Consider the following 41,723-nt stretch of genomic DNA (forward strand, 5'->3'; position numbering starts at 1 on the left):
GCGGCACCTCAGGCTTTGGGTGTGTGCGGAGCGCCACGGACCCACCCCGTCCCATCCCGAACCGGGCCGTGAAACGTGGCAGCGCCGCGGGTACTGGGGCCTCGGCCCTGGGAGACAAGGTCCATGCACCCTGACCATTAAACTATCAAGGGACACTCGTACGAGTGTCCCTTGATGATTTTAAGCCGATTGTTGCGTGCGTCTCAGAACATGTCGCCGATCCAGGGATGCGCGCCGCTAAATACCGCACCGGCTAGCGTCAGATCGGACTCTGACGCGTTAATAGTGCTGATCATCTTTAGCTCAGCCGGAGCCATAAAGCCGCTATAGATTGCCGCGAGCTCGCCCACGCTTAGTGCCAGACGCCCCTGCCCACCCGGCGATACGACGCCCCGACCATCCGAGACGTGCAGTATAAAGCGCCCGTTGTTTCCTGGTAGCAGATCATCGTGGATGTCGAGATGGAGCTCGGCGTTTAATCCATGTGGATAGCCCCGTCTGCTGAGCGCCTGCTGCACATCGATAATTCGTAGCATCCACTCAAGTGCTCGGCTAGTGCGAACTCTTGTATGCATGCCCGCTATCAGGTTTTCCCTGATCAAATACACAAATGGATCGCGCGGCCCGCTATGCCACGTCATGTGCTCCACCATCGAGCGATAGCTCGCACATAAGCTGAGCAGGCGGCGGGCTGCAACTGGAGTCAGAGTACAGACATCTACGAGCATCAGGGGATCGCTACGCCCGGCTTGAGTCAAGACGATGTAGCCTTCTGGCTGTCCGTCGCAGACGACCAGGAAGCGAAAGACTTGTGCCTCCTTCGGCTCGAATTTTTGCTGCCACATCCACTCAGGACGGTCGAGGTTGCCTGCGCTGCTGATGGCACGGTGCTCATAGATCTGCCGTAGCTGGGGATAGTGCGCTGACTCGATGGGAAGAAGCTCGCCCGCATCTTCCCTAACATCGATCGCTTCGAGCGGCAGCGAGTAGGTGATGCGTTGCCCTGCGCGCATATACCCGGCGCGCTGATAGAATGGCAGCGTGGCCGGGTAGAGCGCCGATAGCGCGATCCCTTCCGCGTGTAGCTCTGCTAAGGTCCGCCGCAGCATCAACGAGCCGATCCCGGTGCCGCGCGTGGCAGGTGCAACTCCTACGGCGGTCAGCCCGACCATCGGCACACGAGCGCCGCCAAACCACTGCGCCATGCGGATCATCCCCAGCCCAGCCACGATCTGCCCACGCTGCCATACCGCTCGAAGGCTATCATTTTCCAGGGCAGCCAGCCAATCATCCATCCTCCCCGGCGGCGAGTGCAGCGCTGCGCCAAGAACTGCGGTAAGCTCGGCTCTTTGGTTCTGCTGGGGCGCTCCGAATACGATCTGGTTGGCGCGTGGACGGTGTGACATCCTTGGCTCCTTGGTTCTCTGACGCGCCTCTGGCTTGACGCCGTGCTAGCCAGCGTATTCGATCGAGTTTGGAAGGCTCGCGCTCAACGGCGGGTCCTCGGCGATCAATGCCTCGATCTCGGCAGCCGGCACAGGCCGGGCAAAGTAATAGCCCTGCCCGACCTCGCATCCCAGGATGCGCAGCTGGGTTGCCTGCTCGAACGTCTCGATCCCTTCGGCAATAACGGTCATGCCGAGCGTATGCGCCAGCGTGATCACCGCTCGCACGATCGCCGTATCCTCCGCCGAGCGTCCAAGACCATCCACAAACGATTTGTCGATCTTGAGCGTATCCACGGGGAAGCATTTGAGATAGCTCAGGCTGGAGTAGCCCGTACCGAAATCATCGATCCAGATCTGGATACCAAGCTCTTTTAGCTCGCGCAGCGTGGCGATCGCTGTATCCACGTGCTCCATGACCATGCTCTCAGTAATTTCCAGTGCCAGAAGATGTGCGGGCAGCGCTGTAGCGCGTAGAATCTGGTCGATCTCCGCTACTAGTGCCGGATGTTGGAACTGACACGCCGAGAGGTTCACGCTGATGGTCAGCGGCGGCCCTGCTGGCCGCAGATCGTGCCAGATTCGCGCCTGGTGACATGCCTGCTCCAGGACCCAGCGACCCAGCGGCAGGATCAGCCGTGTCTCCTCGGCCAGCGGGATGAAGATGCCGGGTGGGATCGTGCCGCGCTGGGGATGCTGCCAGCGCGTCAGGGCTTCCACGCCAACGATCTGACCGGTTGCGAGATCAACCTTGGGCTGATAGCACAGATGGAACTCGTGCGCCTCAATCGCCCGCCGCAGCTCGGCCTCAAAGTCCAGCCGTTCCAGCGCGCGGGCATTCATCTCCGGATCGTACAGCGCATAGCGCGCCTTGCCGAGTGACTTCGCACGGTACATTGCGACATCGGCCTGGCGTAACAGCTCGTCGGCGTGCTCCTGGCCCGTGGCAGACCACGTAATCCCGATGCTGGCCGTGACGAAGAAGGTCTGATCGCCGACCACAAAGGGCTTGTCCAGCTCGCCGATGATCCGCTCTGCGACCATCACCGCCCCGTGAATATCAGGAAGCTCCTCCAGCAATACGGTAAACTCGTCTCCTCCCAGGCGCGCGGCTGTGTCCTCAGCACGAAGGGAGGCTTGCAGGCGCTCGCTCATCATGATCAGCAGGGCATCGCCTGTTTTGTGACCAAACCGATCGTTGATGTACTTAAACTCATCCAGATCCAGAAAGAGCACCGCGAGCGATTGCTGGTGACGCTGCGTATGGGCCAGAGCGCGCTGGAGCCGATCCTTGAACAGCGCCCGATTCGGCAGGTTGGTCAATGAGTCGTGAAATGCCTGATGGGAGAGCAGCGCTTCTACCTGCTGGTAGTTCTGAACGGCGATCTTCAGGCTGGATAGGGTCGTCTCAAGCTGCTCCATCGTTGCTTTCAAGATCTGGACGAGATTATGCATCCGTGCCAGCGCCAGCAGGAATAAGACAGCGGAGCCGCCGACGATCACCGGTACCCAGATTGGCCTGCCGCGCGCTATCTCCACGGCGAGCACGGTTGGTCCGAGCAGCGAGGCGGCGGCGAGCAAGACGAAGCGCTGGCGCGTGATCTTGACCTTCGGCGTGGGAGCAGGCTCGGCCAGCGAATGCATCGAGGGATGGAGCGCGGCAACGCCAAATCCGACATAGGCGAGCAGCCAGCCAAAGTCGACGATACTGCCCGTGGCATAGGTTCGGTTGAGCTGCATGATCGCATAGACGACATCGGTGAGCAGGATCAGGCTGAAGCTCCATGCAAGGAAGATGTAGGAGCGCGGATGCGGGCCTGGGCTGAGGAGGAGATTGACGATGATCGCTACCAGGCATATATCCAGGAGCGGGTAGGCCATGGAAACGAACTGCTCGGCCAGCGTGAGTGCAGGATTGCGCGTGTACGGCTCCATGAGATAGACCCATCCCAGGATGCCTATGCTGACGGCGACGATCGTCGCGTCGATCACGCTGCCTCGATCTTCCCGCCGCATGCGCCGATGAACGAGCAGCAGCATTCCGGCGATGAGCGAGAGGTAGCCGACAAGGTATAGCGCATCGGCCAGCGACGGAAATGGCGACTCAATCCCTAGGACCAGCTCGTAGTAGGTCCAGGCTGCGTTGCCAAGGCTGGTCAGGATCTGCGCAAGGAGGAACAGGTACCAGGGCAGGCGCAGAGGCGGACGATGCAATCGCATGCCGACGCAAATCGCCGCGATATTTGTGCCCGCCAGGACAACATAGTAGAGATTGAGCGCTGCGAGCGATGTCAGCCATACATAGCCGGCAGCGGCGACGATCCCAAGCACAAGGTAATACCACCAGACGCGCGTGCGCATCGGGGTGAGCGAGACATGAGCGGCGGGGGATCTCATCAGAATCTCCTGGCATACGCAAGACATTCGTTTGTAGCAGCCGTTGAAACCGTGGGCAGGGCACCGACAGGTAAGGCATGGGCTTGTAGAATACTCGGATATGGCTTTGGAAAGAAGAGAAACCGCCGATCGAGAATAGCTACCGTATTACTGAGAGATTGGGCGTATGGTTGGTGATGAGTGTTTACCGATCATAGTGTACCACGATAAGTGGTGCAGAATTCGCTAATTATTCTTGTCGGGGAGTGCACCGCTGCTACCAGGGAGCGTGCTCCTTAGCGCGGATCGAGCCGATGGTTATGCTCTTCGAGGAACGTACGAACCGCCGCGTTAAACTCCTGCGGCGACTCGGTCATGAAGGCGTGGCCGCCGGGCAGCACCTCGAATGCAGCGCCCGGAATCGCGTCCGCCACCTGACGCACCCGCGCCAGCGGCATCAGCACATCCTGCTCTCCGGCCAGCACTAGCGTCGGCGCGACGATTCTCTCCAGGCGTCCGCGTGTATCGTGGCTGCGACACGCCGCGACATGGCCGCGCAGCCCTTCCAGCGGTTGCTGCGGTTTTTCGACGCCGTACTGCACCAGACCATCGACGATGCCCTGGTTGTTGAGAAACTGCGGGCTGAAGCTGAGCAAGAGGCTTTGTCGCACTCGTGTTTCGCGCTGCGCCTCGTCGGCGGCTAGCTTCAGCGTCATCGTCCAAACGTTGTCGAGCCAGGCGTCGCTGTGGGCGACGGTGCCCGCCAGCACCAGCGCTCCGATCTGCTGCGGCGCGAGCAGCGCCAACTCCTGCGCGATGTACCCGCCCATCGATGTGCCGACAACATGCGCGCGCTCGAAGCCAACCCTGCGCATCAGGCCGAGCGTATCAGCGGCCATGTCGCGGATCGTGTAGCCAGGCGCGGGTATGGTGCTCCGCCCGACGCCGCGATGATCGAAGACGAGCACGCGAAATGTTTCTGCCAGCGTCCGCAGATTTGACAGCCAGGCGCTGTGATCGGATGAGCGGCCAGCGATCAGCACCAGCGGCGGCGCTGCCGACGGCCCGTGCAGCTCATAGTAGAGGACGATATTGTTGATCGTAGCGAAGGGCATAGGTTTCACACGGGACCACGGAGCAGGGCTGCGTTGTCCGCTAGATGGCGCTCCGACACCGCCTGGATCAGACGATCGCGGTGGAGTATGGTACGCGCCGTGACGATGATCGGTGCCGGATTACGCCGGGGCGAAGAGCCACATTTCGGCGCATGTTGTCGGGATTATACAGTCTGTGGCGGTTGTGGTCGAGGGTTCTGCCGAATCGCGTCAGGTGCCGATCGAGCGACCAAGCAGCCGCTTGACGATAAACAAGACGCCGAACGATGCCGCCAGCAAGATCACCGATAGCGTCAGGGCGACCGAAAAATCTAGCTCAAAGCCAAGATAGATCGCCAGCGGCATGGTCTGGGTGCGACCGGGGAAGTTGCCCGCGAAGATGATCGTCGCGCCGAACTCGCCCAGCGCGCGCGCCCAGGTCATCACCAGCCCGCCCAGCAGCGCGGGCCGCGCCAGCGGCAGCGTGATCGCGGCGAAGACTCGCAGCGACGAGGCCCCGTCGATCGCCGCCGCCTGCTCAAGCTCGCGCTCGACGCTCGCAAAGCCTGCGGCTGCCGCCTTGACATAAAAAGGAGCGGCGACAAAGGTCTGAGCCAGCACCACGGCGGCCTGCGTAAACGCGATCGAGATGCCGACATCGACGAGATACTGGCCCAGCAGACCGCGCCGCCCAAACGCCACCAGCAGCGCGATCCCGGCTACCGAGGGTGGCAGGACCATCGGCAGGTCGATCAGCGTGTCGAGCAGCATGCGTCCGGGGAAGCGCCGCCGTGCCAGCAGATAGGCGATCGGCGTCCCCAGCACCAGGGCGATCGTCGTCGTCAGCGCGGTTGTCACGAGGCTCAGGCTGATCGCCTGGGCGACGGCTGGCTCGACCAGATGCGTCAGGAGATCGGCGAGATCCACGCGCGCGACCAGCGCCAGGAGCGGCACCAGCAGCACGAGCAGCAGCGGCAGGCTGCCGAGCAGCAGCAACCAGGGCCGTTGTCGCGCGCCGCGCCGCCATGCGGAGAAGCTGGCACGCTGGAATGTCGTTGTCACCATTCGCTCAGCCATTGTCATCACTCAGTTCACAGGCATTGGCACAGCCAACTGCTGAGATAAAGCCGTACTCGGCCAAAATCTGCTGGGCCTCAGGCGACAGCACATATTCAACGAACTTCCGAGCCAGCGGCGCGTTTGGCGCATCGGCGATCGTCGCGATCGGATACGACGCGATCGTGTTCAGCTCATCGGGAATGTCGATCCATCCCACGTCGGCAGCGGCATCGCGCGCAATATCGGAGCTGTAGACGATGCCCGCGTCGGCCTCGCCGAGGACTACTTTGCTGAGCACGGCGCGCACGTTTTCTTCATACGAGACGACGTTACGCAGCACGGTTTCGCTGTAGGCCGTGGTGTACTGCGGCAGCGCGGATGCCTTGCTCAGGAAGTCGAGCGAGTACTGGCCCACGGGCACGGCGCTGGCGGCCAACACCAGCTTCACGCCGGGCCGCGCAAGATCTTCGAGCCTGGTGATCCGCGCCGGGTTGTCCCTGGGATGTACGACGACCAGCCGGTTGTGGGCGAAGGCTCGTTGTGTCCCGCTGAGCACCTGCCCCGACGCGATCACGCTCTCCATCTGGACGCGATTAGCCGAGGCAAACACGTCGGCGGGCGCTCCCTGGGCGATCTGTTGGGCAAGCTGCTGCGACCCGGCAAAGTTGAAGCTAGTCTGCGCGCCGCTGGCTGCATCGAAGCGCCTGCCGATCTCGCCGAACGCTTCCGCCAGCGATGCGGCGGCAAAGACATTGAGCCGCCCCGCCCCGCCTGCCATGTTTGGATCTGTTGCGCTGGCTGCCGTCGATGTGGCTGCGGACTGGGACGGCTGCGTCGAGCCGGTATCCGGTGCGCTGGCACCGCAAGCCACGAGCAGCACCAGCCAGAGGCCGGAGAGTAGCGACAGGGCGGATCGTTTCATGCAGCCTCCTGAAGCCGTGCCCTTGATCGATGATCGATCATGCCAGCGCGGGAACAAGCGTCGCCTCACAGGTATCGAGCCATTCGAGCATGGCTTCGAGCTGCCCACGCCGGAATTCATGGACGAGCCACGGGTAGGGCTGGTCGGCTGTGGCGGCGGCAAGCACCGCCCGCAGCGCCGCCAGATGCGCCCGCGTCACCTCGCGCTGGACGACCAGCAAATGCTGCACGGCGGCTGGTCCCTGTCGCTGTGCCCAGAAGAGCTTGGCTAAAAACTCGATACGCACATCACGTCCATGCGCGACGGGCGACGAGAGCCATGTGGTAAAGGCGCTACGGCCCTCATGGGTCAGATGCAAGAGCCGCTTTGGAGGACGCATCGCTTGCGGGATGATCTCGGCGTCGATCAGGCTGTCGGCCTCTAGCCTGGAGAGCAAGGCGTAGAGCTGCGCCTGCTTGACGTGCCAGACGAGGCCAAGCGCCCGCGCCTCCTGAAGCCGCTGGTGCAGCTCGTAGCCGTGCAGCGGCGCATCGAGCAGAAAGCCGAGCAGCGCGTGCTCCACCGATAAGATTGTCGTGCGCCGAGGACTCACATCGTCACCTTGGAGCTACTCATAGTTTGAGTACCTGTTGTCTGATTATGGCAGAGCGCGCGGGGGATGTCAATAGTTACCTCAGCACAAAGGAACAAAGGAACAAAGGAACAAAGGAACAAAGCGGGTGCCCTTTGGGCGAAGGAGCAAAGGAGTAAAGGAGCAAAGGCTTGACTCCCTTGTTCTCTTGTTCTCATGCACCCCTGATCCCTGATCGCTTGAAACCGGCGTCCTATGTTCATGCCGGACGAAATGAAGGTCTATTGTCATCGTGATGTTAAGTTGCGACAGACAAGATGGCGGGCCGCATCAGTAGAATAGCTCCAGGCTCGCCGTCACGATACCGAACCGTGCGCAGTAGCACAACGCATAGCGGCACGCCGCGCTGCCGCTGGACGGCGACCAAGTCATCAATCGACACAGCAAGCACTCCAGCGCCTCATCACGATCGGATCGTGTGCATATGATGACACACTCACTCATCACGCTATCCATTCAGGAGACAGCCATCGCGTCACGGCGGGCGTTCCTGTTCCAGGTAGATGTCGACGGCAGGCCGATTGTGCGCGACCAGCGCCTTTCGATCGCCGAAACCCAGGTGCTGCGCGGCCTGACGAATCAGTACGCGACGATGTTCAACATCGGATCAGGCATGGCGCGCTTCGCGCTCGATCAGCAGCGGGCGCTCGGCGTCAAGCTCTTTCACCTGTGGCTGGCACCGGCCTGGGAGCGGCTGCGCTCGCGGATGCATCCGGGTATGCGACGGACGCTGGTGATCGCCTCGGATGTCACCGAGATCCTCAATCTGCCCTGGGAGCTGCTGCGTCCGCCGAGCGGCGACTTCATCAGCTTCGATCCGGCCTTCAGCATCCGCCACTGTCCCCGCCCGGACGCGCTGCTGCACCAGATGAAACACCCGCTGCCCGCCGGACCTCTACGGGTCTTGTTCATGTCCTGCGCGCCACGCAACCGGGGCGGGCTGGACGGCAGACGCGAGGAGGCGGCGCTGCTGCGCACTATCGCTCAGGCGGGGCCTGAGCTGACCGTCGAGACGGGGACGCTGGGCACGTTCGCGGAGCTGGCCGAGCGCATCGCCACGTTTCAGCCGCACATCGTCCATCTGGCGGGTCAGAGCCAGCTTGGCCGGATCTGCCCGGCGTGTCACGAGCTGAGCCAGCTTCAGGAGCAGCACTGCCGCCAGTGCGGGGGTCTGCTCGAAGGCGTGCCGGAGCTGGCCTATTTCCTGTTTGAAGATGAGCGCGGCCAGGCCGATCCGCGCTCGGCGCTTGAGATTCGTCGGCACCTCGTCAACAGCAGCGTGCAGTGCGTGTGCGTCAGCAGCGGCCAGCGGCAGAAGCGACCGCCGATCGCTGCGGTTGGGGGTCTGTGCCAGGCCCTGGTTTCAGAGGAGGTGCCGCTGGCGGTAAGCTGGGCCTGCTCGCTCGACGATGAGGTCGTGACGCCCTTTGCCGCGACGTTCTATCGGACGCTGGCGGCGGGCGAGCCGATCGACGATGCGCTGGCACGTGCCCGGCTGGCGATTCGGAGCGCCTGCGATCTGCATGGCAATCTGGCCTGGACGCTGCCGGTGCTCTACGCCGCGACGACTCAATCGCTGGTTGTGACACGGGCACCCGACTGTGTTGCGCTGCCAGCGCCGCGCCAGCATGTGGTGCAGCCGCCGCTGCCCGGCCTGACCGAAGGCGGCGCGGCCAGCCTGATCGCCCGGCGACGCACTTCTCAACATCTGCTGCCCGCGCTCAGGGATGGCACGCTGCGCACGGTGCTGCTCACCGGGGAGGCTGGCAGCGGCAAGAGTGTGCTGGCGACCTCGCTGGCCCACGCGCTGGCGCAGCAGGGCTTTACGCCGATCCCGCTGGCGAGTCGTGCGCATCTGCCGCTTACAGCGGCGCGGCTCTTTCAAACCTGCGCTACGACGTTGATCAAAGCTGGCTACGCTCCGCCTGCCGCCAACGCGCTCTTCGATCCGCGACTCTCGCTGCGGGAGCGGCTTCAGTGCCTTATGCTGATGCTCAATCGCGGGCGGTTCGTGCTGCTGCTGGACGGCTTTGAGGCTAATCTCGATCCCAAGACGCAGCGCATCCAGCGTCCCTGGCTGGCGCTCTTCTACACGCATCTGTGCTACCAGCTCTCCGGCGGCGGGCGGGCGATTATCACCAGTCGGGTCGCGCCCAAGGATCTGACCCAACTGCCTGAGGCGGCGGCGGTGCAGGAGATCGGCGTGTTCTCCGAGGCCGCGTTTCTCAGCCATCTGCTCCACGAGACGACGATCGAGCGTCGCTACCAGCGCGGCGAGTTACCGCCACATCTGCTGCGCGAGCTGCATTACTACCTGGGCAAGACGCCGCGTTTTCTTGAGCAGATTCGGGCTGCGCTGCGCTGTGCCTCGGTGGAGGATCTGCGGGCGCTGCTGCCGGGTCGGCGGCCATCCGACGATGCGGACCAGGCGATCGTGGCGCAGCACGCCGACCGAGCGCGGATCGTGCCGCTGGTCGCGCGGCTCTACAGCGGCTTGCATCCTGATTCCCAGCAGGCGCTCTGCCGCGCGGCGATCTTTGACACGCCTTTCAACCTGGAAGCGGTGATGGCGGTGAGCCATGTGTCGATGGAGCAGGCGCGGGCGTATGTGCAGCAGTGGCAGGTCCAGGCGCTGATCGTCGCGGTGGGCGATGCGCTCTGGAGTGTGCCCGGCTGGCTGCGCGGCTGGCTGCGCGCGCCGGAGCGGCTGAGCGCCGAGGAGCATCGCGCGGCGCATCTGGAGGCGGCGACGTTTCTCGGCGCGCTTGAGCAGCAGGCGAGCGAGCGTATTCCTGGCCTTTCGTGGTTGGACTGTCTGCTTGAGGCGCGCACGCACTACCTGGCAGCCGACGATGTTGCGGCGGCGCGGGGTGTCACCTGCCGCATCAACACGGTGCTTGGCCGCTGGGGCCTCGACGACGATCTTGAGCAGTTGAACCACGAGCTGCTCGGCTACGAGCTGCACCCCACGCCGATGCGCTGGATCGGGCAGACCTACGCTATGCGCGGCGATTACACAACTGCTCAGCACTGGTTCGAGCGGTCGCTGGTGGTGGCGGGCGATCGGCAGCCCGCAACTGCGGCGGATGTGTGGCGCACGCTGGCCGTGCTCGATCTCAAGCAGGGCAAGCTGCGCAGCGCGCGGGTCAAGCTTGAGAACGCGCTGGTGCTCTGGCAGCAGGTTGGCGACCGCGCGGGCGAGGCGTCGACGCTGGCCCAGCTTGGGGTGCTCGCGGCGCGGCTGGGACACGCTGAGACGGGTCTGCGGCTGGTGGCGCTCAGCGCGCTGCTCTTCCGGCAGATCGATCATACCAATCCGCCGGAGGTTCAGACCTGGATGCAGCGGCTGGCGAATCATCTTGAGTACGGCAGCCGACAATTTCGTTGCATGATCCGGCAGGTGGTGGCCGAGTATCGCGAGAATCGCGGCTGGAGCCTGATCCACGGCGCGTTCCATACGCCGGATGAGCACCCTCACGCCGAGGCGCGCGCGGCGGCGTGAGTTGGTGACAACCTGACGGACAACAAAAGAACGAACGATCAAACGAACAACGGCTTAACGCCTGATCGCTGGTGCGCCAGGTGGCATGCTCCCCGACCCCTGAGCGCTGGTCTTGGGCCTGTCAGGACAGGTTGCGCGAGATAGGACTAGCGGTGGAATTGTCCGCGCGATGACTGACACGTATGATTGGCCTGGGGCGCTTCTCGTCTTGCCGCGCTGCCGTCGGTCAAACCGATGGTACTGCTGCTGATACGCATCCGGCGCGTCAGCACTATCACGCAGCCTGTGGTATGCCGGAAATCGCCATTCTTTAATGCGCAGCAACGAATCGAACTCGGCCCGGACGTTTCTGACAGCTATGCGAAGGAGTACGATTGTGAAGCCCATGACCTGGAAGCAAGGCATGCTCTCGGCGGCAATTGTGGTTTTGCTGGGGATCGCGGCGATCGTTCCGCATGGGGGTGTCCTCGCCGACACGAGGTGCGAGCATTACGATCATGGTCACTTTCCCGGCACCAGCGGCAAGAACGAGCGGTATATCTACTGGGATCATTGGAACTATAGCGGCGGGCACTACAACCGCTACTGGCACGAGTACACCGACCTGAGTCACACGGAATATCACTCCAGAATTTGCCCCAGCTAACGATTGCCCAGGAGAAACTCCGTACCTGTTGTTGTCGGTCCCGCAGCGAGAGGGAACAGCCACGCCCTCTCGTTCGGGCCGCATCTGACGATCGGCAGCATACTCGCGCTGCCATCCTGACATGATTGTTATGCATCACACCTTCAAACGACTGGCGCGGCGTGCGCTGCTCTGTCTGACTTTCCTGCTCGCCGGGTGCGGTGCGGCATCCGATGATGCGGCGGCCTGCCCAAGCGTTCCCGGCCCGATCTCCGACTCGATCGTGCTTGAGATCGCTAATAACCTGGCGACGCTGCCTGAAACCGGCGGTCAGCCCCGTCCGCTGACTACGTTTCCGCTCAATGTTCGCGCCAGCAACCCAGCGTGGTCGCCTGATGGCGCGACTCTCGCGTTTACGGTGATCAGTTTGGCACAGCAGGGCCGCGAGCTGATCGAGCACGGACACCATATCTGTGGCCTGGATCGGCAGACCGGCCAGGGCCGCGAGCTGGTTGCGCGCGTACCCAGGACGACGGTGCTCGATGAGGTGGCCTGGACGCCGGACAGCCGGGCGTTGCTGATGTTGCGCTATGAGCAGGACGGTATCAACGAGATTGTGCGTCACGAGCTTGCGACCGGCAAGGATGAGACGGTGCTCGCGCCACAGGCCGCGCTGGTCCGCTCGCCGATTGTCGCGCCAGATGGCACGCGCGTGGCGTATATTCAGATCGATCGCGGTGATGACGGGCCAATGCCGCTGCTGATGATCGCACAATCCAACGGCCAGCAGCCGCAGCCGATAACACCATCCAGTCCGGCCTTCGCTCTGATCGCCGCGCCGCGCTGGTCGCCCGATGGACGGCAGATCCTCTTCACGGCGGCGCGCACCGCCTCGGCCACGGCTACCGCTCCCGACCGATCGCTGCTCGATTCGCTCGCAGGCGTCGGCGCGTCCGTGGCGCGTGCTCACGAGATCAAGGCGGATCTGTGGCTGGTCGATGCCGATGGTCAGCATTTGCGCCAGCTGGTCAAAGACCTCAACGATCCGCGTGCCGCGTGGAGCGCCGACGGGCGTCGCATTGTCTATGCCAGCGGCGAGGGCGTGGCGATCGTCGATCTCCTGAGCGGTCAGACGCAGCCGATCAGCAGCCAGGGCGGACACGCGATCACCTGGGCGGCAAAGTAGCCTGCGGACCCCGCAATTCACCGCACACAGCGCCCCGCCGCAGGGTGGTGGTACTCTGGCCCACACCCTCGGCCCCCTGCCATATCCTCACGAGTCCTGTTCCTGCTCGGCTGCGGGAGCACCCCGGCACAGGCGGCCCCGCTCCTCCAGCAGTGGGAGCGGGGCGGTCGCGTTGTGAGTTGCCAATGGGTCTATAATCGACAGATACTCTTGCTCGTAGAAAGGAGCGGCGCTCGCGCCGGAACATGATGATCGAGCAACAACCGTTTGGACGGACTGGGCATTTGAGCACGCGCACGCTGTTTGGAGCGGCGGCGCTGGGCCAGGTTTCCCAGGAGGAGGCCGACCGGACGCTAGAGATGTTGATGCAGTACGGCGTGAACCATCTCGATACCGCCGCCAGCTACGGCGACGCTGAGCTACGTATGGGACCCTGGATGGAGCGCTACCGCGATCGATTCTTTCTGGCGACCAAGACCGGCCAGCGAACGTATCAGGCGGCGCTCGACGAGATCCAGCGCTCGCTGGAGCGTCTGCGTGTCGACTCGGTCGATCTGCTTCAGTTGCATAACCTCGTCGACGAGATCGAGTGGACGACCGCGCTGGGTCCGGGCGGCGCGCTGGAGGCGGCGATCGAGGCGCGGCGGCAAGGGCTGGTCCGCTTCATCGGTGTCACCGGCCACGGCACGACCGTCGCGCGGATGCACGTGCGTAGCCTGGAGCGCTTTGATTTCGACTCGGTGCTGCTGCCCTACAGCGTGATGATGATGCGCGATCAGCAGTACGCCGCCGATTTCGAGGCGCTCTTTGCGCTCTGTCAGCAGCGCAACGTGGCCGTGCAGACGATCAAGGCGATTACGCGCGGGCCGTGGAGCGATCAGCCTCGGACGCGCGCGACGTGGTACGAGCCGCTGGAAGAGCAGCCCGACATCGACACCGCCGTCCACTGGGTGCTGGGGCGTCCGGGCACGTTCCTCAACACTGTTGGCGACATCAACCTGCTGCCCAGGGTGCTCGACGCCGCAGCGCGCTACCAGACACGACCGTCGGATGCCGAGGTGGCGGCGCTGATCGAGCGGACGCAGATGGCACCGCTGTTTGTATAGCTCGGCCATCGAGGCGCAGGCGTCGGGGAACAAGCGAACAAGGGAACGACAAGGCTGGACGTTTTGTTCTTGTGTTCCCTTGTTCCTGTGTTCTTCGGCTAGTTCTTTGTTCTTCCCCACTAGATGAGCTTCCAGAGCGCGGGCACGATCGGCGGCTCCCAGCCAACCTGCGAGGTATGCGCCTGGATACACTCGTAGTTCTTGCCGCCGTAACTGACGCGCGCGCCGACCGCATAGTAGGTGTTGGGTGCCCACGCCGGGTACACGCCGACGCTGGTCGGTGTGGGCGTTGCGGTGCGGATGGGCGTGGGCGTTGGCGTGCGGATGGGCGTGGGCGTGGCGGTGCGGATGGGCGTCGCGGTTGGCAGCGTGCTGCTGCCAAAGATCACGTCCGAACAGGAGTAGAACGCCTCCGGGCTGTCGGTGCGCTGCCAGATCGCGTAGATCAGATGCCTGCCGGTCTTGCCCTGCGGAAGCTGCGCGCTCATCACATACGCCCCATCGACGAGCGGCGGGTCGCTGATGGTCGCGAAGGGCGTTGCTTCAAGATCCGACCACTTCAGGGGCAGCGTTGGATTGTAGCCGCTTCGGGTGACATAGAGCTGGAAGTAGCCCCGATGCGGTGCGGTCGCGCGGTAGCGGAATGTGAAGCTGCCGCTCGTGGGCAGCGTCTGCGCCTTCCAGTCGGATCGCGCCAGATCGAAGCCTTTGTACTTATCCCGCCCGGCGCTGCACAGCTTACCATCCGGGATCAGTGAGCGATGTTGACCGTTGGCGTTCGCCAGGTTGATCTCGTTCCAGTCGTACAGCGCCTGCGTTCCGCCGACCGCAACCGCCGCCTGGCATGCGGCGGAGATTGGATGCTCAGGGCCTTCCAGAAAGCAGTTGTAGGATCGGCTGATCGGCGTCTGCATCGAGCCGTGGGCCTGCACCAGGCTGGCGCATAGGGCCAGCACGAATCCTGCGGCAATGAGTGCCAGCCCGAACGCGGGTATCCTGCGGGCAATCATAGTTCCTCCCCTTCAGTGGCTACGCACGCCTCTGCGCTCTGCTGTCACCGCTGCTCTGGATTGTGGTTGACGGTGAAGCTGCCGACTCCTGGGGGCGAGAGCCGGGTAGAGCGACGGTTTTACTCTTTCTATACCTCAATCTACAAAATCGCGGGGTGGAACACAACGGTAAAATTACGCAACTTCGCGCTGATTTCGCGGTGCCCAGGCGCGCGCGTGTCGATCTTGCCTACGTAGGAGCAGACTGACTCATGCTAGAGATGTACATCGTCACGCCTCAGCGCGGTGTCAGCCGTCCCCAGGGCGCTCGCTGCGACATTGGAGCGTTCGAGCGCGAATCGACGCCCACGCTGACGCCGCGTGCCCGTCTGCCGCTGATCGCCTGGTAGTGTACACGCGCGTCACAGGGTGGAATCAGAGAACTGGCTGGGGAATGTTTTGGAGGACTCTCCCAATCGCCCCGGCCTCGCGGCGCGCTACGCCTATCCGCCGCCCGGAAGCGTCGGCTCCAGCACCAGGCGGAGCACACCGTAGATCACCGGAAGGACGAAGAACAGCGCGTCAAAGCGGTCGATGATGCCGCCGTGGCCCGGAAAGATCTGGCCTGCGTCTTTGACTCCGGCCTCGCGCTTCAGCGCCGACTTCGCCAGATCGCCGGGTGGGCCGACGATCGCGACGATCGCGCCGCAGAGTGCGCCTACGAGTCCGTTGATCGGCAGCTCAAGCCATCGTTGAAAGATGATCAGCGCGTAGGCCACGCCGACCAGCATGGCGGCGACGAGGCCCCCAATCGCGCCTTCCCAGCTCTTGCCGGGGCTGACGCGGGGCAGCAGCTTGTGCCGCCCCCAGGTGTGGCCGATGAAATAGGCCGCGCTGTCGCTGGTCCAGGTCAGCGCCAGCGGGAAGAGCGCCAGCGCAAATCCGGCCAGTGCTTCCTGCCGAAGCGCGCCAAACGCGGGATCTGCGCTCAGGTGACGCAGCAGCGGCAAAAAGGCCAGACTCCCGCCGGTCCACAGCGCGCCGACAACCGTCACGCCGATCGTGGCGAAGGGCTGCTGATCGGCGGTGCGTGCCCAGGCCGTGGCTGCAGCGGCCACGAACACCAGGGCGATCGAGAGCAGCCAGAGCCAGGGCGCGACCGTAGCCAGCGCCGGGTAGGCGGTGGCAAGCAGCACGAAGCCCGCAGACGCGGCGTAGCCCGGCGCGGCAATTGCGTGAATACCGCGCTGCGCGGCCAGCCGGTAGAACTCATAGGTGCCGCCCGCCGCCAGCAGCGCGACCGCAGCGCCCATCAGCCAGCCGCCAGCGTAGATCAGGCCCACAGCCAGCGGCACCATCAGCAGCGCCGTCACACTCCGCCGAACGATCTCACGCATGTAATCGGTCGCGGCGGAACGCGCCGGGAAGGTCGTGTGTTCGCTTCGTAGCTTCATCGCGGCACCAAATATAGCTCCATCTGGCTCTATTGTGTCCGCCGCCAGCAGCGCAACGAGGAAAGAAGCCGCACTCCAGCGTGCAGATTCCGCTACGATGGCAGGAGCGATGCTGCATGATCAGTTGGATTCGATCCGCTCGAACGCCAGATCGTAGTTGCGCGATGGGATCGAGCCCAGCCGCTCCGGCCAGCGGCCGGTGATCGTCGTGATGATCTTGCCGACATGCTCGTGACTATTCTCGATAAAGAGCGTGTAGCGCTGCTGTATCCCCGCCGCGACGGTGCCAGCCAGGAACAGGCCAGGTATGTTTGTCTCCATCGTCGCCGGGTCGAAGACGGGCACGCGGTTTTCTCCCCGAATCTCGACGCCGATCATCTCCAGCAGATGCTGCTCGCCGCGAAAGCCTGTGTTGAGCAGAACAAAGTCGGTGGGGTGCAGGATCGGCTCGTCGCTCGCATCGCGGCTTGCCGTGGAAGCCAGCACGACATGGGTCGCTGTGATCTCGACCGGTATCGTCTCAGGCAGGAAGCCGATCGTTCCCGCCTCGATCTGCGCCATCAGGTCCGGCAGCAGCCAGTGCTTAACGCGCTGCTCGTCGAACTGGGCGCGGCGATAGCTCAGCGTTACCTGAGCCCCCGCCCGCCAGCAGCGCAGCGCGGCCTCTACCGCTGAGTTTTTACCACCGATAATCAGTAATTTTCTACGAAAATAGTCATGAGGATCACGGAAGTAGTACGAGACATGCGGCAGGTGCTCGCCCGGAAGATGCAGCCGGTTCGGCCCGTGCATATCGCCGATGGCAAGCACGACGCGCCTGCTACGGTAGCACCGCTCGCCGGTCAACGGCTGCGTCGTCAGCACAAACTCGTCCGAAGCGCGCTCAAGCGACGTTACCGGCTCGTAGGTGTTAATCTGGAGATCGAACTGCTCGACGATACCGCGCAGATAGGCCAGGTATTCCTCGCCGGTGATGCGCTGCTGATGATTGTTCTGGATCGGCACGCCCGCCAGCGCGAGGCGCTCCGTGGTGCTGAAAAAGTGGGTATTGCGCGGCCACCACGTCAGCGTGTAGCCAATCTGCCGCGCGTCGAGCTGGATGTAGTCGATGCCCGCGCGCTTGCAGCACACCGCCAGCTCCAGGCCGATCGGCCCCGCTCCGATGATCGCCAGGTCGTATATGTGCGGATCGGTGTGATCCCGCTGTGGAAGTTGATTCACGATACGCTGCCTCATGTGGGAACCACCCGCCGGTCGATCCCAAGCTGATTACTATGACAGTGTACCGCAATCGGCACACGAGATCCGCCCAGGTGAGATCGGCAGCGCCCGTCAGGCCAGACACGAACAAGACCGTTGGGCGATGACGAGATGGCAAGATCCAGGCTGAATCTCTTTCATGGGCACGCGGACATGCTATAATCAGCACACAATTAATCCCCGTGCCATCGGCCACTGGAGCATACAACCACCATGCACTACACGAATACCCTCCTCGATCGGCTGCGATTCGTCGGCGACCCCGATCCCGATCGGATCGTTGCCGAGCTTGCTCGCGACGGTCAGATCGAAACCGTCAACCACCTGCTTCGTCACCTGATTCACAACGCCCAGCCCATCCCGGCGGAGCTACCCGATAACATCGAGTTGTGGCTGCGCGATATGGCGCAGCTTCCTGCCTGGGTCGATCGCGCGCGGATCGATCGCGCCGCGACATTCTTTGTCGAGCACGGCATGGCGATCACGCTGCTCCTCAGCACCAGCGGCCTGGTCGGCTGCTACGCGGCGCACAAAGGTGTTAAGGTGATGACCTTTACCTATCGCATGGGCCAGAATCCTTATCATCGCATCGCCGAAACCGGCCAGTTCGTGTTGTCGGCGCTCACGCCCGGCGGCCTCTTCGAGCAGGGTCGCGGCCTGCTGACCACGCTCAAGGTACGGCTGATGCACGCAGCGGTGCGCTACCTGATCCGGCAAACCGGACGATGGGACGAGGCCACGCTGGGTGTTCCGATCAATCAGGAGGACCTGCTGGGTACGCTGATGGTCTTTTCGTACGGGATCATCTGGGGGCTGCGTGAGCTTGGTACCCACGTGACCGACGAGCAGGCCGAGGATTATCTGTATGCCTGGCGCGTGATCGGCAGCATCCTGGGGATCGACCCGACGGTAATGCCTACGTGCTGCGAAGACGCGCACGCGCTGTCGCTCAAGATCGCGCAGCGCCAGCACGGACCGTCGCCTGAGGGTGTGCAGATGACGCGGGCGCTGTTGCAGATGCACGCCGATCTGATCCCTGGCACAACCTTCGACGGCATCGTACCCGCGCTGATCCGCAAGACGATCGGCGACGAGATCGCCGACTGGCTGGATATTCCGCGCAGCTCGTGGGAGATCGTCGTCAAGCACGTCAAGAGTGCGGGAGCGATTCTGGATCATCTCGACCGCGCGACGGGCACTGCTGCCACGGTCGTCGATCGGGTAGGCATTGCGCTCTTACAGCGTGAGGCGATCCGTGTGGCCGAGTATGAGCGTGGCGCGTTTGCGATCCCGACCGACCTGCGCGATGCGTGGGCCAGCAAAGGCCTGTCTATTGCCCAGGAGCCGCATCTATGAGCCGTCCGGTGCGCGTGCTGATGCTCGGCGGCGGCTATGTTGCGATCGGCCTGATCCGCAGCCTGCGCCAGGCGATCCGGCGCGGCGAGATCGAGGTCACGGTGGTCAGCCGCGAAAACTATCATGTCTTCCACGGCTTCGTGCCCGATCTGGTCACGGGACGCATCGGCCCCGACCAGATCCTCAGCCCCGCGCGGCGGGTGCTCAAGCCTGCGCGCCTGCATGTCGCCGAGATCGAGGCGATCGACCTTGAGCGCCGACGGGTGACGACCAGCCGCAAGCTCGATGGGCGAGTCTACGAGCTGGATTACGATCATCTGGTGCTTGGCCTTGGCTCGCGCGATAATCTGACGGCCTATCCGGGCCTGGCCGAGCACGCCTTTCGGCTGAAGACGTACGACGACTGTTTTCAACTACGCAATCATATTCTGACGATGCTTGAGCTGGCGCAGATCGAGCCGGACCCGATCGAGCGGCGGCGGCTGCTGACCTTTTTTGTCGCCGGTGGCGGCTATGCCGGGACTGAGGTCGCCGCTAATCTCTGCGAGTATCTGCGCAAACTGATCCGACGCGACTATCCGCAGCTTGCGGGCAATGCCTGGCGCGTTGTGCTGGTCCACCCCGACACGGCGATTTTGCCGGAGCTGGCTGGCACGAGCGGTGATACCAGCCAGCGCAGGGCGTTTCCCCGGCTGGTGGCCTACGCGACTGAGCATTTGCGGCGTCTCGGCGTGGAGGTGCTGACGGAGACACGAGTCGTCTGGACGACGCCCGGCGAGGTTGGGCTGTCGAATGGGCAGCGCATCCCGGCGCGGACGATCATCAGCGCGGTTGGCACCCGGCCAGCCAGCCTGATCGAGCAGTTGCCGCTCGATCGCGCCGCGAGTGGAAAGGTTCGGGTCGATGCGGATCTGCGGGTTGCCGGGCAGCCCAACGTGTGGGCCGGTGGTGACTGTGCCGCCGTGCCGCATCCACACGGCGGCATTTGCCCGCCGGTCGCGGTGTACGCGCTGGAGCACGGCAAGCAGATCGGCAAGAATCTGCTGCGCGTCGTCGGCGGGCAGGTGCCACAGCCGTTTCACTACGTCGCGTTTGGTCAGGGCGTGGCGATCGGGCGCCGCCATGCCGTAGCGGAGGTCAAAGGCTTCCAGATGAAGGGCAGGCTGGCCTGGGTGATCGGGCGGGTGCTGCTGCTGATGTATGTGCCGAGCGGCGAGCGGCGGGTGCGGCTGCTGCTCGACTGGCTGATGAGCTGGCTCTTCGGGCGCAACGCGGTCGAGGCCAGCGTGGCCGACGCCGACGACTACGAGATCTGCCACCATGTCTTTCAGCCGGGCGAGATCATCGTCGAGCAGGGCCAGCGCGGGCGGTACATCTACCTGATTATGGAGGGCGAGGTCGAGGTGCTCGATCGGTGCAATGCAGGCGAGACGATTCGCCAGACGCTTGGACCCGGCAGCCACTTCGGGCACACCACGCTTAACGGAGATCGCGAGCGGGCGATCCGCGCGCGAACCTGCGTGCAGGCGGTCACGGTGCGCGCCGATCAAGCGCGGCGGCTGCGACAGGTGCTCGCCCCGCTGACGGCGGTCGAGTAGCCCTAGATTGACATAATTGACGATTGCCAGAAACGGAACGGATCGGCGCTGTGATTCATTGCTGTGATTCATTCGCTCCCGGCGATTTCCTGGTATGAGAGTTGGTAGGCTCTCATCGGACGGTAGGTGATCGCATGGAGGAAATCACATGTGGAGACGATCTAACACTTCGACCAGGGACCTGGGGCTGCTGGCGCTTCGGCTAACGGCGGGCGGACTCATGGCCGGGCACGGCGCTCAGAAGCTCTTTGGCGCGTTCGGCGGCTACGGGCTGGAAGGCACCGGCGGCTGGCTCGAATCGATCGGACTGAAGCCGGGCAAGAACTGGGCGATGATGGCAGGCGGAGCCGAGTTCGGCAGCGGCATGCTGACGGCGCTGGGCTTTTTGCATCCTCTGGGGCCGATCTCGATGTTTGGCCCGATGATCATGGCCTGGACGACAGTCCACACAGGCAAGCCGATCTGGGCGACGAGCGGTGGAGCGGAGCTGCCGCTGATGTATCTGGCCACTGCGAGCGCGCTCGGTCTGACCGGACCAGGAAGCTACTCGCTCGACGAAGCCTTCGGCGTCGAGGTGCCGACGTCGCTTGTGCTGCTGACGGCAGCCGGCGTCGCAGCCGGTATCGGCGCGGGGATCATGATGCAGGAGCCGCCGCCGCAGGAGCAGGCGGACGAGGCCGGTGGCGAGCTTCAGGCTGGCACGGAGGCCGGTGGTGAAGGCATCGACACGGCGCTGGCGGCAGGCGAGTAGTAACGGAAGAACAACGGAACAAAGAACAAACAGGGAGTCCCCCATCCACTCCTTTCTTTCTTGCGCCCCCGCTCTTATCGCAACCTGGGTACCTCTGGGTGGAGCAGCCTGCCGACGTTCGGGGAAGGGGGCGTGGGTGAGGGCATCCCAATTGACACGTATGCTATGCTGCATGGGCAGAACCGCGGCGATCCTCAACGGTTGAGGATCGCCGCCGCGATCATCGTCATCCAAGTTGACATATTACTTGTGCGTGTGAGTAAACTATGCTCATGATGATCGGTCGAACTACCCGATGGACTCATACGGTCCTCTGTGCTCTCACGCCGCCTCTGCGGGCTGCGGCGCTTGTGATCGGAGCGCTTGGGGCGCTGATAATCCTCGCCGCCTGCGGCGCGCTGGATGAGGCGGATATTCGCCTCGCGATGAAAGATAACACCTTTGGCCCCCAGGTGGTGCGCGTGCCGGTCGGAGGAACGCTCCAGATCGAGAACGAGGGGCGCAATCCGCACAATGTCTACGCCGTCGACAGCTCGTGGTCTACCGCCGCTAGCTTCGGCAGCGTGGCAATGCCGCCCGGCGCGGCTACCCGGATCACGTTTGATCGGGCGGGGCGCTATCCATTCTACTGCTCGTTCCATGCAACAGCCGACGGGCGGCGCGGTATGGTTGGGGTGCTGATCGTCGGCGATGCGATCGGCGAGACGCTTGAGACTGACGAGCGCGCGACGCCTCGGCAGGCCGCCAGCGGCGGTGTGCGCCGCGTGCCGGAGCAGTATCCTGCCATTCAGGACGCTATTGATGCGGCAGTGCCCGGGGATCTGATCCTGATCGGCCCCGGTATCTACCACGAGCAGGTGACGGTGACAACGCCCTCGCTGGTCATCCGTGGCACCGATCGCAACCTGGTTATTCTTGATGGCGAGTTCCAGCGCGTCAACGGCATTGAGGTGCTGGCAGCCGATGGCGTAGCCGTTGAAAATATCACCGCGCGAAACTATCTCTTGAACGGTTTCTACTGGACGGGTGTCACCGGCTATCGCGGCTCGTACCTGACGGCCTACAACAACGGCGATTATGGCGTGTACGCCTTCGACTCGGTGGATGGCGTGTTCGATCACTCCTACGCATCGGGATCGCCCGATTCGGGCTTCTACATCGGCCAGTGCTATCCCTGCAAAGCGGTCATCAACGATGTGATCGCCGAGCATAACGCCCTGGGCTACTCCGGCACCAACGCGGGCGGCGATCTGTATATTGTCCGCTCGATCTGGCGCAACAATATGGCCGGGATCGTGCCCAACTCGCTCGATACCGAGCTTAACCCGCCGGAGCGCGAGACGACGATCGTCGCCAATCTGATCGAGAACAACAACAACATCGCCGCGCCGACTCATCCGCTCCAGTATCCGGCGCTCGGCAACGGTATCGTGCTGGCCGGTGGTGTTGGTAATGTCGTCGCCCGCAATGTGATTGTCGATCACGCCAGGCACGGCGTGATGGTCGCGCCCAACATCGACCGGAATCTCTGGTTTGCAAGCGATAATCGCGTCGAGGATAACATCATCCGGGGATCGGGGAGGGCTGACCTCGCGCTGGCCGGTCCTGCGGGTAGCGGTAATTGCTTCTCCGGCAACCAGGCCCGGCAGACGATGCCGCCGGGCCTTGAGCTGCTCCACGGCTGCGCCGACCTGCGACTTCCGCTTGGCGGCGATCTCTCGACAACCACCGAGACGCTCGGCTTCGTCGCGCAGGCAAAGCGCGGCGACTATCCGCATAACGAGGTGCAGCGCCAGCCGGTGCCGCCGCCGCAGCCACCGCTGCCGGGCGGTGCCGACGCGCCGGTTCGTCCGGCGCATCAGGTCTTCGCAAGCTATGACGAGGTCGATCTGCGCAACCTTGCATCGCTCGAACCGCCCGCAGCAGCTCAGGAGCTCGCTTCAACGCAGCCACAGGAGGTCGTCGTGGCAGGTCTTACCGTTACACAGCCCGGCTTCTGGCAGCTTCTCTTCGGCCTGTACGGCTATGTGCTGCCGTTCATCCTGCTGGCGGCCTGGGTTTCGCTCGCATTCTGGGATCTTGCCCGCCAGGAGACGATCGGGCGTGGTCGGGCGCTGGCCTGGGTAGCGATCATTCTGCTGGTCCCATTCCTTGGCGTGATCGCCTACCATGCCTTCGGCGGCGCGAAGATCGCGGGCTGGCTGCGCGCGGCTATTGTCGGCGGCGGCCTGCTGGCGTACCTGCTGATCGTCGGCATCGGGCTGGCAATCGGTGGTGTGTTCTAGCGCCGATTCTGGATCAGCGTGCGCTAGCGTGGCGTTTGACGGAAGCGTGACGGGTTCACCCCTGGGTCAGGCCCAGCAGCGCCAGGATCGCGCCGATGACCGACGGCAGCACCAGCGTCGCACGTCCAATCCAGCGCTGAGCGGTCAGCGACAACTGCCCAAGCGACGAGTCGAAGACGGTCGAGGTGATGAGCAGGATCAGCACGGCGACGACAAACATGACGCAGGCAAGCAGCACGGATTATCAATGTAATATAATGGGGCCTTTACTACATTGACGACCTGAATTTGGAGTTCTTCCCCTGGTTCCGGTTCTCAGTGCTTTATTCGTTCCCTACGGCTTCCCGCCAGGCTTTTGCTTAAGCGCCGCCTTGCAGGCAGCCTTGAGCGCGTCCTTCTCACTGCTTCCGACATTCAGCTGATCGATCGCGGCCTCGCACGCTTTCTCGCTCCCGGCCTCCAGACCCTTACGAATACCCTCTTCGGCTTTCTTGCGGAGGCCTTCGGGCAGCGGCAGCTCTTTGAGGATCGGCTTTACCACATCTTTCATCACCAGATCGATAACCGCCTGGCCCAGGCTCTTTGTCTCCCTGGGATGCGTGCGGTCGAATTCCTCAATCTTTCGCCGATCCTCCTCATACCGCTTCCACATCTCGGTTTCTGCCGGATCACGATACGGAATCCTTGGCTTCCCCAGACCAAAGTCGAGCGGCAGCTTCGGTATCGTTGGGACCGGCACGGTTGTGGGCGGCGCCTGCGGCGGCGATGGCGGCTTGAGCGAAGGATCGAGGCCAAGCGAGAGGGTGCTTTTTTCCACGCGGAAGAAGACATTTACGCGCCGGTTGCGGGGTTCGGGCTGATCGTTTTTCGTCGGCACAACCGGCTCGCTCTCGCCCTTACTCTCGGTGCTCATGATCTCAGGCGGGACACCCTCTTGCTGCAAGAAGGCCATAACCGCATCCGCGCGCTGCTGGCCCAGGTCAAGATTGCGCTCATCCGTGCCCACCCGGTCGGTATGACCGGCGATGTGGACCGTCGATCGGGGATACTTGCGGATGAAAAACAGGATTTGCCGGGCGGCATAGCGCAGGGAGTCTTCACCAGCCTTGGGGATCGCGGCGCTTCCCATACCGAAGCGATCCACTGTCGTCGATCCCAGGGCGCTCGCCAACAACGGCGAGGCATTTTCGCGCAGATCAACAGATCCGACAGGCGGAAGTTGAAGCGGGCCGGTCCCAGCAGCCGGGTCCGGCTGGCGTTGAATCGCCCGACTCACGCCGGAGGCAGGCCCGCCGCTCGTCTGCTGGACAACATGGGCAAGCTCGTGGGCCAGCAGCCGCCGTCCCGCCGCCGTGACCGGGTCATAGCGATTGGAAGCAAAGACAATGTTTGGGCCGGATGTATAGGCAAGCGCAGCGATCTGCCGCGCCGACTCATTTGCCTTAGCGTCCGCATGCACGCGCACCCCGCCAAAGTCATGGCCGAAGCGCGCTTCCATAAACCCGCGTGTCGCCGCATCGAGCGGCTGTCCGTGCGAGGCGATCACCTCGTCCACAATCGGCGGTGCGGCCATAGCGCCAGGGCTCTGGGCCTGGTAAGGCTGTAGCTGCCTATGTACGCCGTGCCCCTCGACGTGCCCATGAGCCGATGCACCCGGAGCACGTGACTCGGTCCGCATCACGCGGTCGGCGACCGAATCTGCTTCCTGCTCGTAGCGATCACCGGGCGTATTGACTGTACGCTTCGTCTGAATCGTGTGCGACGCTTGCGGATACACGAGTGTGCGGCCGAAGTCGTGACCGAACAGTGCTGCATGAGCGCTGAGCGACTGATGCGCGTCTACCGGCGAGTGAGCGCGGTGCTTCAGCAAAGGCGCTGGTGTGGTCAACCTGGCTGGGTTGAAGGAAGCTGATTGCTTTTGCCGCCGTAGCTTCTGCATCAAGACCTGCATCCTCCTCCTCCATCAGTCGATTTCAAACCGCCCGGAAACGCGCGCCGCGACGGAACGCTATATATGACATAGTAGCAGATGCACCCACACCTGTCGATACACAGCGTTCGTCCGTCGGCTTGATCAATTTTATGCGGCCGCTGAAGAGCATGAACAGCACAGGTAGTACGCTCATGATACGCCCGGCCCAGAGCGTCTTGTTCGAGATGCGAACAGATCGCGTGACGGCTTGTATGGCATCCTCCAGAGCTTTCATGAAGAGCGCGGCTGTATCCTGGCGCTACGAGGTGAGATGGAACAAGCGCATGGTGCGCGATAAGAGACGCCCGACCGGGTGCATCGGACCCGAACCCTGCACATCCTGCTCCGATGTGGTCCCGTCAGGTGGCGTGCTTGACTCGTGTACCCTAGGATCATGCTGCTCGCAGCCGGCTGCACGCCACACGGCTGGCGTCGTCTCGCGCGTCTTGCTGTCGCTGTACGGCGGGAAGATATTGTAGCCCTTGACTACCGACAGGATGCCCTGCTCATCGCTCAGGAGGCGGAGAAACACAGTCAGAAAATGATCGGCTTCGGGTACGTGCGCTGCCCTTACCACGCAATAATCGCGCACATACCGACCGCGCTCGAAGACGCGAATCCGGCGCTCCACACGCTTGCCCGGATCGCGCCGCAGCCGGTAGACTCGCTGCTGCCTGGGATCGAGCTGGCTGGATACGTCGAGGTAGCCCTGCTGTTCGAGCTGAAGATACAGATCGCCCAGGAACAGGCGTAGCGTCTGCTCGGCGCGCTCATGAGGCCGCAGCCCATCGCCAAGATCGACGGTATTGCCCACGCGGAGAATGTCACGAATGCCGATCTGCGACGCTGTTGTATCCGCGCGGCGCTGGCGCTCCGGCACTCGAAAGTGCTGCGGCGGCTGTCCCACGAGCGGAAAACCGGCCTGTCGCGCGATCTCGCCCGCAATCGCATAGCCCGCCCAACCGGCCACCGCAGCTTGCATATCGGCCTGCGGCGCTGTATGGCGCTGAGCGAAGGCCACCACGCCCGACGCGGCATAGCCGGTAGGTGTCGCGAGCTGGATTAAGACAAAGCGGTACCGCTCTGTGCCGATCCGTGCGTCGCGCTCCTCTATGCCCCACGATCCGATCAATCCGGGCCATTGCTGCTGTGTGGCTTGAATCAGCGGATGCGCGGCGGCTGTGGGCGACTGGCGAAGCATCTGCGTCGGCGCGGCAGGATGGTCCATGAGTTGCGCTGCCAGACGTGTATGTTTACAGGATCGGTCGGCGGGGGCGGCGCGCTGCTTGATCCAGGCGACACAATCACAGGAGAGGCTTCCTGTCCGCGTATCGGCGCAGATGCGATACCACTGGCTCGCCTGGGATGCGCTCTCGATCGCCATGATCAGGCGATAATCGCCACGTTCCAAACTCCGGCTCATGCTCGAAACTCCTCTAGTCGTCGCGCTAGTGCTCTTTATTGGTAGTCTGTTGTATCTGGATTAGCCGCCCTGAATCGGCGAGAGGATCAGGTAGTCGGTGTCGCTGGTAAGATCGAGGATCGTGACGAGCGTGCCGCTAGTTGCCTGGCCCGGCTTTACGGCAAACACGGGGCGGCGGTGCCCGGTATGCACCTCGACCACGCTGCGGGCGTAGGTTGCCGCCCACCGCTCATCGGGAGCGAGGGTATCAAGCGCTTCCAGGCTGCTGATGCGCGGAAACGTGACGGGCGCATCCCCGGCCTGCCCGAAGACGCGGACGGTGCCCACGCCGACGATCGAGGGGCTGAAATCCCCAGCTTCGCAGCGGGCGATCCAGGCGCGTGCCAGGGCTGCTTGATCGGCTGGCAGATGAGCAGGTACGGTTGTTTTGGGTGTGGTAGGTGCGATCAGGGTCATGGTCTTGCTCCTTCAAGATCGGTTGTTGCTTGCAGGATAGACCATGCTTGTGACATGTAGTGTCACAAAAATTTTCCTACCGAAGATCGAGCTTCATGCCCACATGCGAAGCGACGAAGCCCAGGCGCTCGTAAAAGCGGTGAGCATCCGCGCGGCTGGCATTCGTCGTCAACTGCACCAGGCAGCATCCTTCCTCGCGCGCCCGCGTAATCGCCCAGCGCAGGAGCCGCTCTCCGATCTGCTGGTTGCGATACCGCCGATCGACGCGCACCGCCTCAATCAGCGCTCGCTTGCCGCCCTGAAACGACAGGCCAGGAATAAAGGTCAGTTGCAGCGTGCCAATCACCGCGCCGTCACGCTCGGCTACCACCAACTCCTGGTGCGCGTCGGCATCGATCTCGCGAAAGGCGTCGTAGTAGGCTTGTGGTAGGGGCTGGCGGTAGGCTTCGCGCTGGCTGCCCAGCGGATCATCGGCCAGCAGCCGCACGATCTCGGCCACATCCGCTGCGGCTGCTCGTCGTATGCTCAGGTTACGCTGCGCTGCGTCTTGCTCCATGTACACCTCCACACCCGGCGCTGCCTCACCGAAATTGCCTATACCTCGACCGGCAGATCGAGCGCGCACTCACCGGGCATAAACCGCGCCAGAGCGCGAGCGTCGGGACTGGCGCTCTGCCGCAGCGCCGCGTAGACACCCTGCTGATCGGCTGGCGAGCGATTCTGGCCCAGCTTGAACTTGCCCTCCAGCCGTGCGATCGGCAGCTCGAACCCGACGATCGCCTTCATCAATTGCTGCCTGTACGCATCCGGCAGCAGGCCCGGCCACGGCGTGGGCAGATCGGCCTCATAGGTCTGGATCAACTCCTGAAGCTGCGCCGACAGCCATGCGGCATCATCGCGGATCTGCGGCGTGCCGTAGGCATGAACCGTCACGTAGTTCCAGGTGGGCACGGCGGGCGAGGCTGCGTACCAGGAGGGCGAGATGTAGCTGTGCGGCCCCTGGAAGATCACCAGCGCCTCCCGATCAGGCAGGAAATGCCGCCAGTGCGGGTTGGCCCGCGCCAGATGACCGACCAGCACTCCATGCGGACTCGCGGGCGATTCGCGCAGGAGCAGCGGCAGGTGGCTGGCGAACGGCACGCCATCGACTACCGAGATCAGCGTCGCGAAGCTAAACGCACGCATGACGGCTCTCAGCTTGGCGGGATCTTGAACCTCAAACGAAGCAGGAAGATACATACACGACTCGCATTTATTGTACAGACAGGACCAATCATTCCATCATAGATCAGCCTCACGTCAAACGCCAGGGACATTGGACCAGTCGCGCGACATGCCAATGAGCAGAGCGCAGATGCCATGCTGCTTGGGCGGACAGGATATAGCCAGGGTGATAACTTGTAAAGGGACCTTAACCTGTTGACGGATGCTTGCTACCCGCTTATAATTTTCAAAGCTGTTGCTAAAAAGTTCAACAATTTTAATTTTCGCCGCACGCCCACATGATCCCGAAGGGATAGCGGCGAGCTTCAGCTCACTCTACGACAGGTCTAAGACTACCGCGTCTCGCCTCGATCCTGAGGTTCTCATACGACCAAGCAGCGCCTAGGGGAGAACACGCTGCCTCGCCCGCAAGCTTGCCGAACCAAGATAGGCCAACGATGACTACTGCGCACACCGGTAGCCTTTGTGGCTCGCCAGTAGTTGTGGCATCTGCCCACCGAAAGCAACAAGATGAGCACGTTAGCCCCTGACCCCTCGATCGCTCTCAACACCCTTGTCGAGCTTCTCCACTGGCGCGCACACCACCAGCCCAACCAGCTCGCCTACCGCTTTTTGCTGGATGGAGAGGCCGATACGGTTGAGATCACCTATGCCGAGCTGGATCGACAGGCTCGCGCGATCAGCACGCTGCTCCCGCCGAACGTGACCGGACAGCGCGTGTTATTGCTTTACGCGCCGGGCATCGAGTATATCGCGGCGTTTTTCGGCTGCCTGTACGCCGGAGCGATTGCCGTTCCGGCGTATCCGCCACAGTCGGCGCGGATGGATCGCACGCTGCCGCGACGGCTCCGCGCGATCGTTCAGGATGCGCAGCCGCTCGTCGCGCTGACCACACGGGCGATCCTGCCGATTGGCGAGGCGCTGGCCGCCCACGATCCGATCATGCAGCGCGTGCATTGGCTACCGACTGACGATCTCGCGGTCGAGCACGCGGACGAGTGGCGCATGCCCGCCATCGACGGCGCGGCGCTGGCCTTTTTGCAATACACCTCCGGCTCGACGGCCACGCCCAAGGGCGTGATGCTGACCCACGGCAACCTGCTGCACAACTCCAAGCTGATCCAGCATGGCATCCAGTCCAGCGCCGACAGCCAGGGCGTGATCTGGCTGCCGCCGTACCACGACATGGGCTTGATCGGCGGGATTTTGCAGCCGCTCTACGCCGGATTTCCCGTCACCCTCATGTCGCCGCTGGCCTTCTTGCAGCGTCCAATGCGCTGGCTGGAGGCGATCTCGCGCTATCGCGGCACCATCAGCGCCGGGCCGAACTTCGCATACGATCTGTGCGCGCGCAAGATCACGCCGGAGCAGCGCGCGACGCTCGATCTGCGTAGCTGGCAGGTGGCGCTCAACGGCGCGGAGCCGATCCGCCCGGATACGTTGGAGCGCTTTACGGCGGCGTTCGCGCCTGCTGGCTTCCGGCGTGAGGTCTTCTACCCCTGCTACGGCCTGGCCGAGGCCACGCTGATCGTCTCCGGCGGCGCTATGCCCGCAGCGCCGATCGTGCGAGCGTTTGCCAGCACAGCCCTTGAGCGCCATGAGGTCATCGCCCCCGCCCACGAGGCCGAGGCGCGTCCGCTGGTCGGCTGCGGGCAAAGCCTGATCGACCAGCAGATCGCGATCGTCAATCCGCACACGTGCGAGCGCAGCGCGTCCGACGAGGTCGGCGAGATCTGGGTAGCGGGGCCGAGCGTCGCGCAGGGCTACTGGGATCGTCCGGAGACGACCGCGCAGACGTTTGGCGCGCGAATCGTGGGCAGCGGCGACGGCCCGTTTCTGCGCACCGGCGACCTGGGCTTTCTCCACAACGGCGAGCTCTTCGTCACCGGACGGCTCAAAGATCTGATCATTATTCGGGGCCGCAATCACTACCCGCAGGACATCGAGCTGACCATCGAGCAGAGCCACCCGGCGCTGCGTCCCGGCTGCGGTGCGGCCTTTGCGATCGACATCGACGACGAAGAGCGCCTGGTTGTCGTGCAGGAGGTCGAGCGCCAGCACCGGCGGGCAAGCATCGACGAGGTCGCCGCAGCGGTGCGCCAGGCGGTCGCCGAGCAGCACGAGGTACAGATCCACGCGCTGGTGCTGCTCAAGACCGGCAGCCTGCCCAAAACGTCGAGCGGCAAGATCCAGCGCCACGCCTGCAAAGAAGGCTTCTTGAGCGACACACTGGACGTGATCGCCAGCAGCATCCTCGACGAAACCGCCGTGGTCGCGGCTCCCGCCGACGATCTCGACCGCGAGACTCTGGCTGCGCTGCCCGACGATCGGCGTCAGGCCCGGCTCGTCGCCTACCTCCAATCGCAGGTCGCGCGCGTGCTGCGGATCGATCCGGCGCAGGTACAGCCGCAGCAGCCGATCAGCGCGCTTGGCCTCGACTCGCTGGGCGCGGTCGAGCTGCAACATACGATCGAGGCCAGCCTGGGCGTCATCGTCTCGATGACCAGCTTCCTCCAGGGGGCGTCGCCTGTGGATCTGGCCGATGAGATCGCGCGCGAGCTTGGCACACCCGGCGAGACGGCACTGGCTCTCGTGCCCAACACCGAGGAGCAGCGGCTCTCACCGGGCCAGCGCGCCCTGTGGCTGCTGCACCAATTAGCGCCCGACAGCGCCGCGTATAACATTCCCAGCGCGGCGCGGATTCGCGGCCAGATCGATCTCGCGGCGCTGGAGCGAGCCTTCCAGCAGCTCTGCGATCGTCATCCGATGCTGCGCGCAACCTTCAGCGCGCCGCGCGGCGAGCCGCTCCCGCACATCCACGAGCAGCCGGTCAGCTTCACGGTCGAGGATGCCGCAGGCTGGAGCGAGGCCATGCTGGAAGAGCGCCTGCTCGTCGAGTCGCATCGTCCGTTCGACCTGGCGCGCGGCCCTGTGGCGCGGGTGCGGATCTTTGTCCGCTCGGAGCAGGAGCACGTGCTGCTCTTTGTCGTGCATCACATCGTCGCTGATCTCTGGTCGCTGGCGGTGCTGACGGAGGAGCTTGGCCTGCTCTACGCGGCGGAGACGCAGGGAGTGAGCGCGCTTCTGCCACCGCTCCATCTGCGCTACACCGATTATGTGTACTGGCAGCAGCGGATGCTGGCCGGAGCGTCGGGCGAGCGTCTGTGGCGCTACTGGCAGCAGCAGGTAGCGGATGCGCCCACGGTGCTCAACCTACCGACCGATCGACCGCGTCCGCCGGTGCAGACCTACCGGGGCGGCATGCATGCGTTCGCACTCAGCGCGGCGCTCACCCGGCGGATCAAAGCGCTGGCCGAGGTGGAGCGCGCCACGCTCTACACCACGCTGCTGGCGGCGTTTGGCGTGCTGCTCTACCGCTACACCGACCAGGACGACATCTTGATCGGCTCGCCGACCGCCGGACGCAATCGAGCCGAGCTGGCGAGCCTGATCGGCTACTTCGTCAATCCGATCGTGCTGCGCGCGCGGCTGGCGGGCAATCCCTCGTTCCAATCGCTGCTCGCGCAGGTGCGGCAAACGACCCTGGACGCCTTCGAGCACCAGGACTACCCATTTGTGACGCTGGTCGAGCGCCTTCAGCCGATCCGCGACCTGAGCCGCTCGCCGCTCTTCCAGGTGATGTTCGCCTGGCAGAAGGCGCATGTCCGCGACCACGAGGGCCTGACGGCGTTTGCGCTGGGCGAGCCAGGATCGCGCATGAACGTCGGCGGGCTTGAGTTCGAGTCGCTGGCGCTGGAGCAGCGCGTGGCCCAGTTCGATCTCTCGCTGGCGATGGGCGAGGCCCACGACCGGCTGGCGGCATCGCTTGAGTACAACGCCGATCTCTTCGACGCCGCGACGATCGAGCGCATGGCGACTCATCTCACGACGCTGCTTGATGCGATCGTCGCCGATCCGACTCAGCCGATCGCCGATCTGCCGCTGCTTGGCGCTGACGAGCGCGCGATGCTGCTCGACACATGGAACGGCACGGCCTGTGACATTCGCGCCGCGTGCGTCCACAGCCTGTTCGAGGCGCAGGCCGCGCGCACGCCCGCCGCTACAGCCGTGATCTACGAGGAGCACGTGCTGAGCTACGGCGAGCTCAACGCTCGCGCCAACCAACTGGCCCACACACTGCGCGGCCTCGGCGTCGGCGGGTGCCCTCAGGGCGAGACGCTGGTCGGCCTGTGCGTCGAGCGCTCGCTGGACCTGATGGTCGGCGTGCTCGGCGTCCTCAAGGCGGGCGGCGCGTATGTGCCGATCGATCCGGCCTATCCCCAGGAGCGCATCGAGCATATCCTGCGCGATGCCGGAGCGACGCTGCTGCTGACCCAATCGCAGCTTCGGGAGGACATGCCGACGGCAGCACGGGTGCTGTGCCTCGACTCGGACTGGCCGACGATCGCCGACAAGCCCGTGCAGAATCCGGCCAATCTGACGATGCCCACCAACGCCGCCTGTGTGATCTACACCTCAGGCTCGACCGGACGGCCCAAGGGCGTGGTGATCCAGCACGACAACATCGCCAATCTGGTCGCGTCGTTCGAGCGCAGCTACCAGCCCGGCACGGACGACCGCATGCTGCCGCTGACATCGCTGGCCTCGGCGAGCTTCGTCGGCGAGATCTTCCCGCCGCTGTGTACCGGCGGCGCGCTGGTGCTGCCCAACACCGTCGAGGCGCTGGACTTCGAGCTGCTCTTCACGCTGATCGCGCGGCACAACGTCTCGATCGTCAGCACCGTCCCGGCGATGATGGCCCGGCTCAACGCGCAAAAAGACGCGCTGCCACGGCTGCGGCTGATCCTCAGCGGCGGCGAGGCGCTGGCGCTGGGCGAGATCGATCGGCTGCTGACGACGACCACGATCGCCAACGGCTACGGCCTGACCGAGACGACGATCTGCTCGACCTTCTACCACCTTGAGCCGGATCGCGCCTATGCCAGCGGCAACATCCCGATCGGCAGGCCGGTGATCAACACGCAGGTCTATATTCTGGATCGCCAGCTTCAGCCCAGGCCGGTCGGTCAGCCCGGCGAGCTGTACGTCGGCGGAGCAGGGATTGCGCGCGGCTATCTGCACCATCCCGATCTGACCGCCGCGCGCTTCGTGCCGCATCCGTTCGCAGCGGGCGAGCGGCTTTATCGCACGGGCGACCTGGCGCGCTGGCTGCCGGAGGGCCAGATCGAGTACCTGGGCCGCATCGACCATCAGGTCAAGATTCGGGGCTTCCGCATCGAGCTGGGCGAGATCGAGGCCGTGCTGGGGCAGCATCCCGCCGTGCGCGAGGCGGTGGTCGTCGTGCGCGAGGATACGCCGCCCGCAGGGGGGCACCCGCAGAAACGGCTGGTAGGCTATGTGGTACAAGAACAAGGGAACAAGGGAACAAGGGAACAAAAGAACAAAGACGCGGGTGCCCTCTGGGCATGGGCACCCGGAACAAAGAACAAAGGAACTGGGCACGCGGAACCTGAAACGTGGAACGCGGAACCTGAAACGTGGAACGTGGAACTCCGAACCTACCTGAAAGATCGATTGCCCGACTACATGCTGCCTGCGGCGTTTGTCGTGCTCGACGCGCTGCCGCTCACGCCCAACGGCAAGGTCGATCGCGGCGCGCTGCCGGTGCCCGACGCGCTGCGGCCTGAGCTGAGCGCCGACTACGTCGCGCCGCGTAGCGAGGTCGAGCGGACGATCGCGGCGGTCTGGCAGGAGGCGCTCAACCTGCCCACGGTCGGCATCCACGATAACTTCTTCGACCTGGGCGGCCACTCGCTGCTGCTGGTTCAGGTCCACAGCAAGCTGCGCGAGTCCTTCGCCGAGCTGGCACTGATCGATCTGTTCAGGTATCCGACGATCAGCGCGCTGACCAATCACCTGAGCACGAGCGGACAGGCACAGGCTGTCGTCCTCGACGAATTTCAGGAGCGCGCCCGGAAACAGCGCGAGACTCGCGATCGGCGCAAGCGGCTGCTGAGCAACAGCTAAAAGAAATAGTGCATAGATCGAAGACGATAAGGAGTTGATCCGCATGGATAGCGCGGAAACGCAGCAATCAATAGATGGCATCGCGATCGTCGGTATGGCGGGGCGCTTTCCGGGTGCCGGCACGGTCGATGAGCTTTGGAGCAATCTTCAGCAGGGCGTCGAGTCGATCTCGTTCTTCAGCGACCAGGAGTTGCTTGACGAGGGCATCGATCCGGCGCTGCTCGATCTGCCGAACTACGTCAAGGCGCGCGGCGCGCTCGGCAACGCCGAGTTCTTCGATGCGGCGTTTTTCGGCCACAGCCCCAAGGTTGCCGAGCTGATGGACCCGCAGCACCGCCTGTTTCTGGAGTGTGCCTGGGAGGCGCTGGAGCACGCCGGATACGACTCCGAGCGCTACGCGGGGCGGATCGGCGTGTACGGCGGCGAGAGCATGAACACCTACCTGCTCAACAACCTCTACGCCCACATCCACATGGTCGCCTCCGTCGACAGCTTGCAGGCCGCGATCGGCAACGACAAAGATAGCCTCACGACTGAGGTTTCCTACAAGCTCAACCTGCGCGGCCCCAGCGTCACGATCCAGACGGCATCTTCCACATCGCTGGTCGCGGTGCATCAGGCCTGCCAGAGTCTGCTCAACTACGAGTGCGATATGGCGCTGGCGGGCGGCGTCTCGATCCACTTCCCCGAAAAGGCGGGCTACCTCTACCAGCAGGGCGGCGCGACCTCGCCCGACGGCCACTGTCGCGCCTTCGACGTGAATGCTCAGGGCTTCGTCAACGGCCACGGCGCTGGCGTCGTCGCGCTCAAGCGGCTGGAGGATGCGCTCGAAGACGGCGATACGATCCACGCCGTGATTCGCGGCTCGGCGGTCAACAACGACGGCTCGCTCAAGGTCAGCTACATGGCACCCAGCGTCGAGGGCCAGGCCCAGGTGATCGGGATGGCCCAGACGATCGCCGGAGTCCACCCGGACACAATCGGCTACGTCGAGGCGCACGGCACCGGTACCAACCTGGGCGATCCAATCGAGATCGCCGCGCTGACCCAGGCGTTTCGCGCGCACACGCAGCGCAAGCAGTATTGTGCCCTCGGCTCGATCAAAACCAACATCGGCCACCTCGATACCGCCGCAGGCGTGGCCGGCCTGATCAAGGCCACGCTGACGCTCAAGCACCGGCAGATTCCGCCCAGCCTGCACTACACCGCGCCTAACCCGCAGATCGACTTCGCCGGTAGTCCATTTTATGTCAACACGAAGCTGACCGAATGGCCGCGCAACGGCACGCCGCGCCGCGCGGGCGTCAGCTCGTTCGGCATGGGCGGCACCAACGCGCATGTTGTGCTGGAAGAAGCGCCGCAGGCCGAGCCGACCGACGAGGGCCGCGCCTGGCAGATCCTATCGCTCTCGGCCAAGACCAGCACCGCGCTTGAGGCGGCGACCACGCGGCTGGCGGCGTATCTCAAGCAGCACCCCGATCTCAACCTGGCCGACGTAGCCTACACCCTGCACCTGGGTCGGCGTCCGTTCAGCCATCGGCGGGTACTCGTCTGCCAGGATCTCGACGATGCGGTAAACGCGCTCGAAACCTGGGACGCACAGCGCGTGCTGACGGGCCACCACGAGCCCGGCGAGCGTCCGGTCGTGCTGATGTTTTCGGGCCAGGGCGCGCAGTACGTCGGCATGGCGCGCGAGCTGTACGAGGACGAGCCGGTCTTTCACGAGACGATCGATCGCTGCGCCGCGATCCTGCGCCCGCACCTGGGCACCGATCTGCGCGACGTGCTCTATCCCGGCGCGGATGCCGCCGAGAGCGCCACGCAGCGCTTGACACAGACCGCGCTGGCGCAGCCCGCGCTCTTCGTGATCGCGTATGCGCTGGCGCAGCAGCTCATGGCCTGGGGCGTGCAGCCTGCGGCGATGGTCGGCCACTCGATCGGCGAGTACGTCGCGGCCTGTCTCGCGGGCGTTTTCTCGCTGGACGATGCGCTGCTGCTGGTCGCGGCGCGCGGCAAGCTGATGCAATCGCTGCCGTCCGGCGCGATGCTGGCCGTGCCGCTGCCGGAGCCGGAGGTCCAGTCGCTGCTCGGCGCTGAGCTGTCGCTGGCGGCGGTCAACGGCCCCGCGCTGTGCGTGGTATCGGGTCCGACAGCGGCGATCGACCAGCTTGAGGCCCAGTTGAGCGCCGAGGGCCTGAACTGCCGCCGTCTGCACACCTCGCACGCCTTCCACTCGGCGATGATGGAGCCGATTCTTGAGGCGTTCGCGGCCCAGGTCAGGCGTATCCGGCTGCAAGCGCCGACGCTGCCCTACCTCTCGAACGTAAGCGGCACCTGGATCACCGCCGCGCAGGCCACCGATCCGCGCTACTGGACGACGCATCTGCGGCAGGCGGTGCGTTTCGCCGACGCCTTGCACGAGATCCTGCGACCGGAAAGCACGCTGCCCGGCGCGGTGCTGCTTGAGGTCGGTCCCGGCCAGACGCTCAGCACGCTGGCGCGGCAGCATCCGTCAAAAGCGCCCAGCCAGGTTGTGCTCGCGTCGGTGCGGCACCCCAACGACAAATTGAGCGATGCGGCGTTTCTGCTCAGCACGCTGGGCAAGCTCTGGCTGGCGGGCGTCGAGGTCGATTGGAGCGCCTTCTATCGCGACGAGCGCCGCCAGCGCGTGCCGCTGCCGACCTATCCCTTCGAGCGGCAGCGCTACTGGGTCGAGCCGCTGACGGTCGCGCCCGCCGCTGTAGCCGCAGCGCCCGCCGCCACACCGCAGAAAAAGGCCGATCTCGCCGACTGGTTCTATCTGCCGTGCTGGAAGCCCGCGCTGCCGCCTGTGGTATCTACTGAGCAGCACGAGCGCTGGCTGCTCTTCACCGATGCAAGCGGCATCGGCGTGCAGCTCGCGCACCGGATCGAGCAGACCGGACAGCCGATCGTCACAGTCACGACGGGCAGCCAGTTCAGCAAGCTGCGCGACCGCCACTACGCGATCGATCCGCGCCAGCGCGAAGATTACGACGCGCTGCTGGCCGAGCTGCGCGCGCTGGATCTCGCGCCGACCGCGCTCGTCCACCTGTGGAACGTGACCATGCCCGACGATCTGCTTTCGCCTGCCGATCGGATCGAGCGGGCGCTGGACGTGGGCTTTTACAGCCTGATCGCCCTGGCTCAGGCCCTCGGCGCGCAAGACCTGGCGCAGCCTGTGCGGATCACGATGGTGACGAATAACATGCAGCGCGTGGGCGGCGAGCCGATGCTTGAGCCGGAGAAGGCGACCGCGCTTGGGCCGTGCAATGTGATCCCGCAGGAGTACCCGCACATTACCTGCCGCAGCGTCGATCTGCTGCTGCCGCAGCCCGGAAGCTGGCACGAGACGCGGCTGCTCGATCATCTGCTGGCTGAGTGCAGCGCGTCGGCCAGTGATCCGCTCGTGGCCTATCGCGACCATCGCCGCTGGGTGCAGGATGTCGCGGCGGTGCGGTTGGAGCGGCCCGCCGAAGGAGCGTCGGGGCTGCGGCCTGGCGGCGTGTATCTAATCACCGGCGGCCTGGGCGGTATCGGGCTTGAGCTGGCGGAGCATCTGGCGCGAACGGTGCAGGCGAAGCTGGTGCTGACCAGCCGCTCCGGCCTGCCGCCGCGCGATGAGTGGTCGCGCTGGCTGGAAACCCACGCGGCGACGGATGGCACCAGCGATAAGATCCGCCGGGTACAGTCGTTCGAGGAGCTGGGCGCGGAGGTGCTGGTGCTGCGCGCCGACGTAGCCGACCGCGACCAGATGCAGGCGGTGATCGAGCAGATCGACGAGCGCTTCGGCGCGCTGCATGGCGTGATCCATGCGGCGGGCCTGGTTGGGCGGCAGTTCTTCCGCTCGATTCAGGAGACGAGCGCCGACGACTGTGCGCGGCAGTTCAAGGCCAAAGTCGACGGCACGCTCGCGCTGGCGGATGTGCTGCGTGACCGACCGATCGACGTTTGTATGCTGCTGTCGTCGCTCTCGACCGTGCTGGGCGGCCTGGGCTTCGCGACCTACGCCGCGTCGAACCTGTTCATGGATGCCTTCGCGCACCAGCAGAGCCAGCACAGCCCGATCCCGTGGATCGCGGTCGATTGGGACGCCTGGCAGATCACCGTCGATCAGGAGCTCCAAGGCCGCGACGATGCATCGCAGCAGGCGATCACGCTCGCCGAGGGCATGGATGCCTTTGAGCGGATCGTCGCGCAGCCCGCGCAGCCACAGGTGATCGTCTCGACCGGCGACCTGCGCGCCCGGATCGACCAGTGGATCAAGCTGGAGCCGCTCCACGACGAGACGACCGCCGCGCCGCCGCTCGACTCGACGCTGTACCCGCGTCCGAGCTTGCAGAATGCGTATGTCGCGCCGCGCAACGAAACCGAGCAGACGATCGCGCGGATCTGGCAGGAGTCGCTCCGCATCGAGCAGGTCGGCATCCACGATAACTTCTTTGACCTGGGTGGTAACTCGCTGAGCGGCATTCAGATCATCAACCAACTGCGCAAAACGTTCGACGTGCAGATCCCGACCGTCAGCCTCTACGAGGGGCCGACCGTCAGCGCGCTGGCGCAGATCATTAATCCCGCGCCCGACGACAGGCCGCAGTACGAGGCCAGCCGCAGCCGTGGCGAGCGCCGCCGCGAGAAGCGCCGCGAGCGGCGTTGAAGGTTTACACCATATCGGGATTGTGGTTGTCCGGGCACGGCGCTGCCGTGCCCGCTCCAGGGTGTGTCGCATTCCCGAAACATTGCCCGGCGATCATCAACGCGAGCAGACGAGCCTAGGCCGAAGAGCGGTTAAGGGAGATCACGATTGTGGGCGAGCAGTTTACTGGGATTGAAATAGCGATTATCGGTATCACAGGTCGTTTCCCAGGTGCCACGACGATCGAGCAGTACTGGCAAAACCTCCGTGACGGCGTCGAGTCGGTCATGTTCTTCAGCGAGGCCGAGCTTACCGCGCGTGGCGTCGATCCGGCGCTGCTACGCGATCCCGACTACGTCAGGGCCACGGCGCAGATCGACGGCATCGAAGAGTTCGACGCAGCCTTCTTTGGCCTGAGCCACCGCGAGGCCGAGATCACCGATCCGCAGCAGCGCCTCTTTCTGGAATACGCCTGGTCCGCGCTGGAGCACGCCGGGTACAATCCCGAACGCTACGACGGCGCGATCGGCGTCTTCGGCGGCGCGACGATCAACACCTATCTGCTGTACAATCTGGCCGCTCACTCATCGCTGATCGACAGCCTCGATCCGGTGCAGATCGACATCGGCAACGCAGGCGACTACCTGACGACGCGCGTCTCGTACAAGCTCAACCTCAAAGGACCGAGCCACACGATCCAGAGCGCCTGCTCGACCTCGCTGGTGGCGGTGCATGTCGCCTGCCAAAGCCTGCTCAACGACGAGTGCGACATCGCGCTGGCGGGCGGCGTCTCGATCAATATGCAGCAGCGCAACGGCTATCGCTATGTCGAGGGCGGAATCGCCTCGCCCGACGGCCACTGCTGCCCATTCGACGCCAACGCCCAGGGCACGATCTTCGGCAGCGGAGTCGGCGTGGTGGTCTTGAAGCGGCTTGAAGACGCACTGGCGGACGGCGACACGATCCATGCGGTGATTCGCGGCTCGGCGATCAACAACGACGGCGCGCTCAAGGTCGGCTACACCGCGCCGAGCGTCGACGGTCAGGCCCAGGTGATCAGCGAGGCGCTGGGCTACGCCGACATCGATCCCGTGACGATCTCCTACATCGAGGCGCACGGCACCGGCACCGCGCTGGGCGATCCGATCGAGATCCAGGCGCTAACCAAAGCCTTTCGCGCCACCACCGACGCCAGCGGCTTTTGCGCCGTCGGCTCGGTCAAGGGCAACATCGGCCACCTGGGCGCTGCCGCCGGCGTTGCCAGCCTGATCAAAGCCGTGCTCGCGCTCAAGCACCGGCAGATCCCGCCGAGCCTGCACTACACCGCGCCCAACCCCGACATCGACTTCGCCAGCAGCCCGTTTTATGTCAACGATAGGCTCGCGGACTGGCCCGCCAACACCGGACCACAGCGCGCGGGCGTGAGCTCGTTCGGCGTCGGCGGCACCAACGCGCATGTGATCCTCGAAGAAGCGCCGCAAGCCGTGCCCTCCGATGCGGCACAGCCCTGGCAACTGCTGACGCTCTCGGCCAAAACTGCGACCGCGCTCGACGCGCTCACGACGAATCTGCGGGATCACCTCAAGCAGCAGCCCGATCTCAACCTCGCCGATGTCGCCTACACGCTCCAGATCGGGCGGCAACACTTCAACCACCGTCGCACCGTCGTCTGCCGCGACCGCGACGAGGCGCTGCACGCGCTGGAAACGCTCGATCCGACGCGCGTGCTCAGCGATGTCCAGCAGGCGGTCGATCGTCCGGTCGCCTTTCTTTTCACCGGCCAGGGCGCGCAGTACGTCGGCATGGCGCGCGAGCTGTACGAGCAGGAGCCGGTCTTCCGCGCCGCCCTCGACCGCTGCTGCGATCTGCTCCTGCCGCACCTCGGCCTCGACCTGCGCCGCCTCCTCTATCCGACACCCGCCGACGCCGCCAGCGCCGCCCAGCAGCTCGATCAGACGCAGATCACCCAGCCCGCGCTCTTCGTGATCGCCTACGCCCTCGCCCAGCTCTGGATCGCCTGGGGCGTGCAGCCTGCGGCAATGGTCGGCCACTCGATCGGTGAGTATGTCGCAGCCTGTCTCGCGGGCGTCTTCTCACTGGAAGACGCGCTGGCGCTCGTCGCCGCGCGCGGACGGCTGATGCAAGCCCTGCCCCCCGGCGCGATGCTCGCCGTGCCGCTGCCCGCCTCCGATGTGCAGCCCTGGCTCGGCCGCGATCTCGCGCTGGCCGCGATCAACGGCCCCGCACAGTGCGTCGTCGCCGGTCCCACCGAGGCCGTCGCCGCGCTGGAGGAGCAGTTGCGGGCGCAGGGCAGCGACGTGCGGCGCCTGCCCACCTCGCACGCCTTCCACTCGGCGATGCTCGACC

27 protein-coding genes and 1 rRNA gene are annotated in these 41,723 nt (G+C 64.3%); 13 read left to right on the forward strand and 15 right to left on the reverse strand.

The window, feature by feature from the left end; translation table 11 throughout:
- Positions 1-17 precede the first annotated feature (17 nt).
- Positions 18-132 (forward strand): 5S ribosomal RNA (rrf, locus tag VFZ66_17825).
- A 71-nt stretch (positions 133-203) separates the two neighbouring features.
- Here the strand turns inward: rrf and VFZ66_17830 are convergent.
- The 6 genes from VFZ66_17830 to VFZ66_17855 all read right to left on the reverse strand — a co-directional run bounded on the left by VFZ66_17830 (position 204) and on the right by VFZ66_17855 (position 7,488).
- On the reverse strand, positions 204-1,406 hold the full coding sequence (locus VFZ66_17830; protein ID HEX6291049.1) for a GNAT family N-acetyltransferase: 1,203 nt from the start codon (positions 1,404-1,406) through the stop codon (positions 204-206).
- 45 nt (positions 1,407-1,451) lie between these two features.
- A complete protein-coding gene (locus VFZ66_17835) occupies positions 1,452-3,842 on the reverse strand; it encodes a bifunctional diguanylate cyclase/phosphodiesterase (GenBank protein ID HEX6291050.1) in 2,391 nt (796 codons plus the stop codon).
- 275 nt (positions 3,843-4,117) lie between these two features.
- The gene (locus VFZ66_17840; protein HEX6291051.1) at positions 4,118-4,936 is read right to left on the reverse strand and encodes an alpha/beta fold hydrolase; all 819 of its coding nucleotides are present in this window, start codon (positions 4,934-4,936) and stop codon (positions 4,118-4,120) included.
- 210 nt (positions 4,937-5,146) lie between these two features.
- The gene (locus VFZ66_17845; GenBank protein HEX6291052.1) at positions 5,147-5,992 is read right to left on the reverse strand and encodes an ABC transporter permease; all 846 of its coding nucleotides are present in this window, start codon (positions 5,990-5,992) and stop codon (positions 5,147-5,149) included.
- A complete protein-coding gene (gene modA, locus VFZ66_17850; protein HEX6291053.1) occupies positions 5,985-6,896 on the reverse strand; it encodes a molybdate ABC transporter substrate-binding protein in 912 nt (303 codons plus the stop codon). Before modA ends, VFZ66_17845 begins: the two co-directional genes overlap by 8 nt.
- A 37-nt stretch (positions 6,897-6,933) precedes the next feature.
- Positions 6,934-7,488 (reverse strand): helix-turn-helix transcriptional regulator, encoded by a 555-nt coding sequence (locus VFZ66_17855; GenBank protein ID HEX6291054.1) that lies wholly within the window; start codon positions 7,486-7,488, stop codon positions 6,934-6,936.
- Positions 7,489-7,951: 463 nt separating this feature from the next.
- On the opposite strand from VFZ66_17855, the gene VFZ66_17860 reads away from it, so the two are divergent.
- From VFZ66_17860 to VFZ66_17875, 4 genes are all read left to right on the forward strand, one after another.
- Positions 7,952-11,029: a CHAT domain-containing protein gene (locus tag VFZ66_17860; GenBank protein ID HEX6291055.1), complete on the forward strand. Its 3,078-nt coding sequence runs from the start codon at positions 7,952-7,954 to the stop codon at positions 11,027-11,029.
- Positions 11,030-11,405: 376 nt separating this feature from the next.
- Positions 11,406-11,675 carry a hypothetical protein gene (locus VFZ66_17865; protein ID HEX6291056.1) on the forward strand — a complete coding sequence of 90 codons (270 nt, stop codon included), beginning with the start codon at positions 11,406-11,408 and terminating at the stop codon, positions 11,673-11,675.
- 130 nt (positions 11,676-11,805) lie between these two features.
- On the forward strand, positions 11,806-12,840 hold the full coding sequence (locus VFZ66_17870; GenBank protein ID HEX6291057.1) for a hypothetical protein: 1,035 nt from the start codon (positions 11,806-11,808) through the stop codon (positions 12,838-12,840).
- A 284-nt stretch (positions 12,841-13,124) separates the two neighbouring features.
- On the forward strand, positions 13,125-13,946 hold the full coding sequence (locus tag VFZ66_17875; protein HEX6291058.1) for an aldo/keto reductase: 822 nt from the start codon (positions 13,125-13,127) through the stop codon (positions 13,944-13,946).
- 119 nt (positions 13,947-14,065) lie between these two features.
- On the opposite strand, the gene VFZ66_17880 is transcribed toward VFZ66_17875, so the two are convergent.
- The gene (locus VFZ66_17880; protein HEX6291059.1) at positions 14,066-14,956 is read right to left on the reverse strand and encodes a lytic polysaccharide monooxygenase; all 891 of its coding nucleotides are present in this window, start codon (positions 14,954-14,956) and stop codon (positions 14,066-14,068) included.
- A gap of 251 nt (positions 14,957-15,207) precedes the next feature.
- Between VFZ66_17880 and VFZ66_17885 the strand changes: the two genes are divergently transcribed.
- Positions 15,208-15,345 (forward strand): choice-of-anchor Q domain-containing protein, encoded by a 138-nt coding sequence (locus VFZ66_17885; protein HEX6291060.1) that lies wholly within the window; start codon positions 15,208-15,210, stop codon positions 15,343-15,345.
- A 93-nt stretch (positions 15,346-15,438) separates the two neighbouring features.
- Here VFZ66_17885 and VFZ66_17890 read toward each other — a convergent pair whose 3' ends face one another.
- Together VFZ66_17890 and VFZ66_17895 are read right to left on the reverse strand one after the other, a co-directional pair.
- Positions 15,439-16,389, reverse strand: a complete 951-nt coding sequence (locus VFZ66_17890; GenBank protein HEX6291061.1) for a phosphatidate cytidylyltransferase — start codon at positions 16,387-16,389, stop codon at positions 15,439-15,441.
- Positions 16,390-16,509: 120 nt separating this feature from the next.
- Complete coding sequence (locus VFZ66_17895; GenBank protein ID HEX6291062.1) at positions 16,510-17,610, reverse strand: NAD(P)-binding domain-containing protein; 1,101 nt, start codon at positions 17,608-17,610, stop codon at positions 16,510-16,512.
- 252 nt (positions 17,611-17,862) lie between these two features.
- On the opposite strand from VFZ66_17895, the gene VFZ66_17900 reads away from it, so the two are divergent.
- From VFZ66_17900 to VFZ66_17915, 4 genes are all read left to right on the forward strand, one after another.
- On the forward strand, positions 17,863-19,005 hold the full coding sequence (locus VFZ66_17900) for an oxygenase MpaB family protein (GenBank protein ID HEX6291063.1): 1,143 nt from the start codon (positions 17,863-17,865) through the stop codon (positions 19,003-19,005).
- Positions 19,002-20,603: an FAD-dependent oxidoreductase gene (locus VFZ66_17905; GenBank protein HEX6291064.1), complete on the forward strand. Its 1,602-nt coding sequence runs from the start codon at positions 19,002-19,004 to the stop codon at positions 20,601-20,603. Before VFZ66_17900 ends, VFZ66_17905 begins: the two co-directional genes overlap by 4 nt.
- 148 nt (positions 20,604-20,751) lie before the next feature.
- Positions 20,752-21,354 carry a DoxX family protein gene (locus VFZ66_17910; GenBank protein ID HEX6291065.1) on the forward strand — a complete coding sequence of 201 codons (603 nt, stop codon included), beginning with the start codon at positions 20,752-20,754 and terminating at the stop codon, positions 21,352-21,354.
- Positions 21,355-21,704: 350 nt separating this feature from the next.
- Positions 21,705-23,639, forward strand: coding sequence for a right-handed parallel beta-helix repeat-containing protein (locus tag VFZ66_17915; protein ID HEX6291066.1), 1,935 nt, complete (start codon positions 21,705-21,707; stop codon positions 23,637-23,639).
- Positions 23,640-23,694: 55 nt separating this feature from the next.
- Here VFZ66_17915 and VFZ66_17920 read toward each other — a convergent pair whose 3' ends face one another.
- The 6 genes from VFZ66_17920 to VFZ66_17945 form a co-directional block, all read right to left on the reverse strand.
- Entirely contained in the window at positions 23,695-23,877 is a 183-nt protein-coding gene (locus VFZ66_17920) for a hypothetical protein (protein HEX6291067.1), read from the reverse strand.
- A gap of 96 nt (positions 23,878-23,973) precedes the next feature.
- Entirely contained in the window at positions 23,974-25,212 is a 1,239-nt protein-coding gene (locus VFZ66_17925) for a DUF4157 domain-containing protein (protein ID HEX6291068.1), read from the reverse strand.
- Between the two features lie 658 nt (positions 25,213-25,870).
- Positions 25,871-27,034: a hypothetical protein gene (locus tag VFZ66_17930; protein HEX6291069.1), complete on the reverse strand. Its 1,164-nt coding sequence runs from the start codon at positions 27,032-27,034 to the stop codon at positions 25,871-25,873.
- Positions 27,035-27,094: 60 nt separating this feature from the next.
- Positions 27,095-27,490, reverse strand: coding sequence for a hypothetical protein (locus tag VFZ66_17935; GenBank protein HEX6291070.1), 396 nt, complete (start codon positions 27,488-27,490; stop codon positions 27,095-27,097).
- A 76-nt stretch (positions 27,491-27,566) separates the two neighbouring features.
- Positions 27,567-28,046 carry a GNAT family N-acetyltransferase gene (locus VFZ66_17940; GenBank protein HEX6291071.1) on the reverse strand — a complete coding sequence of 160 codons (480 nt, stop codon included), beginning with the start codon at positions 28,044-28,046 and terminating at the stop codon, positions 27,567-27,569.
- A gap of 38 nt (positions 28,047-28,084) precedes the next feature.
- A complete protein-coding gene (locus VFZ66_17945; protein ID HEX6291072.1) occupies positions 28,085-28,729 on the reverse strand; it encodes an FMN-binding negative transcriptional regulator in 645 nt (214 codons plus the stop codon).
- A 495-nt stretch (positions 28,730-29,224) separates the two neighbouring features.
- Between VFZ66_17945 and VFZ66_17950 the strand changes: the two genes are divergently transcribed.
- The 3 genes from VFZ66_17950 to VFZ66_17960 form a co-directional block, all read left to right on the forward strand.
- Positions 29,225-34,702: an amino acid adenylation domain-containing protein gene (locus VFZ66_17950; GenBank protein ID HEX6291073.1), complete on the forward strand. Its 5,478-nt coding sequence runs from the start codon at positions 29,225-29,227 to the stop codon at positions 34,700-34,702.
- Between the two features lie 43 nt (positions 34,703-34,745).
- Positions 34,746-39,377, forward strand: a complete 4,632-nt coding sequence (locus VFZ66_17955; protein ID HEX6291074.1) for an SDR family NAD(P)-dependent oxidoreductase — start codon at positions 34,746-34,748, stop codon at positions 39,375-39,377.
- Between the two features lie 149 nt (positions 39,378-39,526).
- The coding region (locus tag VFZ66_17960; GenBank protein HEX6291075.1) for a type I polyketide synthase at positions 39,527-41,723 on the forward strand (2,197 nt) is incomplete at its 3' end.

Source organism: Herpetosiphonaceae bacterium (assembly GCA_036374795.1).
GTDB lineage: Bacteria > Chloroflexota > Chloroflexia > Chloroflexales > Kallotenuaceae > LB3-1.

Excerpts from the sequence above, each read along its gene's own strand:
- VFZ66_17830 (HEX6291049.1), bottom strand. The coding sequence starts at position 1,406 with ATGTCACACCGTCCACGCGCCAACCAGATCGTATTCGGAGCGCCCCAG.
- VFZ66_17835 (HEX6291050.1), bottom strand. The coding sequence starts at position 3,842 with ATGAGATCCCCCGCCGCTCATGTCTCGCTCACCCCGATGCGCACGCGC.
- VFZ66_17840 (HEX6291051.1), bottom strand. The coding sequence starts at position 4,936 with ATGCCCTTCGCTACGATCAACAATATCGTCCTCTACTATGAGCTGCAC.
- VFZ66_17845 (HEX6291052.1), bottom strand. The coding sequence starts at position 5,992 with ATGGCTGAGCGAATGGTGACAACGACATTCCAGCGTGCCAGCTTCTCC.
- modA (HEX6291053.1), bottom strand. The coding sequence starts at position 6,896 with ATGAAACGATCCGCCCTGTCGCTACTCTCCGGCCTCTGGCTGGTGCTG.
- VFZ66_17860 (HEX6291055.1), top strand. The coding sequence starts at position 7,952 with ATGATGACACACTCACTCATCACGCTATCCATTCAGGAGACAGCCATC.
- VFZ66_17870 (HEX6291057.1), top strand. The coding sequence starts at position 11,806 with ATGCATCACACCTTCAAACGACTGGCGCGGCGTGCGCTGCTCTGTCTG.
- VFZ66_17880 (HEX6291059.1), bottom strand. The coding sequence starts at position 14,956 with ATGATTGCCCGCAGGATACCCGCGTTCGGGCTGGCACTCATTGCCGCA.
- VFZ66_17885 (HEX6291060.1), top strand. The coding sequence starts at position 15,208 with ATGCTAGAGATGTACATCGTCACGCCTCAGCGCGGTGTCAGCCGTCCC.
- VFZ66_17890 (HEX6291061.1), bottom strand. The coding sequence starts at position 16,389 with ATGAAGCTACGAAGCGAACACACGACCTTCCCGGCGCGTTCCGCCGCG.
- VFZ66_17900 (HEX6291063.1), top strand. The coding sequence starts at position 17,863 with ATGCACTACACGAATACCCTCCTCGATCGGCTGCGATTCGTCGGCGAC.
- VFZ66_17905 (HEX6291064.1), top strand. The coding sequence starts at position 19,002 with ATGAGCCGTCCGGTGCGCGTGCTGATGCTCGGCGGCGGCTATGTTGCG.
- VFZ66_17910 (HEX6291065.1), top strand. The coding sequence starts at position 20,752 with ATGTGGAGACGATCTAACACTTCGACCAGGGACCTGGGGCTGCTGGCG.
- VFZ66_17925 (HEX6291068.1), bottom strand. The coding sequence starts at position 25,212 with ATGGCCGCACCGCCGATTGTGGACGAGGTGATCGCCTCGCACGGACAG.
- VFZ66_17930 (HEX6291069.1), bottom strand. The coding sequence starts at position 27,034 with ATGAGCCGGAGTTTGGAACGTGGCGATTATCGCCTGATCATGGCGATC.
- VFZ66_17935 (HEX6291070.1), bottom strand. The coding sequence starts at position 27,490 with ATGACCCTGATCGCACCTACCACACCCAAAACAACCGTACCTGCTCAT.
- VFZ66_17940 (HEX6291071.1), bottom strand. The coding sequence starts at position 28,046 with ATGGAGCAAGACGCAGCGCAGCGTAACCTGAGCATACGACGAGCAGCC.
- VFZ66_17945 (HEX6291072.1), bottom strand. The coding sequence starts at position 28,729 with ATGTATCTTCCTGCTTCGTTTGAGGTTCAAGATCCCGCCAAGCTGAGA.
- VFZ66_17950 (HEX6291073.1), top strand. The coding sequence starts at position 29,225 with ATGAGCACGTTAGCCCCTGACCCCTCGATCGCTCTCAACACCCTTGTC.
- VFZ66_17955 (HEX6291074.1), top strand. The coding sequence starts at position 34,746 with ATGGATAGCGCGGAAACGCAGCAATCAATAGATGGCATCGCGATCGTC.